The organism is Collinsella sp. AF38-3AC (genome assembly GCF_003474365.1).
Lineage (GTDB): Bacteria > Actinomycetota > Coriobacteriia > Coriobacteriales > Coriobacteriaceae > Collinsella.
In genome coordinates this window covers 1-56,207 of record NZ_QROM01000010.1, presented here as the reverse complement: position 1 = coordinate 56,207, position 56,207 = coordinate 1, and the positions used below count along the sequence as shown (strand labels likewise).

Here is a 56,207-nt window from a genome sequence, read left to right as displayed (position 1 = left end):
GAACAAAAATCCTGAGAAAAGGGGTCTGCGGCGCCGAACGCGAACAATGTGTGTACGCTGTCGAGAAATGAGGCGCGCGCCGAGAAACCGGGGGTCCATACTCCACGCCGCACCCTGGCGCAACGGTGCAGATGGGCCGCCTGCAGGGTTGCGCCATGCTGGAAACGGGTCATCATCCCGATTGGGACCGAAACGAGAGAAGGAGAGCGAAATGAACGACATCCACGGCGAGATCGGCATAGACGTGGAGCGACTGCGCGCCGCCGACCCGGACGGGCTCTATCTCTTCATGCTGGAGGACTACCCGTACATGATGACCTCCGCCCAGGTCGCGGAGTTCACCTGCGCCACCAGCCAGGAGGTGCGCCGCCTCCTCGCCCGCGGTGAGCTCAAGGGCTGCCGCGTCGGCAAGAAGTGGCTCGTGCCGAAGCTCGCCCTGCTGAACTACCTGTATAAGGACGAGGGCCGCGAGGGCCTGCAGTCCGCTTGACGAACGACAACCCATGCAGCTGCTTCACTGCGACAAACCATACAACCTCGACGAGGCGGCCGCGAGGCGCGGCACGCCGCGGCGAAAGCGCAAGGATTCGCGCACCACCGCCTACGAGCTCACCATCCGCATCCCCGAGGAGCACCGTCGTCATTTCGGCGGGAAGAAGAAACTCACCCGCGTGGTGTTCGCCCTCAACAAGAAGGTCGACCTCAAAGGGTAGGTCCGCGCGTTCGAGGAGGAGAAGAACGCGGTCCTCGACCTCGCGCTCGAGGCACGGGGCGGGGGCTCGCTCGACGCCGCCGCCTGGGCAGCGATGCCCTTCGGGGAGTACGCGGAGCGGTACGTCGAGCGCTAACACGTAGCAGTCCTGGCTCGGGGGGCGGTAGCCCTGGAGCTCGCAGTACTTGAGCAAGGGCTCGACTGTGTCGCGGCCGCCGTTCCAGTGGAGGTAGAGCGCCAGGTTCTTGTCCGGCGTGGTGATGACTGCTCGATTTCCCATTTTGAAGACCTCCTTGTCTTTCGGCGGTCGCCCTGTGCCACCGCCTCGTGATCCGGGGTCGTGCGCGGGTTCCGCCTGCGCTGCAAGGAGGAAAGCGGGTTTCTTCGCAAAGGACGCACGTCCGCAACCTGCACATGCGATGAGTCAAAGGTGCGGGATGCGCATGTGCGGGTTTTGCGCAGGAAGGGCGCGCCTTCCGGCGCACATGGCGGGTTCCGTGCGAGCGTGCCTGGATAAGAGGCGGGGCAGGGCGCACGTCCTTGACCTCATCGATCGGATAGGTCGTGCCGTCGTACCACTGAATGGAAAGAGGCCGTACGCGACCGTCCTCGTCCATGCGCGCCGTGACGCTGACGTACCGCTTGACCCTTCCCGAGATGCCTTCGACCATGATGCCCGCCTACCTGAGGAACCCTACGGGGTGGACGGTATTGTCACGCTTGATGTCGAGGCCGGACATGACCTCGTCGGTAAGTTCGGCCGCCCGCTTCACGCAGGTGTTGCCGAAACGCTCCCCCAGCGCGTCGATGGCGAGGTCCAGCCTCTCAAGGCGCTCCGTCTCCTCGGCGTCCCCGAAGAGCTCGCACTGCACGGACACGTCCATGGGAACGAGATTGGTCACGCGCACGTGCACCGCCGATCAGGGGTTTCTGCACCTGGAGTTCGGCGGCGAGGCGGGATTGGCGGGCGGCGTCATACAGCGCATCCCGCTCGTGGGCGCCGAGGGCCCTGTTCGGCATGACTGCTACGCATTCTATCCCGCGCAGAATGCGAATCCCCTCGCCGGCGAGTTCGCGGACATCCTCGCCGACCTATTTGCCGGCTGATCCCCGGCTTTTCGCTCGCCGATTGCCGAGGGGAGCGGTTGCCGCGCAGGAACTGTTCGAGCATGCCTGAGTGCTTCCATGTTGATCATGTCGAAGGGAATCCGCTTGAAGAGCGCATCTCCCCGCATGATTTGGAGCCGTTTGGTTTCCGCTAGATTGAAGCATCTCGGCGGACGTTGACATGCCCCTTATCCGTGGCTAACATGCAGTTGTATCTACCTCCAAGAGAAATAGGAGTTGTCCCCCATGGCAATCTACAAGGAGGGGCATGGCAGTTACGGGCATTGCTGGATTGAGGGCAATGGAGTCATGTTCTGGGTCTATGTAATGGACGGCAAATCCAAGTATGGCCCCTTTTCCTCGCTGAGCGACGCAATGAACGAGTTCAGCCGATGGTGCCTTGCGTAGGAAACAGACACGCGATCGAAACGAGGTAACAGCATGGGATTGTTCGGATTCCTCAAGAAGAAGCCGCCCGCATATACCTACAAGATGCTTTTCTCTAGTCCGTTCAACTACGAAAGAGACCATCAAATCAAAGCTTTGGCGCTGAAGCGCCTTGCCGATGCGGGTGTTCATGTTAGCAAGACGAACACAAAAGTCACGGGCCCTGGTGCCATATCGGAGTTCACGGGGGAGCCGGGGGAATCGATCGTCATCACGAACGACGCGCTCGACGGCAGGACTTCGTTCATGACGATCGAGGTAAAGAGCAACGAAGCTTCGGCCGAGGCAATCAATGCCGCCTTCGCAGATATCAAGAGTGCGCTGTTCGACGCGGACATTTTCTTCCGGGAATTCTAGCTGCCGTGTGAGCCACTGGGTAATGCGAGTCTGCCGTTGCAACTTGTGACGTTCTAAAGAGCCTACCTCCAATGAAAGGAGGCGGGCTCTTTTTGCGGCGAGCGCTCTTGGTCGACTTCGGAAGGTGCATTCTCAAGTCTCGAATACCATGGGTACTTGGGAGCCCCTTCAGAGGGAGGATTTTTCCCGTGTTGCGCCGGATTGCTTGACGAATCAGGCGAAAGGGATGGCATCCCGGCGTGGAAGTCCCCGGGGTTCAGTGGCAAGAACTTCCGCAAAAGCTTCTCACCTGGGATTTCTCTATTGTCGATTTTCTTGCGCAGAAGAGATTGCTCGTCGTCCTCGCTCCAGGCGGTTCAACACGGTAATTATCCTCCATTTCGGGGCACCCGAAAGTTCCGCCCGGCCAGTTTCGGCATGACGCTCACCGAGGCCATCAATATCTTTCTGCACAAGTCGATTATGAAGGGCGGCCTTCCGTTCGCTGTGAGGCAGCCGCGCTATGCCGCCAGGTACAGGCTTCGCTTTTTTAACCCTTCATATTATTGTCTGTCAGGAATGGGCTTGCCTAATTTCATGGCATGCTTTGTTCCGAAAGTACGACGGATAACCGTTTCGACATACTTTTTGATGAGCAGGTCGTTATCAACCGATGTGAAGAATCTCAAAGCCTCTGTTTGATTGATCCCGACAATCTTCATCGGCGCTTGCAGTGTTTTGCTTATTCCTGCAATGGACAGGCCGCCTACAGCCGGTTGTTGTCGCCCCACTCGCACATGCCATCGAGGATGGGGATGAGCGAGCGGCCGCGCTCGGTCAGGCTGTACTCAACCTTGGGTGGGATCTGCGGGTACTCCTCGCGGTGGACCAGCTGGTCGGCCTCGAGCTTCTTCAAGGTGGCCGAGAGCGTCTTGTACGAGATACCGCCGATGTACCGCTTCATCTCGTTGAAGCGCACCACGCCGAACTCCATCAGCGTGTAAAGGACGGTCATCTTGTGCTTGCCGTTGATGAGCGAGAACGTGTAGCTGAAGCCCGTCTCGCCCAGGCATTCGTTCGAGATGCAGCGGTTTCCCATAGCACTTCCCTCCAGGTAAGTACTGCACTTCGATGTGCGTACTTGTTTCGGTTACGGTATGCCAATTACCGTAAGGGACAACATGGGATCGGTCAACACGGAAGGAGCAGCACCATGGGAAAGAAGATCGTCGTACTGAACGGCAGCCCCCGCCGCAAGGGCAACACGTCCGAGCTGGTGCGCGCGTTCACAGAAGGCGCAGAGGCCTCGGGCAACACGGTGACCGAGTTCTTCCTGGACGCCATGGGCATCCACGGCTGCAAGGGCTGCTTCGGCGGGCACAGCGCCCAAGAGCACCCCTGCGTGCAGCGCGACGGCATGGACGAGATATACCCCGCGGTGCGCGAGTGCGACGTGGTGGTGCTGGCGTCGCCGCTGTACTACTGGAACATGAGCGGCCAGATCCGCACGGCGGTAGACCGCCTGTTCGCGCTGGAGGAGGGCGACGGCAACCTGCTGCGCGGGCACGGGCGCTCCTGCGCGCTGCTCATGGCGGCCGAGGGCCACGGGTTCGAGGACGTGGTGACCTACTTCGACAACCTGATGGGCCACCTGCGCTGGGAGAACCTGGGCCACGTGCTGGCAGGCGGCAACGGCGACGTGGGCGACATCGCCGGAAAGCCCGAGCTGGAGCAAGCGCGCAAACTGGGCGAGTCGATCCGTTAGCGGCATCAGGATGGCGGGAAAGCTCGCCGTTGCGGTGGTCTCGTGCCGTTACGGTGGTCTCGTGCCGTTGGGGCGGGGCAAGTGCCGCTTCGCCCCGCCTCCGCGGTTCGTCAGCCATCGACTTGATTTCGTGCCTCGTATACGTAGATGGCCTCTCTTCCGAGAGGCCATCTACTCGCGTTGTGCCAGTCTGGTTCGATTCAGGATTTGCGTTCCTGAATTTCACTCCCACTCAATAGTTAAAAACTCTCTCCAGTTTGCTCCAGTTTGTCTCAGTTTGTTCCAGTCAACCCTATTTACATCCAGTCTCAAAAATTGACGTTTGGGCATGCGGTCAAATTTGGGTCACGGTTTTTCGGACCAACTGAGTCATTCTCTGGGGTCACGTTGGATCACGGCCTAACCGGAGATCCAATCGGAAAGAAGCGCTGCGGTTTCGTTGTTGGCGGAGTAGTGCATCCAGCGGCCATCCTTTCGACAGCTGACCAGCCCGGCGGCGCAGAGTTGCTTCACATGGTGGGAAAGGGTGGGCTGGGTGATGTCCATCTGCTCAAGGATGTTGCACCCGCAGATATCGTCCTTGTCCTTGATGGCCTGGTAGATGCGCAGGCGCGTGGGGTCGCCCAGCGCCTTGAACGCCGCCGCGAGGCTCTCGTTGTCCATGGTTTCCTCCTGTCTGTCTGGCAGCTTCAGTATATCAGGCAAATTTATATATTGACATGCGTCTATGTGTCTCCTATATTGCCCTCATACATAGATATATATTGATACGTCAATATGGAAGGAGCGCCAATGGAATCCATCGGAATGTTCATCTTGGACCAGGTGCTGAAGATGCAGTGGCTGAGCGAACTGATCGCCGCCTTGTTGGGCGCGCTCGGCATTGACACAGCGGGCCAGTGGGGCGGCACGCTCCACTTCTTCATCTATGACACGGTGAAGATCGTCATCCTGCTGTGCGTGCTCATCTTCGCCATCAGCTACATCCAGAGCCACTTCCCGCCGGAGCGCAGCCGCAAGATAATGGGCCGTTTCAAGGGTGTCTGGGGCAACGTGGTGGGAGCGCTGTTGGGAACGGTGACGCCGTTTTGCAGCTGCAGCTCCATCCCGCTGTTCATCGGGTTCACCCGCGCGGGCCTGCCGCTGGGCGTCACGTTCAGCTTCCTCATCAGCTCGCCCATGGTGGACCTGGGCAGCCTGGTGCTGATCATGAGCATCTTCGGTCCGGGCGTAGCCGTGGCCTACACGGTGGTGGGCCTGCTCATCGCCATCGCCGGCGGCGCCATCATCCAGAAAATGGGCATGGAGGGACACCTGACCGACTTCGTGCGCGGCGACGCGCCGGCGGACGCCGAGCTTTTGTCCATGACCGTGGCCAAGCGCCTGGCCTACGCCCGCAAGGAGACCTGGGGCACGTTCAAGAAGGTGTTCCCGTACATCCTGCTGGGCGTGGGAATCGGCGCCTTCATCCACAACTGGATCCCCGCCGAGTGGATCGAGCTGGTCCTGGGCGACGGCAACCCCTTCGCCGTGGTGCTGGCCACCCTCGTCGGCGCGCCCATCTACGCCGACACCTTCGGCGCCATCCCCATCGCCGAGGCCCTGTACTATAAGGGCACGGGCCTGGGCACGGTGCTGGCCTTCATGATGAGCGTCACCACGCTGTCCATCCCCAGCCTGACCATGCTCTCCCGCGTCATCAAGCCCAGGCTGATGGTGACGTTCGTGGGGCTGTGCATCGTCGGCATGTGCATAAGCGGCTACGTGTTCAACTTCCTGCAGCCGCTGTTCTAACCAGTTAGGAGCCCGCACGGTGCGGGCGCGTCGAAAGGAGAAATTGTCATGGGATTGTTCGGGTTCGGAAAGAAGAAGGAAGAGAAGGCGGCCGCCCCCTGCGCATGCGGCGAGGACGCCCCTCAGATGAAGGCGGAGCCCTGCGGCTGCGGAGGCGCCCGCCAGGTGAAGGTGCTGGGAGCCGGCTGCAAGAAGTGCCACGAGCTCAACGAGAACGCCCAAGCGGCCATCGCCGAGCTGGGGCTCGAGGCGGAGCTTGAGTACATCACCGACATGGACCGCGTCATGGGCTACGGCGCCATGAGCCTGCCAGCGCTGGTCGTCGACGGCAAGGTCGTGTCCGCTGGCATGGTGCTCACGCCGGCGGAAGTCGCAGCGTACTTGAGGTAGGAGGAATCATGGAGATCAGATCGACCCGAAGCAACGCATCCTGTTCTGGAAGGTCGCAGACGGCGATACCGTGGAGGCCGGCAAGTAGTTGCTTCCCTCGAGCAGGGCAAGGGCACGATGGAGGTCGTGGCACCGTGCGCTGGAAAGATCGAAATTGCCTGCAAGGGCGGCATGGTGTCTGAGGGCCAGCTCCTGGCGACGGTGGACTGATGCTGAACGTCGTGAAGAGCCCCTACCGCACCGCTTACGAGAACCTCGCCTTCGAGCAGGAGCTTCTTCGCACGGGCACGCCCTTCCTTTTCACCCACCGGGACGCCCCCTGCGTCTCGGTGGGCTTCAACCAAGACATTGAAGCGGAAGTCGACGCCGCACTTGCTAAGGAGCTGGGCGTCGACATCGTCCGGAGGCAAAGCGGCGGCGGGGCGGTCTACCGCGACGAGGGGTGCGTGGCATTCTCGATGGCGGTGCCGCGTGATTTACTTCCGCGCGCCATGGAGGTTCCCGAGCGGGCCCTGATGGCCCTGGGCGCGCCGGCCGTCCGAAACGACCGCAACGACGTCTACGTCGCCGGTCGCAAGGTATGCGGATGCGCATGGCAAGACGCTGGCGACCTGGTCGTGTTCCACGGCAGCGTGTTGTTCGATGTGGACCTGGACGCGATGGATCGCCTGCTTGCCCCCGGCAAGAGGAAGTACTGCGGCACCGCCATGAGGTCTGTTTTCGCCCGCGTGAGGAACATCAAGGATTTGGTTCCGCAGATGACTGCTGACGAGTTCCAGGGAGCACTCGAGAGAGCGCTCCTCGCCTCCGTTTCCTTGGGTGCGATGTGATTTCCGCCGGTCTCTTTCACGTGTGCCTCCGTCAGCTCCCTGACCGTGAGAAGCCTAGGGATGCGATCGCAATAAGAAAACCCCAGTTAAACTGGGGTTTTCTTATTGCGCAAAGCCTATACGGGCAACTTTCACTCTATAGTTAAAAAACTTTCTCCAGTTTGTTCCAGTTTGTCCCAGTTTGTTCAGTCAACCCTATTTACATCCAGTCTCAAAAACTGTCGAGAATTCATGGGGTCAGATCTGGGTCACGGTTTTTCGGACCAACTGGGCCATTCTCTGGGGTCACGCTAGGTCACAAAGCGCATACGCTTCGACTAAAGCATTTCCTTCTTCTGGATATGCTTCAGGTGGTTCTTCCTGAATGCGGGGTAGTTGGTGCCGAACACCTTCGCGTCCGTCTCCGTCAGCTCGCTTCTCTGGAACTTGATGTCGGTGAGCTTCAGGGTGCAGATGCAGTCCGCAACCCGGGAAAGCCTGTACTCCCTGGCGCTCGCCATCCTGTACAGGACCGCGTCCTTGGAGAGAATGAAGTCCAGCGCGCTGTGGAGGGCGGCGGTCACCATCCGCTGTCCGTTGTCGTAGTAGATCTTCACACGGTCGAAGTTCTGGAAGTACTCGAGGTTGTCGGTGAGGAAGACGACGAGGTCGCGCTTGAACCTTGCGGTGAAAAGCTCCGGCTCCTCGACCTCGCTCCTCTTGTAGGCAAACGACTTGCAGCGGAACGGCGCACGGCGGCAGAACGACTCGAAGCTGGCAAGCATCTTCTTCCGAGTTTCCATCTCAAGGTCCCTGTAAGGCTCCTTGCCGTATATCAGGGGAGATGCATGGAACGGGAGATTCGGCAGACCCTTCCTCGCGAGGTCTTCCTCCATGGCCAAGATGTAGCCGTCGAGCACCTCGTCCTGCTAATGGAACTCCAGGGACACGATGCAGTAGGCCGAATGGCCGTTTTGGCTGCCCGACTCGTCGACGAATATGCTCAGCTCCCTGGCTATGAGAAAGCTCCTAAAACGAAAAGTGCCGGGGGACACCCCGGCCACTTGGTAGAAGCAAATGCCTCCGATGAATTTATACCACGAACAAGGAGGCGCTTCAAGAAAGGAGGTTTCATGGGTGCATACAAGGACGAGAAGAGGGGCACGCGGTACGTGAGCCTCAGGTACAGAGACTGGCGGGGCGAAAGCAGGAAGAAGATGAAGAGGGGCTTCGCTACAAAGCGCGAGGCGCTGGCGTGGGAGAAGTCGTTCAACCACCGCATGGTCGGCGTGGCGTCGATGCCGTTCGAGGACGCCTGCGAGCTCTACCTTGAAGAGATTGTGCCCAGGCTCAGGCCAGGAACGGTGCAGGGGAAGCGCTGCATGTTCGAGCAGCGAATCGTCCCGTTCTTCAAAGGGGTCTCCGTTGGCGACGTCAACGCGCTGGCGGTGATGGAATGGGGAACATGGCTCATGTCCTTGCGGACAAAGGACGGAAAGCCCTATTCGACGGCGTACCTGAACACGCTGACCTCACAGCTTTCCGCCATGTTCAACCACATGATCAGGTGCCACGCCCTTGCAACGGGAAACCCAGTGCTTGTCGCAGGTGCGCCGGAGGGACGCGAGACCGAGCCCAGGTCGGTTTGGACCGCTGACGAGTACCTCAGGTTCTCGAACATGGTGGCAGACCGCCCGCACCTTCATCTGGCATTCGAGTTGCTGTTCTGGTGCGGCTTGAGGAGGGGTGAGATGTTGGCGCTCACCTACGAGGACTTCGACCTGGACAAGGGCACCGTTAGGGTTACCAAGAGCCTGTCTAGAATCGGCGGAAGGGATGTGGTCGGCCCGCCGAAGACAAGGCAGTCGTACCGCGTCGTCACCATGCCCGGCTTCCTTACGGATGAAGTCGGGGACTACTTCTCGTGGAACGAGGGGTCGAATCCTACGGACAGGGTGCTGCCGAAAGTCACCGCAAGCACATTGGGTAAGGCCTTGGCGCGCGGTGCGAGGGGTGCGGGCTTGCGACGAATCCGCGTCCACGACCTGAGGCACAGCCATGCCTCAATGCTCATCGAGAAGGGCTTCAGCGTCCCAGCGATCGCGGCCAGGCTCGGACACTCGGGTCAGGAGATAACTCATAGGTACGTGCACCCTTACTCCGATTCAGACTCCAAGATCGCCTTGGCCTTGGACGGGAAGCTGTAGGTGTAGGCGATGACGTTCAAGGGAAGAAGGAGTATGAGGACCGTGGCGTTCAGAGTCGACGAGGTGACCTTTGCCAAGATCGACGTGCTCAGCAGGCTCTCCGGACTGAGCAAGCAGGACTACATGGAGGCGCGGGTGCTCGACGAGAGCGTCGTCGTGGTTCCGAGCTCAAGAGTGGCGAAGATGCTGTTGGAATATGCCCAGGAGGTCTATAGGGAGCTGCTCCGTGCAAGGCGCGAGGGCATGGCGCTTGACGAGGATTTCGCATGGTCGCTGCTCACCTTGTCGGAATTCCTATCGGGTTTCGGAGATGGCTCAATGCGCGATATCGACGTCGAAATAGCCTCATGGGAGCGAGCAATGTGACTTCATGGCGACTTCACGGGCAGACCTGCGATTATCGTAAAAACCAGCGCGTATTGACGGCACTTCCAGCCTTCTTGGCAACTATTCGTGGTGAGTAGTTGCGGGTGGCTTGCACCTTAGTTGAGTAAACGCAAAACCGCAGGTCAAAGCAGATTTTTGAAACTCCGTGAAGTCATGAAAAAGGCCCGTGATGCCGATTTGAAGCTTGTAAAATGTTCAAATCTTTGTCACGGGCCGATTGTTCAACCAGCTAGAAATAAGTAAAACCGCAGGTCAGAGGCTGTTTTTCATAACCTGTAAACCACTATGGCCTTACTCCCACTCGATGGTCGCGGGCGGCTTGGACGTGATGTCGTAGCACACGCGGTTGGCGCCGGGAACCTCGGCCACGATGCGGCCGGAGATGCGGGCCAGGACGTCGTAGGGCAGCTTGGCCCAGTCGGCGGTCATGGCGTCGCTAGACTCGACGGCGCGCAGGATAATCGGGCGCTGATAGGTGCGCTCGTCGCCCATAACGCCGACGGACTTAATGTCGGGCAGGACCGCGAAATACTGCCAGCAGCTGTGCTCGGAGTTGCGCTCGCCGGTCTGCTCAAACAGACGCTGGCTGTAAGCATCGAGCTCCTCGCGCACGATGGCGTCGGCATTCTTGAGAATCTCGAGCTTCTCCTTGTCGACCGCACCGATGATGCGGATGGCCAGACCCGGGCCCGGGAAAGGCTGGCGGAACACGATATGACCCGGCAGGCCCAGCGCCAGACCAAGTGCGCGGACCTCGTCCTTAAAGAAGTGGTCGAGCGGCTCGATAAGGTCGAAGTGCACGCCCTCGGGGAACGGGATCAGGTTGTGATGGCTCTTGATGGTGGCCGTCTTGCCGCCCGTCTTACGAGCGCCGGACTCGATGATGTCGGGGTAGATGGTGCCCTGAGCCAGGTACTTGACCGGCTTGCCATCGCACTCGAGCTGCTGGGCCACAGCGAAGAACTCTTTCCAGAACTGCGTGCCGATGATACGGCGCTTCTCCTCGGGCTCGGTCACACCGGCCAGAAGTTCGGCATAGCGGTCCTCGGCGTGGACGTGAATAAAGTCGACGTCGAACTGCTTGGTGAAGACCTCCTCCACCTGCTCGGGCTCGCCCTTGCGCAGCAGGCCGTGGTTGATGAACACGCAGGTCATCTGCTTGCCCACGGCGCGGGCGCCCAGCGCAGCCACGACGGAGGAGTCGACGCCACCGGACAGGGCCAGAATCACGCGGTCGTCGCCGACCTTCTCGCGGAACTCGGCCGTCATGGTCTCGACCAGGTTGTCCATGCTCCAGTTGGGCTCCAGGCCGCAGATCTCAAACAGGAAGTTGCTCAGCAGCTGCTGACCGTACTCGGAATGCTTGACCTCGGGGTGGAACTGCGTAGTGAAGATCTTGCGCTCAACGCACTCCATGGCGGCAACCGGGCACACGTCGGTGCTGGCGGTGACGGTAAAGCCTTCGGGCACCTCGGAAACGGCGTCGCGGTGGCTCATCCACACGGTCTGCTCCATGGGCGTGGAGTTAAAGAGCTTGGCGCCAGCCGTGCGCGTAATGGTAGCGCGGCCGTACTCGCCCACCTCGGAGTGACCGACCTTGCCGCCGAGCGTCACGGCCGTGATCTGATGGCCGTAGCAAAAGCCCAGGACGGGAAGGCCCAGGTCAAAGATGGCAGGATCGATGGACGGAGCGTCCTCGGCATACACAGAAGCCGGGCCGCCGGAAAGGATGAGCGCAGAGGCGTTCATCTCGCGGATCTCGTCGGCCGAGATGTCGCAGGGGACAATCTCGGAATACACGTTGAGGTCGCGGACGCGACGGGCAATGAGCTGACCGTACTGCGCACCAAAGTCGAGTACGAGGACCTTTGCGGAAGCTTTTTGATCCATGGTTTCCCCCTCTTGTTGGCGGGGAGCCGATGCCCGCCCGCGCGAATAAACGAAATAACTTTCATAGTGTACACGTTATATGGGGTTTCTCGTCCCTCGCAGCCATCAGCGCACGGCAAACGCACGACCTGGGCCCCTATTTGACGGCAATTGAAGTGTTGCCAAACGTTACAGATGATGTAATACGTTTGAACATTGGACGCCCTGTGCCACAATACTGCCGAACGACTCCGCCTCTGCGGCGGCAAATACGATAGGAATACCAGCATGAAGCGCATCCTTCTCATCGCCACGGGCGGCACCATCGCATCGACCGAGGACGGCAACGGCCTCTCCCCCGCCCTGACCGGTGAGGAGCTCGCTCAGAGCGTTCCCGAGATCTCGGGTCTTTGCGAGCTCGATGTCGTGCAGCCCATGAACATCGACAGCACCAACATGCGCCCCAGCGACTGGATGCGCATCCGCGACGTCATCGTCGAGGGTTATGCCGACCACGACGGTTTCGTGATTCTGCACGGCACCGACACTATGAGCTACACGGCCGCGGCGCTCTCCTACTTGATCCAGGACAGCCCTAAGCCCATCGTGCTCACCGGCTCGCAAAAGCCCATGGGCAATCCCTTTACCGATGCCAAGCTGAATCTGTACCAGAGCCTGCTCTATGCGCTCGACGAGCATTCGCATGACGTCTCGATCGTGTTTGGCGGCGTCGCCATTGCCGGCACACGCGCCCGTAAGCAGCGCACCATGAGCTTTAACGCGTTCATTAGCGTCAACTATCCGCCCATCGCCTATATCCGCAACGACCGTATCGTGCGCAACGGGCTTCACGGCACGCATCAAGGCGAAAACCCGGTGCGCTTCTACGACCACATCGACCCACGCGTATTTGTGCTCAAGCTCACGCCCGGCGTGAACCCTGGCGTTCTGGACGCTCTGGCCGATAGCTACGACGCCGTGATTCTGGAGACCTTTGGCATTGGCGGCATCCCCGAGTTCGGCGAGTCCGGCGAGTCGTTCCAAGAGGCAATTTTCCGCTGGGTCGATTCGGGCCGCACCGTCGTTATGACCACGCAAGTCCCCGAAGAGGGCCTTGACCTGGGTGTTTACGAGGTCGGCCGTGCTTACGCCGACCATCCGGGCATTCTGCGCGGCGATGACATGACCACAGAGACGCTCGTGGCCAAGACTATGTGGGCACTCGGCCAGTCACGCGATGCCGCCGAGATTCAGCGCCTGTTCTACAGCCAAGTCAACCACGACCGCGTCCCGATGGCGTAATTCAGTTGTCGACGGGTATCCCCTATTCGATACCCTCGAGAAGCTCTGACACCGTCATGCCGAGTGCGGGCGCGATCTTAAATAGAACCTTGAGCGTGAAATTTGCCGTTCCATCTTCGATTCTGTCGAGATAGGGGCGGCTGATTCCTGCTGCCACACAAAAATCGACCTTGGAGATACCAAGGTCCCTGCGCGTCTCTTCGACCCGCCTGCCAAGAATCTGTTTAGCACGTTCGTCCATGCAGACGAGTTTGAAATGGAGCCGAACATAAACGTAAACTATAGTTTACGTTTTGCCGAATACACAGGAGTTTTCTATGTCGGGTTCTTCGATTTACGTACAGCGTGCAGATTGCCGTCGGCACGATACACCGATTGCTCTTGTCGTTATCGAAGCCGACCAGCTTACGCCCGACGAGCGCACGGCACTTGCGCTGCTAACGAGCCGTGTCCCCACGGCACCGCTTTCCAGTCCAAAGCAAGGCGACCTCGCACGTCTATGCCAAGAGCACGGCTGCGCGCTCGACCGGACCGCCGTTATCGCCACCACCCCGCAAGGACTCCCCCTGCTCCTAGAAGCCTCCGTCTCCCTAACCTTGCGCGGCGCCGGATACGAAAACGAGGCCGCCGCCGATATGGTCTTCAAACCACGATCGAGCGGCGGCCTCGCAGCAGCCATTGAATATGCGTGCAGGCTCGTTGCCTAAAAGGACAAGCTAGAAACCAAAGCCAAAGCCTGTTCCGGTAATCGCCGAGTACATAAAGTAAACGTTGATCACGTTGAGGAACACACCCGTGATGCAACCGTTTCGCAGGTAGCGCTCGCACACGATGCGCGCCATGGCGGCGGAGTCATCGTTGTTTTTAGCCTGGCGTCCTGCCGTAAAGTACGTCGCCACGCTCAGCAGTAGGTTGAGCACCGGCAGTGCCAGCAACTCGTAGCTCTTGCCCCAGCGCGTCACCTCGCCGGCTGCGTTAAACTTCGTTGCCACCTCGGGACCAATGTTGGGGATAACACACGCTGCGACCACCAGCGGAATCACCGCAAGTACGAGCAGAGCAATACCCATGTAGCCAGCTTTTTTGCCATACTTAAACATATGCGTCGTCCTTACACGTTAAAGCGGAAGTGCACGACGTCGCCATCGGCCATGACATAGTCCTTGCCCTCAATACGCAGCTTGCCGGCAGCCTTGGCGCCCTGCTCGCCGCCAAGCTCGATGTAGTCGTCATAGCCAATGACCTCGGCCTTAATAAAGCCGCGCTCAAAGTCGGTATGGATGACACCGGCAGCCTGCGGAGCGGTCGCGCCCTGACGCACCGTCCAAGCCTTGACCTCCATCTCGCCAGCCGTAAAGAACGACTGCAGGCCAAGCAGCTTGTAGGCGGCCTGCGCGAGCACGTCCAGACCGGGCTGCTCCAGGCCCAAGCTCTCCAGGTAGTCGGCAGCATCCTCGGGATCGAGCTCGGAAAGCTCAGCCTCGATCTTGGCGCAGATGGGCAGTGGCTTGACACCATCGATGGGCGCCAGGTCGTCGTTGAGCATATCCTCGTCCACGTTGGCCACATACAGGATGGGCTTCATGGTGAGCAGGAACAGGCCCTTGGCAGCGGCGCGCTCCTCGTCGGTCATCTCCATGGATGCGGCGCGCTTGCCCTCGTTGAGCCAGGCGAGCAGGCGCTTGGCGACCTCAAACTTGGGCATGAGCTCCTTGTCGCGCTTGGCCTCCTTCTCGAGCTTGGGCAACTGCTTCTCGAGCGTGCCCATGTCGGCCAGGATGAGCTCGGTCATGATGGTGTCGGCATCGCCGGCGGGATCGACGAACTCGCCGGTGCGGCCCACCTCACGCATGACGTTGGGGTCCTTAAAGTAGCGCACGACCTCGCAGATGGCGTCGGTCTCGCGGATGTTTGCCAAGAACTGGTTGCCCAGACCCTCGCCCTCGTTAGCGCCCTTCACCAGACCTGCGATGTCGACGAACTCGACCGTAGCCGGCACAATGCGACCCGGGTTGACAATGTCGGCGAGCTTTTGCAGGCGGCTATCGGGCACATCGACGATACCCACGTTGGGGTCGATCGTGGCAAACGGGTAGTTGGCGGCAAGTCCGGTCTTTTTGGTAAGCGCGGTGAACAGCGTCGACTTGCCCACGTTGGGCAGGCCCACGATACCGATGGAAAGGGACACGACAGCTCCTTTTGATACAGGTACTTCAAACTGCATAAGTATAGCGCCGCCGCAGCATCCAGGCGAACCCGGACGCCACGGCGGCGCAAATGAAGCAGAGATAGGGGTCGCTGACTAGTCTGCGAGCTTTTCCACCTGATCGAGCATCTTATCGAGCTTGGCCTTTGCCTCGGCCTTGACCTTCTCGGCCTCCTCGTGGGCCTTGGCCTTCTGAGCGGCCTTTTCCTCGGCTTCAGGGTCGACGACAACCAAGTTGGACGCATCGTGCTCGACCAGCTTGAGCGCATGTTCGGGACAAACCTTGACACAGGCGCCGCAGCCCAAACAATACGTGGACTCCAGTGCAAAGCGACCGCTTCCTACCAGGTCACAGGCAAACGTAGGGCACACGTTGACGCACTCGCTGCACGACGTGCACTTGTCAAAATCGCATTCAGGCGTGCTCACCTGCATGTTCTGGGCAAGCTCAGGGTGGTTTTGCAACGTCGAGAGCACCAGTTGGCGCCCATGCGTGAGCGAACGGCGACGCTTGGTCGTCGTGGTACCGCACATAGTGTTGAGCGTGCGCTCCAGCTGGGTGATCTGATGGCGATGGGCTTTGAGCTTCTGCGTCACCGAAGCCAGTGCCGCCGTCGCCGGATTGAGTTTGGTCACGGTCAGGCCCGTGGTACGGGCGATCTTTTCCATGTATTCCCTGCGCTCGTACTCGCGGCGCTTATGGCATTTGAGGCTCTTGGGGTCGACCTCCAGGCCCATACCCGTACCAGCCCATTCCTCGGCCTTCGCAATCGCCTCGCCCAGCATGTCCTCGCCACCGGTGTTGCGGCATTTATCGCACACGCCCAGCGGCAGATACACACTCACGTTGGGATAGTCGGCCAGTACCGAGAACCAGGTCTCGGCCGTAATATCGCCCACGCAGGCTACGACGACCTCGTTCTCGCGCGGCATGCGCTTAAGGGCACGCGTGCAGGTAACGTAGGCGGTCTCGTGGCTCGTGGCCGCCGAGACAATGTCGTCATACAGGTTTTTGGGCGCCAGGCGCGGCGAGATAATCGCCTCGGTCGGGCAGGCGGCGGCGCACAGGCCGCACTTGCGGCAGGAGTCGAGAATCTCGATGGCGTCTTCCTCGACCTCGATGGCGTCCACCGGGCACACATCCATGCACGCGGTGCAGCCGCTCTTTTCGTTTTTGCAGGTCAAGCACGGAATGGTGTTGCCGCGCGGACGTTCCTTGTAGTCGGCAGGATTCCACTGCGGCGCCGACGGATCGAGTGCATCGGTCACACCGCCAAGCGGGTTTTTAAGAAAGTCGAAACCCTTGCTGATCTCGATAATGTCATCAAACAGATCGTGTTCCTGCGCCATGCGCGGCCCCTCCCTGAGCAGTGCAAACAAGCAAGAGATAATAATACGCTATCGGTCCACGCCTCGGGCAAATTTCACGCGGCGCATCTTTGCGGCAAATAGCCCATAGCCTATCGCCGCCTCGATTGCACAAGGTCAATCAAGCGCCAAACTATGCCTCGCGCATGAGCTGCACGAGCTTTTGTTTGGTCACCTTGGCCTGCTCGTTGGCCATGTTGCGCTCGTTTCTAAAGACCGCATTTGCAACACTTTGCAGATCGGCATCGGAAATCTCGCCAAGACCCAGCTCCTCGAGCGTCGTCGGCAGACCGACGCGCTGGCAAAACTCGAGCACCTGATCAAGCTCGGGCGCACGCTCCAGGCGCAGCTGCACCACCAGGCCAAATGCCACGGCTTCGCCATGCATGGCCTTGCACTCGGGCAGGATCGTCAGACCGTTGGAGATGGCATGCGCCAACGCCAAGCCACCGCTCTCAAAACCGACGCCCGAGAGCAGAATATTGCACTCGATCAGACGCTCAACCGCCGGCGATGTACGGCCCTTTTTGAGATCGCGCTTGGCAGCGACACCGCACTCCATGAGCGTGTCGTAGCAGGTACGTGCCGCGACCAGGGCCAAGTGCCCCGGCGCGCCACCGTGCTCGTTGGCGCCGTGCGCCGCGGCGCACGAACGCGCTTCGAAGTACGTTGCCAGCGCATCGCCCATACCAGCAACCGTCATGCGCAGTGGGGCCGCTGCGACCACGTTGGTATCGACCACGACCAGGTCTGGATTCTTCTCGAGCATCAGGTAACGGTCGAACGACCCATCCTCGTGATACAGCACCGAAATCGCGCTGCACGGACCATCCATCGAGGCCGCCGTGGGGCATACGCACAACGGCAGCTCGGCATAAAACGCTACTGCCTTGGCGATATCGAGCATCTTGCCGCCGCCAATACCCACCACCATGTCGCAATACTCAGCCTGGGCTTCCTTAGCCATTTTTACAACGGCCTCTTCCGTACACGGACCGTCATAAATCTTAAAGAACGGCTCACTCAGATCGTCGTCCAGAAATCCATCGACAATCTGCCTGCACAGCCGATCCTCGGTGCCCTGGTCAAACAAGACATAGGCAGCACAACCCAACCATGACAAATACCTGCCCTGACGCGAAAGTTCGCCCGGCCCTTGAACATACCGGCCGGGACCGCCATAAACCATGGGAAGCGCCATACGAGAATCCGCCCTTCATCAAACAACGATTGGTGCAAAGTAACCTGCCCCCTTTGCACCATAGCAAAAAGGGGCAAAGCCATCTGCTGGCTTTGCCCCTTCCTTAGCTTGATTTACTCATCCATAAGGTAGTAGTGGCCCAGCGCGTCGGCACCCAGGATGGCGTTTGCGACCATCTCGGGCGTCACCTCAAACGGCATGTTGCACATGGTGTCATCGGGCGCGCAGGCGGCCTCGGCAACAATCATGGCCTGCTCGCGCGTAAGCTCGGCAACGCCAAGTTCCTTCATCGTGACCGGCAGGCCCAGCTCAATGCAGAAGCCCAAGACTTCCTCGAGCTTCTCGGTCGGGGCATCCTCGAGTACCAGCTGAACGATGGTGCCGAAGGCGACCTTCTCGCCGTGATACATGCCGTGGCACTCGGGCAGCATCGTCAGACCATTGTGGATGGCATGGGCAGCAGCAAGGCCCGAGCTCTCAAAGCCAATGCCCGAAAGCAGCGTGTTTGCCTCGATGATGTGCTCGACGGCAGGCGTGAGCGCACCCTTCTCCAGCGCAACCTTGGCCTTGACGCCATCGGCCATAAGCGTCTCGTAGCAGAGCTTGGCGAGCGCCAGGCCGGCCATTCCGCCCTTGCCGCCGGCGCAGGTGCCGCCGTCGGCATCGTGCGTTGCCTGGGCCTCGAAATAGGTTGCGAGCGCATCGCCCATACCGGAAACCGTCAGGCGCACCGGGCTCGCCGCGATAACCGTCGTATCCATAAGGACAATGTTGGGGTTTGCCTTAAGGAAGAGATATTTATCGAACTGGCCGTCGTCGGTGTAGAGCACCGAAAGTGCCGAGCACGGTGCATCGGTCGAGGCGATGGTGGGGCAAATGATAACCGGGGACTCCAGGTAATAGGCGACGGCCTTCGCGGTGTCGAGGATCTTGCCGCCACCGACGCCGACGATGATGTCACAACCGTTGTCGCGAGCGAGCGCAACCAGGCGATCGACCTCGCCCTTGGAGCACTCGCCGTTAAAGTCCTCAAACAGCAGCTCGGCCTTAGCCTCGGCAAAACCGCCCTCAATCTTGGCGCCGACACGTTTCTTGCCCGAAGGCGTCACGATGACGAGGGCCTTGCCGCCGAGCGGCTCAACGTAGGAGCCGAGCTTTGCAAGCTCATCGGGACCCTGGATATACTTGCTGGGGCTATTGAAAATTGCAGCCATGTTAATCCCAATCTCTAAAGAAAAAGGGCTCCGCACAGCTGTGTGCGGAGCCCCTCATCAGAACAAGGCGAACTGATTAGAACGTAACCGGGGTGTCGGTGTAGACGCACTCGAGCAGCTGCTCCATCTCCTCCTGGGACGGCTGGCGCGGGTTGGAGCCCGTGCAGGCGTCGAGGATGGCGTTAGCGGCAACGTCGTGCTTCTTGGCCTCGAACTCATCGTAATCGATGATGGACTCGTCGGCCTTCACGCCCTTGGCACCGTAGTTCTTGATGCCCTGCGGGATATCGAGCTTGTCGTTGAGGTCGCGGATCTCCTGAACCAGAGCCTCGACCAGCTCGTCCTCGGTCTCGCCGGCGAGATGCAGGATCTCCTTGGCGATGAAAGCGTAGCGGCTCTTGGCGCGAGCATCCTTGGCGTTGAACTGGATAACCTTGCCCAGGTACATGGCGTTGGCGCAACCGTGGATGATATGATCGCCGGAGAAGGCGGCACCGGTCTTGTGAGCCATGGAGTGGACGATGCCCAGCAGACCCGAGGAGAAGGCGATGCCGGCGATGCACTGAGCGTCATGCATGTGCTGACGAGCCTCATGATCGCCAGCATAGGACTTGGGCAGCCACTCGACGATTTCGCGGATGGCGTGCAGGGCGTTGGCGTCGGTGTACATGGAGCCGGCAGTGGAGACATAGGCCTCGATGGCATGGGTCAAAGCGTCCATACCGGTGTGAGCGCACAGCTTGGCAGGCATGGTGTAGGTGAGCTCGGGGTCGACGATGGCGACATCAGGGGTGATGTTGAAGTCGGCCAGCGGGTACTTGATGCCCTTGGCGTAGTCAGTGATGACGGAGAACGCGGTGACCTCGGTAGCGGTACCGGAGGTAGAGGAGATGGCGCAGAAGTGAGCCTTCTGACGGAGCTCGGGGAAGGAGAACGGGACGACGGCCTCCTCGAAGGTCTCCTCGGGATACTCGTAGAACAGCCACATAGCCTTAGCGGCATCGATGGGCGAGCCGCCGCCAATGGCGACAATCCAGTCGGGCTCGAACTCGCGCATGGCCTCGGCGCCCTTCATGACCGTCTCGACGGACGGGTCGGACTCGACGCCCTCGAACAGCTTGACCTCGAAACCGGCCTCCTTAAGGTCGGCCTCGACGTCCTGCAGAAAACCGCCGCGACGCATGGAGCCGCCGCCGCTCACGATGATGGCCTTGCTGCCCTTGAGGTTCTTGACCTCGTGACGAGCGCCCTCACCAAAGTACAGATCGCGAGGATTGGTAAAACGTCCCATACTGTGCCTCCTAAACAAGCCCCTCTTAGACTTGCGTATATAACGGAGCACCCGATTGGCTCCGTTAGGACCATTTTGCGCGTTGCCGGCGATGACAATGCGCAATGTCTAAACGTCTCAACGCTCAGACAAACACTATTTTACCGTTCTGGTTGGTCAGTTATTCACCTAAAGCCGCCAATGATGAGACGTTTTTTCTATCCCTGAAGACCCTTGTGCGGCATCCATACTCCCAAGCTGGGCAAACGTTTTATCAAGGTTGACTACATATCCCGGGCAGGACTGTGCCCCTCCAAAATATGCACCGTTCGCCGCCAAAAATCGACCGTTTGCGGCACCGTGATACCACTCGGTCGTCCAAGGTGCCGACATTTGTGTGACATCCGTCTTCGTGGTGCAAAGGTGCAAGCCCAAGTGCGGCACCCCCGGTGTGCCACATGCGGGTAAACTAGAACCTTATATAGAGATATTTGAACCCTAACCGCAGCAAAGGAGGCCCCATGGCATTCGATCCCATTCAAGAGGATTGCCATCGCCTCGTTCTTGAGGCCTTGCGCCGCGACAATATCCCGCTCACCGACGGCCCCGCCGTCGAGCGTCTGATGGAGCAATTCACCCGCAACCCCGCGCCGCTCATCGTGCACGACCGCGACCGCGCCGGGCATCTGATTGCCAAGGTGGTCGAGGCCGTCGACTACCGCATTCCCTTTATCCCTGACGATGCCCAGGCAGAGCAGGAAGAGGCAGCTGCCGAGAACATGCTTCGCGAGGCGGCCGCACTCGATCCGGCCAACTGGGATGCCCAGCGCATGCTGACGGCACTCACCGCCGACTCCAACGAGGACTACGTGCAGTATCTGGTGTCCAAGTGCGACGAGGTGGAGCACGATCTGGCACTCAAGATCGCCTCGGCGCAAGACCCCTACGAGCGTGAGGCTGCAGGCGACCTGACCCGCCGTCCCTACCTGCGCTGGCTTGCCGCCTTAGCATCGCGCGCGCTCATTAGCGGCCGTTACCGCATGTCACTGGAGGCAGCGAATCGCAGCTTGGACTTTGCGCCCAACGACCCCGCAGGTGTCCGCCACACCGCGATGCTCGCCATGGCAAAGCTCGAATACCCCGTCGAGGAGCTCAAGCGCTTTCGCTCCGCCCACTCCGTCCCCTATCTCGCCAACACGCCGCTGCGCCGTCGTCCCAAGGACGCGGAGCGCGACTTAGACCCGTGGACGCTCATCGCGCTGATGAGCGCGGCCTGGCGCGAGCTGGACTACGAGGGTGCCGAGCACTACCTGCGCATTCTTGCACGCTCGTGCCCCCACGCCGCCGAGGCGCTCTACTTCCAAACCGAGTTTCCCGATGGCGTCTATGCCCGCGTCAACGTGGGCGTGGGCTCCACCGATGAGCTCGTCCTTGCACTGTCCGAGGCGACGCCGGTGCTGCAGGAGGGCCTGGGCGCTCCCGACAACGCCAGCTTTGCCGCCTGGGTCGCCACCAGCGACATCGTGCGTTCCCAGATCGACGAGCGCATCCTGCGCGCAGCCGAGCAGGGGCTTCCATTTAAGGGAGGGGACCTCTAATGGATCCAAGCGTCTACATCCCCGCCTACTTGGAGCGCACCTATCTGGCGTCGCACCCCGAGCTCACCGATGCAGCACGCGAGCTTGTCCATAACGACATTAGCGCGAATCCCCAAAAGTATGCGCAGTCCGAGCATGCCCAGGCACTGCTGTCCTATGCCGGTGTTCACTGCCACCTGCTCGACGAGCTCCATCGCATCGAGGACATGGGCAGCGACGAGGAGTTTGAGCAGACGCGCAACCGCCTGTTCGACGATATGCGCGATGAGCTGCTCAAGATCGTCCGTATCGATGCGTATGTCTTCGATGCCCAGCTGCTCGCCATCATTTTGGCGGACACGCCCGTCGACGCCTGTCTGGGCGACCTGCTGAAGCTCGAAGCGACCACGGCCGATTACTTGCAGCAAAGCGTGCCCGGGTTCGACATGGAGGCCCCGCACTACTGGGCCAACAAAGTTTTGACGGACGGTGTGACGGCGACAGAGCTCACCGTGAGCGAGCCGGCGCTTATCGGGTGGCTCCACACGCTCGAGGCCATCTCGCAGCTGTGCATGGCGAGCGCTCGCTACCGTGCTGCCGCCAACTACGCCCGCCGCGTCCTTAAGGCAGAAGGCTATCCCACCCGAGCTGCCGGCACCGTGTTGCTCGCCCTCGCTCGCCTGGAAGACCAGGACGGCTTTTTTGCCCTGGCTCACCAGCTCGAGGAACAGGTGGGGGCCGATGCACTCGAGAACTCCCCCTGGTACCTGCTCGCCCGCACGATCCTCTTGTTCAAAACGAACAAGATGCGTCCGGCGGCGCGTGCGCTGCGTGAGTTCGCTAACCGCTGCGAGGGCGGCGCGTTCTTCTTGCTGAATCCCATGTACCAGACACCGTACCTTCCCTGCCGACCCGAGCCACGCGATCCCTGGGATCTTTCGCACCAGGCCGTTTGGGAAGCGGACGGCATTATCTCGGACACCCCCGACTTTGCCCCCTGGGCCAATGCCTGCGAAGACGTGTCGCAGCTTGCCCAGGAATTTGCGCGCCGCTACGGATTTTAGTGACGCACTCGACCCGACCATGTCGTTTACGTTAGGAACGGTTTCATGAACCTCCGCTCATCTCTTGCCTGCACCTCGAGCGATATCGCTCGCTGGGGACTGCGCTCCGTCCTTAAGCGCCAGGGCGGCGTACTCCCCGGCCGCATCGCCATGAAGATCGACCCCGAGTTGCTGAGCGACCTCGCGGGCCTTGTCGACCGCAGCGTAGTGATCACCGGCACCAACGGCAAGACCACCACCTCCAACCTCATCGCCGACGTCGTTGCTGCCAGCGGTGCTACCGTGGTATGCAACCGCGCCGGCAACAACATGGAGCCGGGCGTGGTGGGCGCGCTGCTCGAGGCCCGCGGCGACCTTAAGCACACTGCCAGCGGCAAGCGCGTGGGCGTTTTTGAGTGCGATGAGCTTTACACCGTACGCGTTCTGCCCAAGCTCAAGCCGACGTACTTTGTGCTGCTCAACCTGTTCCGCGACCAGCTAGACCGCTACGGCGAGATCGACCATACCCAAGACGTCATCGCCCATGCGTTGGAGCTCTCTCCGGCAACAACGCTCATCTACAACGCCGACGACCCGCTGTGTGCCGCGATTGCCGCGCGCGTTCCCAATGCAAGCATCGCCTTTGGCATCGACGGCGCCACCAACACCGAGTCCGACCGCATTAGCGACTCACGTTTTTGCTCACAGTGCAACGCACCGTTGGAGTACGACTATGTGCAGTACGGGCAACTTGGCGCCTATCATTGCCCCTCGTGCGGCTGGGCCCGCCCTGGGCTTGTCCGTCGCGTGACGGGCGTGGAGCTCGGCTGCGACGGCTACGGCTTTGACCTGGTCTTTGGATCTGCGCCCGACGCTGCTGCCGTACACATCGCCACGCGCTACAACGGCCTGTACATGGTCTATAACGTTGCCGCCGCCTTCTTTACCGCGCACGAATTGGGCGTGGACGCGGCGCTTCTGCAGCCTACGCTCGATGCCTATGTGCCCGCCGGTGGTCGTATGGGGCGCTGGGATATCGCCGGCCGCACCGTCGAGGCCAACCTGGCTAAGAATCCCGTAGGCTTCGATCGCCAGATCCAGTCCATCAAGACGGCCGGCGGCAGACTCTGCGCTTTCTTCCTCAACGACAACGATGCCGACGGCCACGATGTATCGTGGATCTACGACGTCGACTTTGAGCGCATCGCCGACACAACGGGGCTTGTCGCCTTTGCCGGAGGCACACGCGCGCACGACATGCAGGTGCGCCTCAAGTACGCCGGCATCGATGCCGCGATTATCTCGGACGTCGCGCAGGCAATTGGCGCCGTGGCAGACGAGGCCGCCGATGACACCTTCTACGCCGTCGCCAACTACACGGCCTTTCCACCGCTGGTCAAGGAGCTCGACGGACTTAAAGACACCGATGCGGCTACGGTTGCCGCCCACGCTGCAAAGTGCACCAATGGCAGTGCCGTCCCCGTTGGCGTCGCGCCAGTCGAGCTCTCGCGCCCGCTGCGCATCGTCTACCTGTATCCCGATGCCCTCAACCTCTATGGCGACGGCGGCAACGTCATCGCCCTCGAGCGCCGCTGCGCCTGGCGCGGCATCCCCGTCCGCGTGGATGAGGTCCGCATGGGCGAGGTGCTCGATCTGCATCATGCCGATATCGTCATGATGGGCGGCGGATCCGATCGCGACCAGCTAGCCGTGGCACACGAGCTGCTCGCCCAAAAAGACAAGGTCGCAGCCTATGTTGAGGACGGCGGTTCGCTGCTCGCCATCTGCGGCAGCTATCAGCTGCTCGGCCGTTCGTACTATATGGGCGAAAATCGCATCGAGGGCCTGGGCGTCATTGCCGCCGAGACTGTGCGTGGCTCCGACCGCCTGATCGGCAACGTCGCCGTCAAGACCGACCTGGCGCCCGAGCCCTTTGTTGGCTTCGAGAACCACGGCGGCCGCACGCTTTTGGACGCCGATGCCACGCCGCTTGGAACGTCCGTCGTCACGGGCACCGGCAACAACGGCGACGATGGCTTTGAGGGTCTCATCTACAAGGGTGTCATCGGCACGTACCTACACGGACCGGCACTGCCCAAGAACCCCGAGCTCGCCGACTGGCTCATCGCCCACGCCCTCGAGCGCCGTGGCGACGCACAGGCCGCCGCCCTGCTGCCGCTCAAACCCCTCGACGACACCTACGAGCACGCCGCCCACGACGCCGCGATGAAGCTCCTCCCCTAGCACCCCACCACCACAAAGGGGACAGGCACCTTTGTGGTGGTTTTGACCCGTCCCAGCGGTTTGTCTCAATCTGTAACATCTAGACCGTTAAAAGTCGTCTTACTGTTACAGAATGAGATGTTCGTCCCGACGCCTGCCTTTTGTCTCGATCTGTAACACATAGAGCCGATTTATCAGCCCAGATGTTACAGATTGAGATGTTTGAAAATCGGGATAGAGAGCCAGCTCCTATGTGGTGGTTTTCCAGTTTGCCAACGATATACGCGCCGGCAAAAAAGTCTGCTATACTCTTTCCCGCTGTCCCCATCGTCTAGCGGCCAAGGACGCCACCCTTTCAAGGTGGATATCGCGGGTTCGAATCCCGCTGGGGGCACCATTTGCATTTTGTTCGAACCCGCGCGATGTTAAGTCGTGCGGGTTCGTTTTTCATCTTGGCCTGTTTTCGTTTCGGCACATGTGCGCCAAATGTGCGCCAAAACAGGTTACATCTTTTGAGATGCCTCACACGAAACGCTTGCCCGGCAGCACGTCCATAATAGATCTGAGCAGCAAAAAAGGGGCCTCGCACAGGCGAGACCCCCTTCGCGCGCAAAATCAAACGTGTCTGTTACACGTAGAACAGAATGTCATCGTAGGTCGGAACCGGCCAGTAGTCGGCAGCCACGATCTCTTCCATGGCGTCCACGGCGGCACGCAGCGTATCCATAGCGGGAACAACCTCGTGAGCGTACACGTTGGCCTGCTCCTGGCCATCGAGGGCCTCGGCCTTCTGATGCACGGCGTCGAGCGCCTTGATGGAGTCGTTGATGGTAGTGATGCCGTTGCAGAGCTTGTTGAGCGTGTTCTGCTCACACTGCATGGCGGCCTCGGCGCCGGCGGCACGGATAGCCTCAAGGCCCTTAGCGACCTTGGTGGCATAGGCGGTAATGACCGGGCGATAGGTACGGCGTGCCTCGCGAACCATCGTGGTGGCCTCGATGTTCATGAGCTTGTTGTACTTCTCGAGCTTGCAGTCGTAGCGGCACTGAGCCTCGGCCTTGGTCAGGACACCCGTCTCCTCAAAGAGCGCAATGGCCTTATCGGAAACAAAGGCGGGCAGGGCATCGGCCGTGGTCTTGTTGTTGGCAAGGCCGCGCTTCTCGGCCTCAACGGGCCACTCATCGGAGTAGCCGTCGCCAGAGAACAGGATGCGCTGGTGATCGGTCAGGACCTTCTTGCAGTACTCGAGCGCGGCGTCCTGGAACTTATCCTCGGGCGTGCCCTCAAGCGCGTCGGCGAAGGACTTGAGCGACTTGGCCACGGCGGCATCGAGCACCAGGTTGGAGTCGGAGACGTTCTGCTCGGAGCCGCAGGCACGGAACTCGAACTTGTTGCCGGTGAAGGCAAACGGGGAGGTGCGGTTGCGATCGGTGTTGTCCTGCATCAGCTTGGGCAGGGTATCGGCGCCCAGGTCGAGCACGCCGCGCGTGGCATGGACGGAAGCCTTGCCATCGATGATCTTCTCGACAACCTCGGTAAGCTGGTCACCCAGGAAGATGGACATAATCGCCGGAGGAGCCTCGTTGGCGCCCAGACGATGGTCATTGCCGGCCGAGGCAACAGAGGCACGCAGGAGCTCCTGATAGTTATCGACGGCCTCGATCACCGCGGTGAGGAAGACGATGAACTGCAGGTTGTCGAGCGGGGTGTCACCCGGATCGAGCAGATTCTCGGACTCGGTGCCGAGCGACCAGTTGTTGTGCTTGCCCGAACCGTTGATGCCCTCGAACGGCTTCTCGTGCAGCAGGCAGACCAGGTCGTGGCGGGAGGCGATGAGCTTCATCTTCTCCATCATGACCAAGTTCTGGTCGATGGCCTCGTTGACCTCACCGTAGACGGGGGCGAGCTCATGCTGGCAGGGAGCGACCTCGTTGTGCTTGGTCTTGGCGGGAATGCCGAGCGCCCACAGCTCGTCGTCCAGATCCTTCATATAGGCCGAGACGGTGGGGCGGATAGCGCCAAAATAGTGCTCCTCGAGTTCCTGGCCCTTGCAGGGGGCAGCACCAAAGAGGGTGCGGCCGGTGATGACCAGGTCCTTGCGCTTGCGGTAGGCGTCCTTCTTGATCAGGAAGTACTCTTGCTCGTCACCCACGGAAGGAACGACTTTCTTTGGCGTCTTGCCGAACAGCGCCAAAACGCGCTTGGACTCACGCGAGAGCGCGGTCATGGAGCGCAGCAGCGGGGTCTTCTTGTCCAGGGCCTCGCCCGTGTAGGAGCAGAAAGCCGTGGGGATGCACAGGACATCGTCCTTGATAAAGGCGGGGCTGGTGGGATCCCAAGCGGTGTAGCCACGGGCCTCGAAGGTGGCGCGCAGGCCGCCGTTGGGGAAGCTGGAGGCATCGGGCTCGCCCTGGATGAGGTTCTTGCCCGTAAACTTGGTAATGGCGGTGCCGTCGTGGTTAGGCTCGAGGAAGCTGTCGTGCTTCTCGGAAGTGATGCCCGAAAGCGGCTGGAACCAGTGCGCGTAGTGCGTAGCACCCTTGGAGATGGCCCAGACCTTCATGGCATGGGCAACGGCGTTGGCCACATCCAGGTCGAGCGGCTCACCGCCCTCGAGGGTTGCAGCAAGGCGCTTCCAAATGTCCTTGGGGAGGCAGTCCTTCATGACTTCCTCAGAGAACACCATGGTCCCGAAGCGGTCAGTAAGTTCGGCCATACGGAACTCCCTTCGTATCGGCACCGCGTGAGAAGCGGTGTTGATTACTAACGAACGAGCCTTAGCTTAGACTCGCCGTGTTTCCGCGACATTACCGTTATGTTGCTGTCACGAAACCAATCAATGAGGTTACAGCAACACAGGATTATTACCACCCTCAACAGCCAACGAACTGCATAAATTGCAGACCTCCCCGCATGGTTTAAGGGTAGTCTTTTTGGGACGGGGCTTTTTTAGCTACCCATCCGGTATCTTCGAAGCTCAAGGCAATATTTGACATAGGGTAGCTAAAAATGCCCCGTCCCAAAAAGACTACCCTGGGCAGCTGGTTGATGGGCATAGAGGCACGTCCCAAATGAGCTACGTTGTTATAGGGAATGACGATAGCGAAGCATCTTCGATTGGTATTCCCAAATGGCAAGTAAAACTCCAGCGTGGCGCAGCGGTGCTGTAGAATCCTTACAACACATCGCACTAAAGTATCTAAAGGAGCACGATATGCGCGTCGACGAGGTTTTTAAGCAGGCGGCATCCCTGGGCACCGTGCCCGTTTCGTTTGAGATGTTCCCGCCCAAGGGCGAGCTCACCCTCGATACGGCTCGCAAGGTGGCAGGCAGTCTGTGCAAGCTTTCGCCGAGCTTTGTCTCGGTCACCTGCTCTGCCGGCGGCTCGGGCAACGGCGCCACCACCGCCCCCATCGCGCATATGATTACGAGCGAATTCGATACGCCCTCGGTGGCACACCTCACCTGCATCGGCCGCACGCATGCCGATATCGCCGCCAAGATCGATGAGTACCGCACCGCCGGCGTGAATAACATCCTGGCACTGCGTGGCGATCTCCCTGCCGGCGCGACCGAGGACGACAAGCCCGCCTCCGAATACGCCTACGCCCGCGACCTCATCCCCGAGCTCGTCGACGCCGGCTTTTGCGTGGGCGCCGCGGCCTACCCCGAGGGCCACATTGCCTGCGAGGACCTCAGCCTCTCGGTCGAATACCTCAAGCAAAAGCAGGACTCCGGCGCAAGCTTCTTTGTGACGCAACTTTTCTTTGATAATGAGTGCTTCTACCGCTTCCGCGAGCTTGCCGATAAAGCGGGCATCACGGTGCCCATCACCGCGGGCATCATGCCGTTTATGAGCAAGTCCCAGATCAGCCGCATGGTCTTTATGTGCGGAGCGTCGCTGCCCTCCCCCGTCATCAAGATTCTCGCCAAGTACGAGAACGACCCCGAGAGCCTGCGGGCAGCCGGTGTAGAGTATGCCACCCGCCAGCTTTGCGACCTCAAAGAGCACGGTGCCGACGGTCTGCACCTGTACACTATGAATCGTCCTGCGATCGCCGCGACCATTATGGAGCGCCTAGGGTAATGGAAAAACCGCACATCGATACAACCACTGTCGAAGTGCCGGCTGACCTTGCGTCGCCGGCGCTTTACCGTATCGACACTGCCCATCATCCCCGAGTCGACCGTGCCGAGATGCTGCGCTATCTGGGCTACGGCGGTCAGCAGATTGAGCCTGAACTGTCACGACGAATTGAGCTTGTGGTCGAGCGCCTAGAACTGGACATTGAGCCCCGTGGCGTGCGATGCGTGTTTGCCGTCGATGCCACGGGCGTCGACGAGCAGGGTGAGCCCTGCATCCGCTTGGTTGGCACGAACGTTGAGCTGCGGGGTCGCGATATCTATCGACATCTCAAAGACGCCCGCTTTGCCGCGCTCATGGCATGCACCCTCGGCATGGACGCCGAGCGTCGTCTGCGCACCACGGGAGCCCAGCAACCCCTGGAGGGGGCAGTGCTCGACGCCGCGTGCTCTGCCTATGTGGAAGCCGCCGTCGAGCAGATGGACCAGCAAGTCAAGACCGCGGCGGCCGCACACGGACTCGCCGGTAACTGGCGCTTCAGTCCCGGCTACGGCGACTGCCCGCTTACGGCACAGCGCTCGATCGTAAATGTGCTCAACGCCACACGGCTCATCGGGCTTACCGTCACACCTACCAGCCTGCTCATGCCCACCAAGAGCGTGACCGCGGTGATCGGTCTGTTTGACGGCGAGGTCCACGACGCCCAGAGCCGCCCCACCTGCACTATCTGCCGCATGCGTGAGCACTGCCGCTTCCGCGCCGCCCACACCACCTGCTATTCCAGCCATTAGGAGCCATCGATGTTTACTCCGCTTATCACTCATGATTCTGACGGTACTGCGCTGGCGGCACCTGTCAATACTGCGCGCTGTAACGGCGCCGCGTACAAGACGCGCACGATCGACGACCTGCACATTAAGGATGAACGCCTGCGTGCGGCCATCGAGGGCACGGGGCACCTGCTGTTTGACGGCGGCATGGGCACCATGTTGCAGGCCGCCGGCATGAAGGCGGGCGCTCTGCCCGAGCTGCTCAACTTTGAGGAGCCCCAGGTTATCACCGATATCCAACGTCAATATGTCGAGGCTGGCTGTGACGTAATCACCGCCAACACCTTTGGCGCCAACGCCCACAAGCTCGACGGTGCTGCCACCGTGGCAGACGTCTTTGCCGCGGCCGTCACCTGCGCCCGCGAGGCCGGCGCCCGCTACGTCGCCGGCGACATCGGCCCCATCGGCGCCCTGCTGCGCCCCCTGGGCACCCTCAGCTTTGACGAGGCCTACGACCTCTTTGCCGAGGAAGTGCACGCCGGCGTCGCTGCGGGCGTCGACCTCTTTATTATCGAGACTATGACCGACCTGGCCGAGATCAAGGCGGCAGTCCTCGCCTGCCGCGAGAACTCCGACCTGCCCGTCTTTGCCACCATGACCTTTGAGGAAGACGGACGCACCTTCCTGGGCACGAGCCCCGAGGTGGCCGCCATCACGCTCGACGCCATCGGCGCCGACGTTTTGGGCATCAACTGCAGTCAGGGACCGGCCGAGCTCCGCGGGCTCGCCGAACGCATGCTCACCGTTACCGACAAGCCCGTTATGGTGCAGGCCAATGCGGGACTCCCCCGCGTGGACGACAACGGCAACACCGTCTTTGATGTCCAGGCCCCCGAGTACGCCGAGGCCGTCGCCGGCATGATCGAGGACGGCGTGAGCGTCGTGGGCGGTTGCTGCGGTACCACGCCCACGCACATGGCGGCACTTCGCACCCTCATCGACAACCACACGCCCAGCTCGCGTCACCGCAAGCCCAGCATGTCGGTCACGAGCGCCCAGACCGTGGTGGACCTTCCCTGTGACGGCCACAAGATCGCCGTCATCGGCGAGCGCATCAATCCCACCGGCAAAAAGCGCCTACAGCAAGCGCTGCGCGACGGCGACCTGGACTACGTCGTGAGCCAGGGCATCAGCCAGCAGGAGCAGGGCGCCGACATCCTGGACGTCAACGTGGGCCTGCCCGAGATCGACGAGGTCAAGATTATCCAACAGGCCACCGAGCAGCTCCAAGGCTCCACGCTGCTGCCGCTGCAGATCGACTCCACCGATCCCGCCGCCGTCGAGGCCGCCGTACGCCGCTATGCCGGCAAGCCCATCATCAACTCCGTCAACGGCAAGCAGCAGATCATGAATGAGATCTTTCCGCTGGTCGCCCACTACGGCACCAATGTCGTCGGCCTCACGCTCGACGAAGGCGGCATCCCCGATACCGCCGAGGCTCGCTTCGCCATCGCCGAGCGCATCGTGGCCGAGGCCGCCCGCTACGGCATCGGACCGGACCGCATCCTCATCGACTGCCTGGTCATGACCGCCTCAACCAACCAGCGCCAGGCCGAGCAGATCCTGCGCGCCATGTCCCTGTGCAAGGAGCGCCTGGGCGTCAAATGCGCGCTCGGCGTGTCGAACATCAGCTTTGGCCTGCCCGCGCGGCCGCTCCTGGGTTCGGTCTTTTTGGCTGCCGCCTTTGGCGCTGGCCTGGACGCCCCCATCATGAACCCGGGTTCCAAGCGCTTTATGGATACCGTCTACAGCTATCGCGTCTTGAGCGTTGAGGACGAGGGCTCGACCGGATACATCGAGCGCTACGCCGGCTGGACCGATCCGTACAAGATCGCCGCGAACCCGGCGGCGGCCCAGGCGGTATCGACCGACGCTGCGCCCGCTGTTGGCACCGCCGGCACCGACGGCAACGACGACCCGATTCGTCGCATGGTCGTCTCGGGCCGCAAAGGCGAGATCGCCGCCGAGACCGAGCGTCTGCTGGCAGACCACGACGCCATGGACCTCATCAACAATCACTTTATCCCCGCCCTCGACGAGGTTGGCGTCCTCTTTGACCAGGGCAAGTTCTTCTTGCCGCAGCTTATGGCCTCGGCCGAGGCCGCACGCGTGGGCTTCGACACCATCAAGCGCCTGATGCCCGCCGGCGAGATTGCCGACAAGGGCAAGATCTGCGTGGCCACCGTCAAGGGCGACATCCACGATATTGGCAAAAACATCGTTAAGATGCTGCTCGACAACTACGGATACACCGTCTTTGACCTGGGCCGCGACGTCGATCCGCAGGAGGTACTCAAGACCGTCAAGAAGCGCGATATCAAACTCGTCGGCCTCTCGGCGCTTATGACCACCACCGTCGTGGCCATGGAAGAGACCATCAAGCTGCTTCATGCCGAGGTGCCGGACGTCAAGATCATCGTAGGCGGCGCCGTACTCACCCCCGAATACGCCAAGCAGATCGGCGCGGACTACTACGCCAAGGACGCCGCCGAAAGCGCCCGTATCGCCGAAAAGGTCTTTGGGCGGTAACACAACGGAAACAACCCCGCACCAAAACGTGCCGCACGCGCCACTTGGCACGTGCGGCACGTTAGAATAGAAAAGACTATGCTCGTTTTGGCAGATAGGAGCGCAAGGATGGCGATCACGCCCGCAGAAATCGCGGAAACCCGCGGCATGGTTGAGGAGCAGAACCTCGACATCAGGACCATCACCATGGGTGTTTCGCTCATGGGTTGCGGTGACGAGAACCTCGACCGCATGTGCACGAAGATCTACGACCACGTGACGCACACGGCTGAACATCTGGTCGAGACCGCCGAGAACCTCGAGCGCGAGTACGGTATCCCCATCGTCAACAAGCGCGTTTCCGTCACCCCGGTGGCGCAGATCGCCGCGTGCTGCAAGGATGAGGACCTCACCCCCATCGCGCATGCCCTCGACCGCGCGGCAGAGACGCTCGGCATCGATTACCTGGGCGGCTTCTCCGCACTCGTCCAGAAGGGCATCGGCGACGCCGACCGCCGCGTCATCCAGTCAATCCCCCAGGCGCTCGCTACCACCAGCCGCGTCTGCTCCAGCGTCAACGTCGCTAGCCTGCGCGCCGGTATCAACATGGATGCCGTGCTCATGGCCGGCCAGACCATCATCGACGCCGCCAAGCTCACGGCCGACCAGGATTCCGTTGGCGCCTCCAAGTTTGTCTGCTTTGCCAACATGGTCGAGGACTCCCCGTTTATGGCGGGCGCCGTCCACGGCGGTGGCGAGGCCGACGCCGTCATCAACGTAGGCGTCTCGGGCCCCGGCGTTATGGCCGCAGCCCTGGAGACGCTGCCCGATTCCGCATCGATGATGGAGGTCGCCGAGAAGATTAAGCAGACCGCCTTTAAGATCACCCGCGCCGGCGAGCTCATGAGCCGCGAGGCCGCCCATCGTCTGGGTGTCGAGAAAGGCATTGTCGACCTGTCGCTGGCTCCCACGCCTGCCATCGGCGACTCCGTCGCGCGCATCCTCGAGATCATCGGCGTGGGCACCTGCGGTGGCCCGGGCACGACCTGCGCGCTCGCCATGCTCAATGATGCCGTCAAGAAGGGCGGCGTCATGGCCAGCTCCAGCGTGGGTGGTCTCTCCGGCGCTTTCATCCCCGTGTCCGAGGATGCCGGCATGATCGCCGCCGTCGAGGCCGGTGCGCTTTCGCTCGAGAAGCTCGAGGCCATGACCTGCGTGTGCTCCGTCGGCCTGGACATGATCGCTATCCCCGGCGACACCCCGGTCGAGACCATCGCCGGCATCATCGCCGACGAGATGGCCATCGGCGTCATCAACAACAAGACCACGGCCGTCCGCGTGATTCCCGCCATTGGCAAGGGCGTGGGCGACTGCGTCGAGTACGGCGGCCTGTTCGGCCGTGCACCCATCATGCCGGTGAACCCCAACGCCGGCACCGTGCTTGCCCATCGCGGTGGACGCTTCCCGGCACCGCTGAACTCGCTGAAGAACTAGCTGAGGGGTTCGGGCGAGGAGCCCCGGGGAGGGCAAATATATAAGGTCGCCTGCTCGAACAGTCCTGACTCGCACGGAGAGCACATTAAGTGCTCTCCGGCTCGTGCGGAACTCGCGATCGACCTTATATATTTGCCCTCCCCGGGGCTCCCGCACAACGGGACCTCAGTTGGGTTCTATCCCGGTTGCAGTTGCTTCGCTCCTGCACCACTAGGCTGGTACGGCGGCTTGGCAGTGGAACGGTTCTTTTTCTGATATATGCTGGTTGCGGCTCTTCTTTTGGGAGGAGTCGCTTTTTTGTTGCTAGGAGGTTGGCCCGTGGTTGATGGGGAGAATCGTTCTGAGCTGCTTTCTGCGGATTGGAATGGCGAATGGATGCGCCTGCAAGTTGATCGGCGGCGGGCTGATGATTCTTTTGAGTGGGATAAGCGGGCTCGGCATTTTCGTCCGCTGGAGACTGCCCCGTATGCTCGGAATTTTATAAAGCTATTGGCGCTTGAGCCCCGCGAGTCGGTGCTGGATATGGGATGTGGGGCTGGGTCGATTGCTATTCCGCTTGCTCAGGCTGGGCATCCTGTGATTGCGGCTGATTTCTCCCCTGCTATGTTGGGCACGCTTGATGCTGGCATTGAGTACTATGGGCTCGAGAATCGCATTACGCCGCTTGAGCTTGCTTGGGATGATGATTGGGATTTGGTTGGACCGGTCGCAAAGGCGGTGGATGCTGCCTTTGCCAGTCGGTCGGTTACGACGACTAATCTAAAAGGTGCGCTTGCCAAGCTTGATCGTACGGCTCGTCGGCGTTGTGCCGTCACGATGGTCGCCAACTCCAGCCCGCGCTATGATCTGCACCTGATGAACGCCATCGGCGCCTCGGTTACCTGCAGCAATGGCTTTGTGTATGCCTTTAATATCCTTATTCAGATGGGTGCGCTGCCGCAGGTCACGTACTTTGAATCGCATCGTCGCGATACCTTCGACAGCCTTGAAGCAGGTGTGGCGGATTTTTCCCGTATGCTCGAGCATGGCAACGAGGATAAGATCGACCGCCTGCGCGACTACATCGCTCAACACATGATTGAGAACCCCCATGCCGGTGAGCCGGGCTCCAAGGGCGTGCCGCTGGGGCGCTATATGCTCGATCATGTCCGCAAGGTTCGTTGGGCGTTTATTGCATGGGAACCGGTCTCTGCGCCCAGCTCATAGCCTGTTCGCAGCCCGCACCGCCCACTCACTCGGCATCCGCATTCTTTGCGAACTGGGCAAACGCACTCCACACCGCGCCGTTCCTGCGCTATCGTGGGACAGCTCACGTAGATTTAGGCCCCGTCGCGGGGCGCCCCATACATAGAAAGCGAGAACCCATGGCACTGACAGGAGCCCAGGTCAAGCAGCTTCGCAGCATGGCCCATCACCTTAACCCCGCCATCATCATCGGCAAGTCCGATGTCAACGAGGGCACCGTCGAGCAGACGGTCGCCTACTTGGAGAAGCACGAGCTCGTTAAGTGCTCCGTGCTGGACGGCTCCAGTCTTTCCGCCCGCGAGGCCGCCGAAGAGCTTGCTGAGCGCTGCCACGCCGAGGTCGTCCAGGTCATCGGCCGCAAGTTCTCGCTGTATCGCGAGTCCTCGCGCAAGGATATCGAGAAGATCAAGCTCGTCTAAGAGCCAATGATCCGGCGAGCCAACACATAGCAAGCTTACGGGCGCCCAAGTACTTCGGGCGCCCGTTTTTTTATCGCTCGACCAGCACGCGGTTGAGCCGACCCTCCACCAAGCGCTCATATAGACGCCGCGTCTCGGGCTCGGGTACGCCATCGACCTGCTCCCTCAGATGGTGCATATGCCCGCTGTACAGCTCGACGATATCGCGCCTCCGCCCCGCCGCGCTGTAGACACGCATGGCACAGCGCACCATATCCTCACGCGCCGTTTCCTGCCGAAGCCCCGACTCCGCCAGCCAAATCGCCGACTGCAGATCGTTTTCTTCTAGAGCGGCATTTGCTCCCTTAATCATGCAATCGATGTACTTTGACTGCATAATGCGTCGCATACGCAAAAAGTAGGTGGGATTACAGCCATTGGGAACATACAGCGGTCCGGCATAAAGCTGCTCAATCTTAAGGCACAGCTCAACTAAATGGGGCCCGCGCGCACCCGTACGATTTCCCAAAACCTCACGGCTTATCTGGTCAAACAGCCGCACATCGGTCTTGACGTAGTCGCCGTTGAGTCCGATGCATTCATTTTGGATGAGTACACACGACTTGCCATCCGGCGTCGGTCCCAAAGCCGACCGCAAGCGCGATATCGTCGAGTACAGGTTGTTACGGGCGCTATTAAACTCGGCATGGGGCCACAGCTCCATTGCCAGCGTCTCGCGGTCGACGAGCGCATCCATGCCCAGTGCAAGCCGCTCGGCAAGCGTCGCCGCCTTCTTGCGGCGCCACATTTTGTCCGTGATGGGAAACCCGTCGCGCTCGGCGCGAAACGCACCAAACATGCGAATCTCGATATGGTCGATGGTATCAACGGCTTCAACCTCGCTGGCCTGGAACAGGCGCTCGCCCTCCCCTTCCAAATCGTCGCGCAGCGAGTACCGCGACAGCTCTCGCACGGGAAGCTTCTTGCGTATCCTGGCCGCCGGCTCGCCCAGACAATGCATGGCAAGGCGCGCAAAGAGCCGATACGATGGCTCTAGAATCCCCGCACGATTCATGGACATCCAGGCCGCAAGGTCGCTGTCTCGGCCCGCACAGGCCAAATGCAGCGCCACCATCCAGGCCTCCGCTCCACCAACCTGTGTCTGGCTTATATCGAGTAACTCCGCTTCCTCGCGCACCGAAACCATCGAGGTGTTACGCAGATACGCCGCGCGCTCCAGCAGCAATGCGTTATCGCGCATGTACGCAATCGACTCCTCGGCAAGTTTGAGCACTTGGACCGCACGGAACTTTGCATTAACCGGCCGTCCCTCTGCCAGCGACTGCCAGCCTTCTAGCAACAGGCCAAACAGCTGAATCTGGTTGTCGCGCATGCGCACGGCAAAACGATCGAGCTCGTTGAACGCCGCGTCGTCGGTTACCGGCAAGCCGGAAAGGAGCCGCCGTGCCGCCAACACCATACGCACCCAGATAGCCATCGCCTTAAGCCCACGTACGTCGAGCGCCTCCCGCACCACCGTCATCTCGTCGTCGCGCTCGTCGGTTCCCGCGAACGACCCATCAAAGAGCTCCACCAGCATGCTATCGGCCCGTGTAACAATCCCTGCAATGTCGAGCTCGCAGTCGTAGGCCTTGCTCGTTTTGAGCCGCTGTAGAACGCCGCCGTCATCTCCCCGCTCGGTCAGACAGCGCTTGACCTCGATATGCGCGGACAACATATCGAGTGCAGTATGGGATGTCTCGATTTCTGGCACGGCCAGGTTCGCAGGAAGCCCAAGCCCGTTGTCCCCATAGCAAACAGCCGTCAGTGTCTGGGCCACCCTCCACGAAACAGGATCTATTTCGCAGGCCGCCCGTTCGCCCCCGCGCTCGATAACCGATGCCATATAGCGAGCGAGCTTTGTATTGGACACGCTGACCGCTGCCAGATATACGCCAAGCGCCTCGGCAGGCGTTGGCTCTGGAGCCGGATCGTCGACATCGATCGTGCCCAGCGCCGCTCGGCAGATATCGGCCCCGTGCCCCGTCAGAGCAAGATCGACCCCATACTGACCAGCAAGTTCAAGGACCGCATCACGGTCCAAAAAGGCGTCCGCCAGGCCCATCGCCGCATCGCATCGGCCCGCCTTAAGCAAAATCCGGGCCGCCCTCGGAACAAGTTCGGGGCGAACCTCGGCCACCAACTTACGCAAACGCAAGCGTCCGTTATCCTCCGTACCCAGACACGTAAAACTCCGCTCGGCGGGGTCCAAGCCAAAGATCGGGTAGTCGCGTACAAAGTAGGACTGGTCGACCATCGACAGCCTCACCCCACAAGCCTCGAGTTCTGCGATATTGCCCTCGCCCATCAAAATCATGAGACATGCCACGCAAAACAGCGCATTATTGTCGAGCGAAGCCAGATCGGCAAGTGCCGCGCCATATACGTTGACAATCTCGTTTTCGAGCAGACCGGCTACGTCGCCTTGGCCATAAAGACCCGTCTGCAATGCCGAAACGAGCTCGGGCACGCCCTGCGTGAGCTGATAAAAGTCGAGCGACGTGCTGATCGAAAACGCCGATGCCCACGCCGAATACTCATAGGCATGCACCTTGAGCATCTGCGCATTGATCTTAACCGAATCGCCCAGCCCGTGAATCAGCTGACGATTTGAAGGACGGCAGGAGATAAAGACCCCTACCCCCATAGCGCGCAGGCCGCGAATCCTGTCGATGAGGTCTTCGGTATCGTGCTGATCGAGGTTTGGCACATTATCAATCGCGATAAGGGAGTGCGGTTTGTCTTTGAGTTCTTCGGTAACCACCTCGAGCTGCATAAACACCTCGCGCCCAATGGCGCGATCGGCCTCGATAATCCGCACGGGGCCTCGCGTCGGGTCGCATTTAACCTCATGGGTGTACTGCAGCAGCACCGAGGTCTTTCCAAACCCGTCGGGCGCATAAAGAACCACGATGCCGGCCTTTCGGCCCTTGGCTATAAGCTCATTCATCAAGCGCTCGCGTCGCACCATATAGCCTCCGCCCAGCGGCATCAGCTCGAGGTCGTCTATACTGCTCAAATCGTTTACCATGCCCGCTCCTCAACTCGACCGTATGGACACTGTAACCGCAAGACCATACAGGCCGCGCTATAAATAGAGCGACCTTGTGCTTTAGGTTGTCTTTTGGTACGCAAGCGGCAAGTTTTTGTACAGCAAGGGCAGATTGTTATTAATCCCCCGATTAATCGGTCTTTAAGCAGGTAAATGAGCTTGTCAGCTTGTCCCATCTAAGCGGCAGTGTAACGTAAATGAACAAGGTTCAGCCATGTCATTCAACTCGCCTAGCACCCGCTACCGTCTACGACCTTTTAGTGGCATTTTTGCATAGAATATGGTATGGGATGAATCAAGCTGTTGGGCATCCAGCATTCGTCAAGCTTGCGGCAAGATCTTGGTCAAGTGGGCGGAAAGGGATAGCAAAAAGGCCCCCGCAATGCGGAGGCCTTAGGCAAGGCTATGTCGAGGTGCAGGATTCGCGCTACTCGCAGAGCGAAAGGGCGGCCTCGTCGGCAACGACAACGCAGTTGGTGTGCAGCTGTAGGATCGAAGCCGGGCACTCGGGCGTAACCGGGCCATAGCACATGTCATGCACGGCCTGAGCCTTGGCCTCGCCGTTGGCGACGACCAGGATCATGCGGGCATACATGATGGTCTGGGTACCCATGGTGTAGGCCTGACGAGGGACATCGTCGATGCTGTCGAACAGACGGCTGTTGGCCTGAATGGTGCTCTCGGTGAGATCGACGCAGTGCGTGCCCTTGGAGAAGTGGTCATCGGGCTCGTTGAAGCCGATATGACCGTTGTTACCAATGCCGAGCAGCTGCAGATCGGGATAACCGGCGGCAGCGACGACCTTGTCGTACTCAGAGCAGGCAGCGGCGGCATCGGGGTTGGAACCATCGGGCACATGCGTGTTGTTCAGGTCGATGTTGATGTGATCGAAGAAGTTCTTACGCATAAAGTAGTGATAGCTCTGGGGATCGTCGTGCGAAAGGCCGCGATACTCGTCCAGGTTGTAGGTGCTGACCTCGGCAAAGTCGACGTCGCCCTTCTTGTACCAAGCAGCGAGCTGCTTGTAGGCACCGATCGGGGTAGAGCCGGTGGCAAGGCCCAGCACACAGTCGGGCTTGAGGATAACCTGCGCCGAGATAATATTGGCGGCCTTGCGGCTCATATCCTCGTAGTCTTTAGCTTTAATGATCTTCATTACGCATCCTTTCTCGTACAAGAGAGGCAAGGCTCCCCTTACAAGCACTTGCCCGCGGCCCGCGTCGGCCGCAACCAACGTGTGCGGCCACCAGGGCGAGGTCGCGTAATGTATGTGTCTCGTGTCTAGCCGCGTCGAGGCCCCTGCCCGTCCACGGTGACCCGAAGCCTTTTAGCTTCGGACAAATCCCATCTTGCCACGGAGGGCGCCCTCTTTCAAGGGCGCCCTCCGTAAACGTGTTTGAATTGTAGGCTAATGGCCACGTGCACTTGCTAGCGCTCGCGAGCAACGATGAGCTGGTCCATCTCTTCGACATGCACGCCAACGGAGCCCTTGATGCTCGAGAACTCAACGGAGTTGCACACCAAGATGGGAACCGTCACATCGTAGCCCTCGGCAGCAATTGCCTCGCGATCAAACTCAATGAGCACATCGCCCTTATGGACGATGTCACCCACTTGCGCATGTACGGTAAAGTGCTTGCCCTCGAGCTGAACAGTGTCCAAACCAACGTGGATGAGCACGTCCAGGCCATCGACCGTGTTAAGCGCAACGGCGTGCCCCGTGGGAAAAATGGCCTCGACCTTGGCATCAGCCGGTGCAATCACACGCGTTCCGGTGGGCTGAATCGCCACGCCCTGGCCCAAAAGACCGGTGGCAAACGTCTGGTCGTTTACCTCGGAGAGCGGAATGACGTCGCCCGAGATGGGAGCATCCAGCGTAAGGACTCGACCACGCATACCAAAAGACCTTAGGACTTTAGTGAACATGCTCCCCCTCGGACATACCAATCAATCAAATAACCTTAACAGTTTACCACTTGGCACCCATTTTTGACCATTAGGGAAGTTCGCGCTTGACAACCTCGACGATGTCGTCGACAACGCGCTGGGTCAGCTCGTGCGTCTCGGCCTCGGCCATCACGCGGACCAGTGGCTCGGTACCGCTCGGACGCACCAGAATGCGGCCGCGGCCGTCAAGCTCCTTCTCGGCAGCAGCGACGGCATCCCAGATGGGCTGGCAATCGTCCAGACCAGCCTTGTTGTCGGAATGCACGTTAACGAGTACCTGCGGGTACTTCTTCATGATGCCGGCAAGATCGGTGAGGGTACGACCGGTGCGCTTGAGCACGGCCAGCAGCTGCAGAGCCGTCACCAGGCCGTCACCGGTGGTGTTGTGCTCCAGGAAGATGATGTGGCCGGACTGTTCGCCGCCGATGACGGCGCCGTCCGCGAGCATGCGCTCCAGAACGTAGCGGTCGCCCACGGCAGTCTGAACCATCTCGAAGCCTTGCTCCTTCATAGCGATGGAGAAGCCAAGGTTGCACATGACGGTCGAGACGATCTCGGAGTTGGCGAGCTTGCCGCGAGCGGCGAGGTCAGAACCGCAGATAGCCAGGATGTAGTCACCGTCGATCTCATTGCCCTCGCTGTCCACGAACAGTACGCGGTCGGCGTCGCCGTCGTGGGCCAGACCGATGTCAGCATGGGTGCGCAGTACGAGCTCGCGCAGGGGCTCGAGGTGAGTGGAGCCGCACTCAACGTTAATGTCAGTGCCGCAGTAATCGGTGTTGATGGCATGGACCGTGGCACCCAAGCGCTGCAGAGCGACGGGCGTAGTCTGGCAGGAAGCACCGTGACCGCAGTCGACGGCAACGACCAGGCCGTCGAGCCTCAGGCCATCAAGCGTATCGATGGCGTGGTCGACGTATGCCTTGCGGGCATCCTTCATCTTAATGATGTGGCCCACGCCGGCACCGGTCGGCAGCGTGTCGGCAGCCATGGCTTCTTCGGACATGACCCAGGCGCTGATCTCTTCCTCGACAGCATCGGGAAGCTTCATGCCCTTGCGGCTAAAAAACTTGATGCCGTTGAACTCCGGCGGATTATGCGAAGCAGAGATGACGATGCCGCCGTCGAGCTCGTTCTGAACGGTGAGCAGGGCCACGGCCGGCGTGGGGATGACGCCGCAGCAGTGCGGACGGCCGCCCTCGGCCATGATGCCGGCGGTCAGAGCGCTCTCGAGCATAGTGCCCGAAAGACGCGTGTCGCGGCCGACACAGATATCCGGACCAAGGAACTTGGTCGCCGCGCGGCCCAGGCGAAACGCGAGGTCGCACGAGAGGCCGGCATTGGCGACGCCACGGACGCCGTCGGTACCGAAGATGTTCTGGGGCATAGGATCGCTCCTTCCCTAGCAGGCGATATGCAACCGCCCACCCTAGTCGAAAAAGAAAAGCGGGACCCGCCGAGGAATCGGCAGGCCCCGCTTGTACATTGTATCTCGAAAGGAGATAAAACCTTAGCGCTTGGAGAACTGGGGAGCGCGGCGGGCCTTCTTGAGGCCGTACTTCTTGCGCTCGACCACGCGAGCATCGCGCGTAAGGAAACCGGCCTTCTTGAGATCAGCACGGTAGTCGCCAGCGTTCAGAAGAGCGCGAGCAATGCCCAGGCGCAGAGCGCCAGACTGACCGGAGATGCCGCCGCCATCGCACAGAGCGATAACGTCGAACTGACCGGCAGTGTCGGTCACCTTGAAGGGAGCAAGAGCGTTCTCAACGAGCTGATGACGGCCGAAATACTGCTCGGCGTCACGCTTGTTGATGGTCACCTTGCCGGTGCCGGGGACGAGACGGACGCGGGCGACGGCGTTCTTACGACGGCCGGTACCCTGGTAGACAACGGTGTTCTCAGCCATCTTTAAGCCTCCAGCTCAATCTTCGTGGGGTTCTGGGCAGCGTGCGGATGCTCGGCACCAGCGTAGACCTTAAGCTTGGTCATCTGGGCACGGCCGAGGGTGGTCTTGGGCAGCATGCCGCGAACAGCGCGCTCGATGACCTTCTCCGGGTGCTTCTCCATAGCCTGGCGGAAGCTCTCAGCCTTAAGGCCGCCGTTGTAGCCGCTGTGGCGATAATAGGTCTTCGTGTCGGCCTTGTTACCGGTAAGCTGGACCTTATCGGCGTTGATGACGACAACGAAGTCGCCGCAGTCGCTGTTGGGCGTGAACTGAGGCTTGTTCTTACCGCGCAGGATCATTGCGATCTGGGTGGCAAGACGGCCCAGGACAGCACCATCGGCGTCGACGAGAACCCAGTTGCGCTGGACCTCGCCCTGCTTGGCGTAGTGAGTCGATTTCGAAATCACTTAGACTCCTCCATGTACAGTACGTGTTGTTACAGAGATTCACGGGGCTCTGCAAGTAACCCGTCCATATTACCCCGCTCGCCGTACGAGTCAACAGGTATTTTGACTCCGACCAGAGTTTCTGCACATGTCGTCCATGGGTCATGACGTCGCGACACTAGCGCTCGACAAACGCCTCGATATCTCCCAGCAGGCGCTTTGCCTCCTGGCGGCCCTGAATATACAGGTCGAGGAGCTTTGCCGGATCGTGCTCAACATGGCCGACCTCGACCGGCTTTTGCGGAGCAACGACCAGCGCACGGCCCTCACGCTCATACTTCCACAGATGCATGCGCTGGATGTTATAGCGGTCGTGGCGCGTCTCGATAGCCTCAAGCAGATAGGGGTAGTCGGCATAGCGGGCTCGTGCGGCGGGCATAAACTCGTAGGGCTTTTTCTCGTACGAGCGATCCTGCGTGACAATGACGACCGCGCGATCGAAGCCTGCCTCCTCCAGCACGTGCTCGATGGGGACCGAATCGGCTACGCCACCGTCGACGTATTTGTGCCCGTCAATCTCGACCGGCGGCGTCACCAGCGGCAGCGACGTCGATGCGCGCACGGCGTCGAGGTCGAGCACGGCACTTTTGACCGACAGGTACGCGGCGGTTCCAAAGAGCATGTCCGTCGCGACGGCGTACATCTCGATGGGGCTCGCGTCGAACGTCTCGCTGTCAAAGGGATCCAGGCGGTCCTGGACATCGTTGAAGATAAAGTCGTAGCCGACGATGGAGCCCGTGGACGCAAACGATGCGGCGCCCATGAAGCGGTTGTCGTTGCAGAAAGCCAGGTTGATGCGGTTAGCACGGCCGATCTGGTGCGACTTGTAGTTCACACCGTTGAGGGCGCCGGCCGATACGCCATATACCGCCGGAATCTCGACGCCGGCCTCCATGAAAACGTCAAGCACGCCCGCGGTAAACTGCCCGCGAAAACTACCGCCCTCCAGGACGAGCGCGACCCTGCCGGCGTTCTTTGCTTTATCTTCTGCAGTCATGTTGACCTCCTGCTGTTTCGTTTTGGCCTTCTTCTACCCAGTTTTGGGATGGAGGGCGTGTAGGTTTTGGAGTTGAGGAGGGCGGGGCGGCTGGCGGAAAGCACGTCCCGTTCTGAGGGGCGATTCCGGGACGCGCTTTCCGCCTGGGCTTCCATTGGGAAAGCGCGTCTCACTCTGCGTTGCTGCGGGGCACGGCAGGCTGCAGCGCGATCGGCATCGCGTCTATATCTAGTCGAGGCATTGCGCGGAGAATCCGCGTATTTGCTTCGCAAATCCGCACCGGCTTCGGCCGCCTGCCGGCGTCCTCGCCCGCGGGCTAAAAACGCTCACGCGTTTTCTTTACGCCCGCGCCCTGCATAGAGTTCGATTCTCCGCGGTTTGGGGGGATCCGTTGATGCTGGGCGAGGCCAGCTGAGATTCGATTAACATCGCACCCATTTTGAGTCGGAAGTTTGCGCGGAGAATCCGCGTATTTGCTTCGCAAATCCGCACCGGCTTCGGCCGCCTGCCGGCGTCCTCGCCCGCGGGCTAAAAACGCTCACGCGTTTTCTTTACGCCCGCGCCCTGCATAGAGTTCGATTCTCCGCGGTATCTATAATTAATAAAAAAGCAGGTAGAGACACTTCTCTACCTGCCTGTAACTATTGGTGGAGGCGCGGAGAATCGAACTCCGGTCCACGAAAGCCCCCTGATTGGCATCTCCAAGCTCAGTCGCTGGTTTAGTCTCGGACGGCTTGCGCGCAGCGACACGCTCGCGGCGTCCTAACCGGTTCGGTCTTAGCCTGCACCATACCGATTACGTGCGCAGGCGCATTCCCCTAAAATGACGTCGCGCCGGTGTCGGGGAAATCACCGGGTTGACGCGCCGCTATAAACTAAGCAGCGAGAGCCATAGGCTCAAAAGAAGAGTTGTTGTCAATTCAATTTGACGGTACCCCTGTTTAACGAGGCAAGGAGACCTCGGCTTGCTTCCTCTCTCAGAGCTATCGTGTCGAAACCAGTCGCCCCCGAATGTCGGGAAAGTCTGGATGGCATTGGGCACGAGTACCCAACAGCCGTCGACTTTTCAAGGAACATACGGGGCGAGCCCCGCTTGTGAAGTGCTATGTTACCACGTTCTCAAGGAAGACAGCTGTTCTATCCACGAGCTGTGAAGACCCCAATGTGCGCTGTACTTCGCACTTTTGCTACCGATCGCGTCACGTATATTTTCGCCAAGCACAATTGACCCGTCGAAAGGACCGTTATGGATACCAAGCAGCAACTCGTCAATGCCCTCGCAGGCCTGGGCTCAACCATTACCGAAGCTATGGATGTCATCGAGGGCTTTGTCCCCTGCGGACATCCCGCCCTCACGGTATCGAACGCACTCGTCGCGCTGGACGCTGACGATGATGCAGCTCTCGCCCAGCAGCTTGAAACCGTCGAGGACTTTATCGACCACGTGAGTGAGAACCGCGGCGTGGCCGCCTACCACGGCATCGAGGTCGAGCTCGCGGGTCCCAAAGCCGATCTGCTCGCAGCAATCCGCGAGGTAGGAGCCCTTATGCAGACCGCAGGCGTCAAGAACACCCAGGTCAACGAGTGGATCTACCGCAGTCTGGCAGCACTCGACAGCTCCGACGAAAAGGCAGCCGAGCAGCTCGCAGAAAGTCCCGCCATTAAGGCCGAGCTTTTGTAAATAGCAGACGCGGGCCCCTTGGCTCATCGTCGTCCAAGAGGCCCGCAAGCAGTTCGCGTCAACCGATAGCCGCGCTGCCGCGTTCGGCCAAAGCAAGAATCGGCATCATTTGACGAGGTGTCTTTGCTGCAAGATCGGCATGTTCGAGCAGTTTGCGATCGTTAGTTACCAAGTAATCAACCTGCGCGCGCTTGCATGCGGCGAGCACCAAGTTGTCCTCGTAATCGCGATGGAGCGTCAGATATTTGTCGGCCAGCCAAAGATCCGACGCATCTGCACCCACGGCCGTGGCGTTTTCGGTCATATTTCGAACAAACGCCAGCGCCGCATCGCCAATCGCGCGGGCAGAAGCCTCGTCGAGCGCTCCCCCGCTGGCAAGAACGCTACGCTTCAGCTCGTGTTGGACAACGTACAGCACGTCCTTAGCGATATGCACCGGAAAGAACAGCAACGCCCCCGTCTCCGTCGCCCGCCCAATAAACGCACGCGCGGCAAGCGACTCGGCATGGTCGACGCAAAACGAATCAACCCATACGTTGGCATCCACCATTATTTTGAGGAAAGCCCCGCTCACAGGATCATCCCCTTTTGGCGATAGCGCTCGTCCATGGCTTCCGAATAGATTGTGTCCCAATCGCGATCGTCGGATACGTGCGACGTAGCGATGCCCAGGTCCGCGTAAAGCTGATCCGCCGCCGCCCATGATGCGGCGAACGGAGTATCGGGCGCGACGGTCTGCCGCCGGTCGTCGACGGCCGCAAGCACTTCCTCGCACTGCCCGCCACCCTGCGCGACCTTGGCCACCACCTTTTTGATGAGCTCAGGCAGTGACCTGCCCGAAAGCTGCAGCGCTTCCTCGGCGCGCTCTTTAACCGAGCGATCTATGCGAACATTCACCTGCGCCATGCTGCCAACGGTAGCCATCTCAACCTCACCTTCAGCATTTACTAGCAGTGCTAGCACGATCATATATCTGAGCTAACATCTCGTCAAACAAAAGAAGGCCTGCACCCTGGCGGCTGCGATGCCGCCAGGGTGCAGGCCATATACTCAATCGAAAACGCTAACGCAGGTACGCCTTTGCGTTGCCCAGGCTGTAGGCGATCGTTGAGCCGTTGTGCAGCAGTGACGACGTCTGCGGAGTGATCCTGCCGATAATACCCAATGCCAACAGCGCCGAGTTGGTGGGCATCACCTTAGAATAGGAACCCGTCAGACGATCAATGAGGCCCTGGCTCATGCGGCGCAGGCGCACGAGTGCGGCGAGATCCGTGTCGGCCAGGATGATGTCGGCGACCTCCTTGGCAATGTCGCTTCCACCGCCCATGGCCAGACCCACATCGGCCAGGCCCAGCGCCGGTGAGTCGTTGACGCCGTCGCCCACCATGGCAACGTGGCGCCCCTCGCGCTTAATCCGCTCCACATAGGCGTACTTGTCCTCGGGCAGCAGCTCGGCCTTAAACTCGTCGACACCCGCCTCGCGCGCAATGCGCTCGGCCGTGCGCTCGGAGTCGCCCGTAAGCATAACGACATGTTTGACGCCCAGCGCATGCAGGTCGGCGATGGCCTCACGGACCCCGGGCTTGAGCGGATCCTCGATGCCGAGCACGCCGACAACCTTGCCGTCGACCGCCAGATACAGCGGCGACAGGCCCTGCATCTGGGACTCGATTTGCTCCTTAATGTCGGAATCGAGCTGCGCACTCTCGTCCTCAAACACAAAGTGCGCGGAACCGATGATGGCGCGACGCCATTCGATGGACGAAGCGATGCCGTGCGCCACGATGTACTCGACGGCGGCATGGCGCTCGCGCTGTTCGAGCCCACGCTCGCGAGCAGCGTTGATGACTGCGCGCGCCACCGGATGCGGGAAATGCTCCTCCAGGCAGGCAGAAAGGCGCAGGACCTCATCCTCGCTCCAGCCGTCGGTCGTCAGCACGCAAGCCAGGCGCGGCTGCGCGAGCTCACGGAGGGCGGCGCGCAAAAAGGTCATGTAACCGGCCACGACAAACACCGCACGCAGAGGCGTCGGCAAGAACCAGCGGCGCGCGTAGTGGGCGCCGAAAAGTGTGGCAAAATCCATGACGAGCTTGTGCTTGCGTGGCTCAAGCTGCATCACGTAACCCGTCTTTGCGTCGGCAATGGCCTGGGCATCGAGCGCACCGACGGCGGCCAGCACGGCATCGCGGTGCGGCTCATCGTATTCGAGTGCCATCTGGCCGATGCGGCCATAAACGCGCACCTTGTGCACGCCGTCGATATCGCCGCTAAGCTTAAGAAGTGCATCGAGATCACTCTCTGGCACAGGACCCGCCAATTGAAGACGGGTCCTGCCGGGGATCTCGCTCATAATCGAGAATCTCATAGTTTGTGCCTGGGAGCGTTACTCGGCTGCCTCGTCAGCAGCGGCCTCGCTCTGGGTGATTTAGGCCGCCTCGGCAACCATGTCGTCGACATTAGCCTTGGCCTGCTCGACCATGTCCTGGTAGGCGTTCTTGATGCGCATGCCGCACGCGATACCCTGCACGCAGGCGTTCTTGACCGGGGCGCTGGTGAGCAGCTTGATGCCGTCCGTGCCGAGCAGAAAACCGCCACCGACAAGCAGGGTATTGAACGTCGACTTCTTCATGTTGCTTCTCCCTTTTGCCGCATTGGACGCGGCACGGTGCCTCAGCACCCGAGTAAACAAGTTTGCTTGAGAACACTTTTAGAAAATAGTTTAGTTCATCTAACTATTAAGGTCAACAAAGGTTAACTTTTTGGAAATCTTGGAGTCCAAATTCCATTCAGCCCACCCGACCCGAACGGCAGAGTCGTCACGGAACCCGGGAGCCCCGGCAGGGCGGGTGCTTCCTCAAAATGAGTTTCCTTCTAAAACAATGGGCGTGCCGACGGCACGCCCATTCACTCGATTTCATTCAGCCCACCTGACCCGAACGGCCGAGTCGTCACGGAACCGAGGGGCCGGGCGCAGGGCCTTGCCTCTCAATGAGTTCCGCACGAACAGGAGGCGCCAGTGGCGCCCCCGTCGTGAGTCAGGACTGTCCGAAATTGAGAGGCAAGGCCCTGCGCCCGGCCCCTCGGTTCCCGCTTACGAGAGCGACGTTCTCAGCAACTCGTTGAAGAGCTTCGGGTTGCCCTTGCCGCGGCTCGCTTTCATGCACTGGCCCACCAAAAAGCCGATGACCTTCTGGTTGCCGTCGCGGTACTGCTGCGCCTGCTCGGCACAGTTTGCCAACACCTCGTCCACGATCGGCTGCAGCGCGCCGGCATCGCTCACCTGACGCATGCCGCGCTCGTCGACGATCTTGTTGGGATCGTCGCCGGTCTGGGCCATGGCCTCAAAGACCTCGTGCGCCTGGTTGGAGCTGATGGCATCGGTCGCCAGCAGCTTGGCAAGAGCCGCCACCTGAGCCGGCGCGATGCCGGACTCAGCCAGCGAGGTACCCGCGTCCTTAAGGTAGGCGATCATCTCGTTGACCAGCAGGTTCGCGACCGTCTGGGCCTCCTTGCCAGCCATGCCGGCAGCAGCGGCCTCAAAGAACTCGGCAAACTCCGGGTCGCCGGCGATCTGCTCGGCGTCGGCGGCCTTAATGCCAAAATCGGCCTCAAAGCGGGCGCGCTTGGCATCGGGCAGCTCGGGAATCTCGCCGCGGCAGCGGTCGATGAACTCGTCATCCAGATCGAACGGCGCCAAGTCGGGGTCGGGGAACAGACGATAGTCGTCGGCCGTCTCCTTGACGCGCATGACCACGGTGCGCTTGCGGCTGGGCTCCCAGTGGCGGGTCTCCTGGTAGATGATGCCGCCCTCCTCGAGCACCTCGGCCTGACGGCAGATCTCGTAGGCAAGGCCGTCGTGCAGGCTCTTAAACGAGTTGAGGTTCTTGAGCTCGGTCTTGGTGCCCAGCTTGGTCTCGCCGCGGCGACGCAGGCTCACGTTGCCGTCGCAGCGCATGGAGCCCTTCTCCATGGAGCAGTCGGAAATACCCAGCGTCACAAAGATGCGACGGAGCTTTTCCATAAACAGACGCGCCTCCTCGGGCGTGCGCAGATCGGGCTCGGTCACGAGCTCAATCAAAGGCGTGCCGCAGCGGTTGTAGTCGACGAGCGACTCGGCCGCGGCGGTAATGCGGCCCTCGGCACCGCCCACGTGCACCATCTTGGCGGCGTCCTCCTCCATGTGGATGCGCAGGATGCGGATGGGCACGGTGTAAGAACCGTCCTCGCGACGCTCGGGCATCTGCATGTTGGAGGCATCGTAGCTGGCTAGGTGGCCGGCGCGCTGATTGCCCTCGCGCATCGTGGAGGACATGGACGTGGACAGGCCCTCGGCATTGGCCGAAGCGCTCGCCAGGCTCTGGGCCTCGGCCTCGCCAAACGCGCAGTCGGGGCGCTCGGCGGCACCGCGACCGGTCACGTCCAGATCCAGATGACCGTACATGGCAAAGGCGACCGGACCCTGCGTGGTCTGGAAGTTCTTGGCCATATCGGGATAGAAATAGTGCTTGCGGTAGAACATCGAGTGGCGCTGGATCTCGCAGTTGGTCGCGAGACCGGCCTTGACGATGCTCTCGATGGCGCGCTTGTTGGGCACCGGCAGGGCGCCGGGCAGGCCCAGGCACACCGGGCACACGTTGGCGTTGGGCTCGTCATCGTGGCTGAGCTTGCAGTTGCAGAACATCTTGGTATCGAGTGCGGTGAGCTCGGTATGGATCTCCAGGCCAATCACGGCCTCCCAATCCTGCAGGACCTCGGAAAGCTCCTTCATTACAGCTCGCCCCCCTTCCCGGCAAAATCGGGCGCGACGGAAAGCACGGGCGCGCCCGTGGCGGTATCGGCAAAGCCGCGCTCCAGGGCGCGGGCAAACGTGAGCAGCTGACGGTCCTTAAAGGCAGGGCCCACCAGCTGGGCAGAAACGGGCAGGCGGCTGTCCTCGCCCAGGCCCAGCGGCACCGAGATACCACCGTTGCCGCAAATGTTGAGCGAAATGGTGTACAGGTCGGAGAGATACATCTGCGTGGGGTCGCTGATCTCGCCGAACTTAAAGGCCGTACGCGGCGAAGCGGGCATAAGAATGGTGTCCACCTTGGCATACGCGGCGTCGTAGTCCTGCGTGATAAGCGTGCGGGCCTTTTGCGCGGCATAGTAGTACTTGTCGTACACGCCCGAGGAGAGCAGGTAGGCACCGAGCATCTGGCGGCGCTTGGCCTCGGCACCAAAGCCGTGGGCGCGGCTGAGCGAGCTCTGGTCGGACAGGTTGGCGCAGCCTTCCTCCTGGTAGCCATAGCGAATGCCGTCAAAACGAGCCAGGTTTGAGAACGCCTCGGCCGGGCCGATGACGTAGTAGGCGGCGATGGCAGCGTCCAGGTGCGGCAGGTCGACCTCCACGAGATCGGCGCCCTGGTTCTGCAGCTCCTGGGCGGCACGCTCAACAGCGGCCTTGACCTCGGGCGTCAGGCCCTCGGCCTCCATAAACGCGGGGATGATACCCACGCGCTTGCCCTCGATGCTGTCGTTGAGATGCTCGGTAAAGTCGACGGCACAATCCTGGCTGGTGCAGTCGTACGGATCGTGACCCGCACCGGTAAGCGCATTCATGGCCAGCGCGACATCCTCGACCGTGCGGCCAAAGGGTCCCACCTGGTCGAGCGACGAGCCAAAGGCAACCACGCCGTATCGGCTCACGGCGCCATACGTGGGCTTAAAGCCCACCACGCCGCACAGGCTCGCCGGCTGGCGAATCGAGCCGCCAGTGTCCGAGCCCAGCGAGAGCGCAACCTCGCCGGCAGCAACGGCGGCAGCGGAGCCGCCCGAGGAGCCGCCGGGCACGCGCTCGGTATCCCAGGGGTTGTTGGTGCGGTGGAACGCCGAGCTCTCGGTAGAGCTGCCAAAAGCAAACTCGTCCATGTTGACCTTGCCCATGGGCAGGCAGCCGGCGTCGAGCATGCGCTGAACGCAGGTGGCGGTGTAGACGCTCTGGTAGTCCTCGAGCATACGGGAAGCGCAGGTGGTGCGCGTACCCACGAGATTCATGTTGTCCTTGATGGCCAGCGGCACGCCCGCAAGCGGGGGCAGAGCCTCACCGGCGGCGCGGCGGGCGTCAATTTTGGCGGCAGCCTCGAGCGCGAGCTCGGGCGCCACCTGCAGAAATGCCTGGACCCCACCCTCGCGCGCCTCGATGGCCTCGAGCGAGGCCTGCGCGATCTCGGTGGCAGAGAAATCGCCGGCGGCAACGTGCTCGGCTAGCTGCGCGGCCGTGAATCGATCGAGATTGAGCTTCATTACTCGCTCTCCCCCTCTCCCAAAATGGACGGCACGCGGAAGTAGCGGTCGCGCACGCTGCCGGCGTTTTCGAGCGCGACATCGAGCGGCAGGTCGCGCTCGGGCTCGCGCAGGTCGTCGCCCATCACGTTGGACAGGTTTCCGATGGGATGGAACGTGGGCTCCACGTCGGGCAAGTCATATTGCAAGACGGGCTCGAGCATCTGGACGGCATCGTTCAGGTAGGACGTCATCTGGGTGAGCTCGTCATCGGCCAGTGCGATCTTTGCGTACTCGGCAATGCCGCGCACGTCTTTCTCGCTGAGTGCCATAGGCGCTCCCTTCCGCATAACAGTTAAACCGCTCTAGTATACAGGGCAACGCCGACTTGGAGCAGGCGCTTTACCCAAATGCAGCGAAAACGTAACGAGGTCGGCGGTTGGCAGGCGGCGGGCTGGCGGTTCCGCAACGAAACCGCACCGTCCACAACGAAAACCGTCGCGTCCATGGCGAAGACCGTCTCGACCACAACGAAAACCATCACAACATTCGACGCTTTTCGTCAAAATCGCGATTTTCATCGAATATTGTGATGGTTTGGAAGCCCCGACCACCACAAAGGTGCCTGTCCCCATTGAGGTGGTTCTGGAGAATGTCCTATGCCGAGACCTTGGCCTTGCGGCGCTTGCGGACCGCGTGAATAACGATGTCCAACAGCAACAGCACAATGGCTGCGACCACGATGAGCACGGCAAACTCGCGCTTGCCCCAGTGGCGGCCGGCCAGCGACTTTTGCTTGTCGACGTCCTTCTTGTTGTACTTGGTGCGCACGCAATGCACCAGCAGGCGATGGTCGTTCACGCCGTAGGGCGTGCAGGTAACGAGCGTCACCTTGTCGGCGCCGGGTTCGATGGTCAGCGACTCCATCTCCTCGGGCAGCACCACCTCGGAGTCCACCATCTTGTAGGCGAGCGTCTTGTTCATGGTGTGCAGCAGCACCAAGTCGCCGGGCTCCAGCGAATGGATGTCGTCGAACATACTCAGGTTGCGCATGCCCGAGTGCGCGGTGAGCACGCAATGCGTCGAGGTGCCGCCCACCGGCAGGCTCGTGCCCTCCAGGTGGCCGACGCCCGCCATAAGGACTTCCTCGCTTGTGCCGTGGTAAATGGGCATGCTCACGTCGATGGAGGGGATCTCGACCCAGCTCATCATGGGATCGCGGTCAAAAATGAGCTGCTGGGCGTAGGGCTCGATCTGGTCGGCGGGGAGCTCGGTGGCCTCGCCCGCCAGCTGCTCGTTAAAGGAGCGCGCCTGGAGCAGGATGCGCTCGCGCTCCTCGGCAGACAGCGCGTCCACGGTGCTGGACACCGTGCTAATCTGGTTGAACACGCCCGAGGCCTCGAGCCGGTCCAAGATCCACGGCCAGGTCATAAGGCCCACGCCAATAAGGATGATGACGATGGTGATGAGCCGGTCGGCCCAGCGCGGCAGTCGCTTGCGACGCCGTTTGGGCTTTGGTTGAGGTTTGGGCTGAGGGCTTGAGCCGCCGTTGTCCGCGGCGTTATTGCTCTTCATATGTTTGGCGCCCTGCACCATCGCCGGTCACTCCTCTACAGCTCAAGTTGTCTAAACAAATAATAGCCGATTAGCGAGCTTCCACGCCGGACAACGCAGCTAGACTGCACCGTCCGGGCCACGCACCCACTCAACCAATCAAGCCATATGTTGCTTTCATCGTCTCGAGCAGCTGCACCATCGTTGCGCCCGCAACCCCGATCTGTTTCAGATTGACGTCGCCCACCTCACAATCTTTAACAAACGCAAGCATATCGTCCTTCAATTCTCCGCGCAGGTCGACACCTTCCGACTCGCCAAGCAGCTGAGCAAGCCTCAGCGCATCGCGTTTATGCTTTTTTACCTTCCTCGAATCAACATTCTCCCCCGCTTCCCTTCTAGCTTTTAGGTCGAGATACGCCTTCGCTTTGAACGGGACAATGTATTCCGTACCCAGGACCGAAACGCCGCCTACGGTCCGAATTCCCTGAAGGAACAAGCTGTAGTAAGCATCGTCCAACAAAATTGCCGAAAGACTGCTTATGTTTTCATCAACGTGAATTGGCGCCACATCAATCCCCTCACGACCCTTTAGAAAGTCGGGGCACTTCCCGAAGAGTTCGATCATATGAGGGTAACCCGGCCTCTTAGGCTCTGTAAACCGATAAAAACATGAGTCTTTGCCTTCGCCCCAGCCGCAGCGATAACCGCCATCACGCACCAAAGTCCATATAGCTTCTGCCGTCTGAGGCAACCGGTCATCGGCGACAATTACCACATCAAAATCGTGAGTCGCCCTAAACGGAAGTCCCGCCTCCGCGAGCAAAATGTCGCATGCCGTGCCGCCGATAAGAGCATACGATCCTGCAGCTTCTTGCATATGCTGCTGAAATTTTTGGAGACCTTCTACAGCGCTTCTTGCCATGGATATTCCTTTCCAAACATGCGATCGACTTCGAGCTGAATTCGCTCATCGTCGATTGCCGCCAAAGATAGCGCAAGCGAAATGTCGTCGACACGGGAGGAACCGGCAAACACGGGCGCATAGCGCCACACTTGGATCATCGCCGTTTCGTTATCCGGCAACTCCCCGTCTGCGACTTCGAGGTTGCTCAGTTGACGCCATGCACTTCTTAAGACGGCCTTTTGTTCCATACCCGGCGTAGCGAGCATGGAACGCGCAGCGAGCGCCGTCTCCCCGGCGTCAGCAAGATAGTCGATCCGCGGCGTCTTCCTTGCAAAACAGACCTTCGAGACTGGCGAGGAGAGCTCTGCCATGTGCTCGCTGAGCAGAAGATCAACGGCAACAGGGAACACAACGACACGTCGCTCGCGACGCTCGCGCTTCGCGAGCCCCCTGTCAACAAGCTCGGTTATGGCCTCACTCGCGCGGCTTGCCGAAATCCCAAGCGCACGACAAAGGTCATAGGGACGATATGGCTCCTGGGCTGCTCCCCAGATTGCGGCAGCTTGCGCGTTGGGTGACATCTTGGTCGCGCGATTATAAAACCGGGCACCGCCCCTCTCCGTGCAAGCTGTGCCCATAAATGGAAGAAAAGCCTGTCTACCTGGGCAGACAAAGGGAATCCCTTGTGCGACCAATGCTTTGCGCTGACGTGCATCGGCATCAGGAAACGAAACGACAACAGGAGTCTCCGCGCGCAAGGCTAGCTGACTATAGACTCTCTTAGCCTCGGGAAGCCCGACGCCAGTAGGCAAACTTGCAAGCAAAAACGAAAAACCGTTTGCGTCAACAGCGCGGACCTCAATCGCCCGCAGATGCAACGGCAAGTGCGCGGATCCAGGCCAATTTTTGGTCTTGGCGGAGAGGCCTAGTGCTTCTTGTAAGTAGATTAGCGCTTCGTTCATTTCCATCGTTTTCGTTTGATTCCAGTTTATATTGGAATTATACATAATTTTCGGAATTAACGAGCTTCCTCTTATGCATAGGCCCGCATTTGCGTTTTCAAAATGTCCCGAATCGGCGGGGCGATTCGGGATACAATGTCAATAGAAAACGACGCACCCCGCGTAAATGTTTGGGAGCGCGGGCGGCCTAGTTTTCAGCTTTTGTTAAATGCCCGGGCTCCGAACCCCGGGCATTCTTATTTGCGCTTGTTACGGCGCAAATGCCTTCTACCGTCCGCACCGCGCGTGCGCCTACGGACCTTAAACCGAACCTCATACGAGTCAAGAAACGCGATGACGAACGAGCCCACCGCCGCGAGGGCGGCGAGCGCGTTAAGGAATTTCAGCATTTGGGGACCTCCGATCGAGTCGTCGGCCGCCCGCGCACGGGATGCGTCGCAAGGGTATTTTACTGCGAGCACTCGCACTTACAGCTGGTAAACGCAATATTTGCAAACATCTGTTCGATATTCATACGCTTGATACATCGGGCAATGGAGCCTGGCTGCGTTATCCCAATCAAAACCACCCCTAAAAGGGGTGGTTTGCTCTTAGGGTATAACCCTTGGA

At 60.4% G+C, this 56,207-nt stretch carries 53 protein-coding genes, 1 tRNA gene and 1 other RNA gene; 24 read left to right on the top strand and 31 right to left on the bottom strand.

What is annotated here, in order from left to right:
* Positions 1-181 precede the first annotated feature (181 nt).
* Together DW029_RS07310 and DW029_RS11495 are read left to right on the top strand one after the other, a co-directional pair.
* Positions 182-490, top strand: coding sequence for a helix-turn-helix domain-containing protein (locus DW029_RS07310; protein ID WP_233543833.1), 309 nt, complete (start codon positions 182-184; stop codon positions 488-490).
* Positions 491-503: 13 nt separating this feature from the next.
* Positions 504-713 carry a hypothetical protein gene (locus tag DW029_RS11495; protein WP_199582593.1) on the top strand — a complete coding sequence of 70 codons (210 nt, stop codon included), beginning with the start codon at positions 504-506 and terminating at the stop codon, positions 711-713.
* Between the two features lie 679 nt (positions 714-1,392).
* Here DW029_RS11495 and DW029_RS07300 read toward each other — a convergent pair.
* Entirely contained in the window at positions 1,393-1,614 is a 222-nt protein-coding gene (locus tag DW029_RS07300) for a hypothetical protein (protein WP_147351886.1), read from the bottom strand.
* On the opposite strand from DW029_RS07300, the gene DW029_RS07295 reads away from it, so the two are divergent.
* The 3 genes from DW029_RS07295 to DW029_RS07290 all read left to right on the top strand — a co-directional run bounded on the left by DW029_RS07295 (position 1,595) and on the right by DW029_RS07290 (position 2,623).
* On the top strand, positions 1,595-1,819 hold the full coding sequence (locus DW029_RS07295; protein ID WP_147351885.1) for a hypothetical protein: 225 nt from the start codon (positions 1,595-1,597) through the stop codon (positions 1,817-1,819). The genes DW029_RS07300 and DW029_RS07295 overlap by 20 nt on opposite strands.
* A gap of 246 nt (positions 1,820-2,065) precedes the next feature.
* Positions 2,066-2,227 (top strand): hypothetical protein, encoded by a 162-nt coding sequence (locus DW029_RS11490; RefSeq protein WP_199582590.1) that lies wholly within the window; start codon positions 2,066-2,068, stop codon positions 2,225-2,227.
* A gap of 33 nt (positions 2,228-2,260) precedes the next feature.
* Positions 2,261-2,623, top strand: coding sequence for a hypothetical protein (locus DW029_RS07290; RefSeq protein WP_118345650.1), 363 nt, complete (start codon positions 2,261-2,263; stop codon positions 2,621-2,623).
* 745 nt (positions 2,624-3,368) lie between these two features.
* On the opposite strand, the gene DW029_RS07280 is transcribed toward DW029_RS07290, so the two are convergent.
* Positions 3,369-3,701, bottom strand: a complete 333-nt coding sequence (locus DW029_RS07280) for a helix-turn-helix domain-containing protein (RefSeq protein WP_118345649.1) — start codon at positions 3,699-3,701, stop codon at positions 3,369-3,371.
* A gap of 114 nt (positions 3,702-3,815) precedes the next feature.
* On the opposite strand from DW029_RS07280, the gene DW029_RS07275 reads away from it, so the two are divergent.
* On the top strand, positions 3,816-4,367 hold the full coding sequence (locus DW029_RS07275) for a flavodoxin family protein (RefSeq protein WP_118345648.1): 552 nt from the start codon (positions 3,816-3,818) through the stop codon (positions 4,365-4,367).
* Between the two features lie 399 nt (positions 4,368-4,766).
* On the opposite strand, the gene DW029_RS07270 is transcribed toward DW029_RS07275, so the two are convergent.
* On the bottom strand, positions 4,767-5,030 hold the full coding sequence (locus tag DW029_RS07270; protein WP_118345647.1) for a helix-turn-helix transcriptional regulator: 264 nt from the start codon (positions 5,028-5,030) through the stop codon (positions 4,767-4,769).
* A gap of 129 nt (positions 5,031-5,159) precedes the next feature.
* On the opposite strand from DW029_RS07270, the gene DW029_RS07265 reads away from it, so the two are divergent.
* The 3 genes from DW029_RS07265 to DW029_RS07250 all read left to right on the top strand — a co-directional run bounded on the left by DW029_RS07265 (position 5,160) and on the right by DW029_RS07250 (position 7,381).
* Entirely contained in the window at positions 5,160-6,161 is a 1,002-nt protein-coding gene (locus DW029_RS07265; RefSeq protein WP_199568407.1) for a permease, read from the top strand.
* Positions 6,162-6,209: 48 nt separating this feature from the next.
* Complete coding sequence (locus DW029_RS07260; protein WP_117763646.1) at positions 6,210-6,551, top strand: thioredoxin family protein; 342 nt, start codon at positions 6,210-6,212, stop codon at positions 6,549-6,551.
* 209 nt (positions 6,552-6,760) lie between these two features.
* Positions 6,761-7,381 (top strand): lipoate--protein ligase family protein, encoded by a 621-nt coding sequence (locus DW029_RS07250; RefSeq protein WP_117763644.1) that lies wholly within the window; start codon positions 6,761-6,763, stop codon positions 7,379-7,381.
* A gap of 317 nt (positions 7,382-7,698) precedes the next feature.
* On the opposite strand, the gene DW029_RS11290 is transcribed toward DW029_RS07250, so the two are convergent.
* Complete coding sequence (locus DW029_RS11290) at positions 7,699-8,280, bottom strand: ABC transporter (protein WP_158564808.1); 582 nt, start codon at positions 8,278-8,280, stop codon at positions 7,699-7,701.
* A gap of 213 nt (positions 8,281-8,493) precedes the next feature.
* On the opposite strand from DW029_RS11290, the gene DW029_RS11285 reads away from it, so the two are divergent.
* Positions 8,494-9,567 carry a site-specific integrase gene (locus DW029_RS11285; RefSeq protein ID WP_158564807.1) on the top strand — a complete coding sequence of 358 codons (1,074 nt, stop codon included), beginning with the start codon at positions 8,494-8,496 and terminating at the stop codon, positions 9,565-9,567.
* A gap of 9 nt (positions 9,568-9,576) precedes the next feature.
* On the top strand, positions 9,577-9,933 hold the full coding sequence (locus DW029_RS07240) for a hypothetical protein (RefSeq protein ID WP_147351884.1): 357 nt from the start codon (positions 9,577-9,579) through the stop codon (positions 9,931-9,933).
* A gap of 312 nt (positions 9,934-10,245) precedes the next feature.
* Here DW029_RS07240 and guaA read toward each other — a convergent pair whose 3' ends face one another.
* The gene (guaA, locus tag DW029_RS07235) at positions 10,246-11,844 is read right to left on the bottom strand and encodes a glutamine-hydrolyzing GMP synthase (RefSeq protein ID WP_118345645.1); all 1,599 of its coding nucleotides are present in this window, start codon (positions 11,842-11,844) and stop codon (positions 10,246-10,248) included.
* A 267-nt stretch (positions 11,845-12,111) separates the two neighbouring features.
* On the opposite strand from guaA, the gene DW029_RS07230 reads away from it, so the two are divergent.
* Positions 12,112-13,125, top strand: a complete 1,014-nt coding sequence (locus DW029_RS07230; protein ID WP_117839973.1) for an asparaginase — start codon at positions 12,112-12,114, stop codon at positions 13,123-13,125.
* A gap of 22 nt (positions 13,126-13,147) precedes the next feature.
* On the opposite strand, the gene DW029_RS07225 is transcribed toward DW029_RS07230, so the two are convergent.
* Positions 13,148-13,366, bottom strand: coding sequence for a helix-turn-helix domain-containing protein (locus DW029_RS07225; RefSeq protein WP_099432713.1), 219 nt, complete (start codon positions 13,364-13,366; stop codon positions 13,148-13,150).
* Positions 13,367-13,442: 76 nt separating this feature from the next.
* On the opposite strand from DW029_RS07225, the gene DW029_RS07220 reads away from it, so the two are divergent.
* A complete protein-coding gene (locus tag DW029_RS07220) occupies positions 13,443-13,832 on the top strand; it encodes a hypothetical protein (protein WP_117794791.1) in 390 nt (129 codons plus the stop codon).
* A gap of 9 nt (positions 13,833-13,841) precedes the next feature.
* Here DW029_RS07220 and DW029_RS07215 read toward each other — a convergent pair whose 3' ends face one another.
* From DW029_RS07215 to DW029_RS07190, 6 genes are all read right to left on the bottom strand, one after another.
* Complete coding sequence (locus DW029_RS07215; protein ID WP_089572786.1) at positions 13,842-14,225, bottom strand: DUF1648 domain-containing protein; 384 nt, start codon at positions 14,223-14,225, stop codon at positions 13,842-13,844.
* Between the two features lie 11 nt (positions 14,226-14,236).
* Positions 14,237-15,313: a redox-regulated ATPase YchF gene (gene ychF / locus DW029_RS07210; protein WP_035136922.1), complete on the bottom strand. Its 1,077-nt coding sequence runs from the start codon at positions 15,311-15,313 to the stop codon at positions 14,237-14,239.
* Positions 15,314-15,427: 114 nt separating this feature from the next.
* Positions 15,428-16,681 (bottom strand): 4Fe-4S binding protein, encoded by a 1,254-nt coding sequence (locus tag DW029_RS07205; RefSeq protein ID WP_118345644.1) that lies wholly within the window; start codon positions 16,679-16,681, stop codon positions 15,428-15,430.
* A 151-nt stretch (positions 16,682-16,832) separates the two neighbouring features.
* Positions 16,833-17,900, bottom strand: coding sequence for a glycerol dehydrogenase (locus DW029_RS07200; RefSeq protein ID WP_118345643.1), 1,068 nt, complete (start codon positions 17,898-17,900; stop codon positions 16,833-16,835).
* Between the two features lie 113 nt (positions 17,901-18,013).
* Positions 18,014-19,114: a glycerol dehydrogenase gene (locus DW029_RS07195; protein WP_117734629.1), complete on the bottom strand. Its 1,101-nt coding sequence runs from the start codon at positions 19,112-19,114 to the stop codon at positions 18,014-18,016.
* 76 nt (positions 19,115-19,190) lie between these two features.
* Positions 19,191-20,405: an iron-containing alcohol dehydrogenase gene (locus DW029_RS07190; RefSeq protein ID WP_117734630.1), complete on the bottom strand. Its 1,215-nt coding sequence runs from the start codon at positions 20,403-20,405 to the stop codon at positions 19,191-19,193.
* Between the two features lie 500 nt (positions 20,406-20,905).
* Here DW029_RS07190 and DW029_RS07185 point away from each other — a divergent pair, with 500 nt between their 5' ends.
* The 4 genes from DW029_RS07185 to DW029_RS07165 all read left to right on the top strand — a co-directional run bounded on the left by DW029_RS07185 (position 20,906) and on the right by DW029_RS07165 (position 25,624).
* Complete coding sequence (locus tag DW029_RS07185; protein ID WP_118345642.1) at positions 20,906-21,982, top strand: hypothetical protein; 1,077 nt, start codon at positions 20,906-20,908, stop codon at positions 21,980-21,982.
* Positions 21,982-23,025 carry a hypothetical protein gene (locus DW029_RS07180; protein WP_118345641.1) on the top strand — a complete coding sequence of 348 codons (1,044 nt, stop codon included), beginning with the start codon at positions 21,982-21,984 and terminating at the stop codon, positions 23,023-23,025. Before DW029_RS07185 ends, DW029_RS07180 begins: the two co-directional genes overlap by 1 nt.
* 45 nt (positions 23,026-23,070) lie before the next feature.
* Complete coding sequence (locus DW029_RS11695; RefSeq protein ID WP_233540118.1) at positions 23,071-25,248, top strand: MurT ligase domain-containing protein; 2,178 nt, start codon at positions 23,071-23,073, stop codon at positions 25,246-25,248.
* A 299-nt stretch (positions 25,249-25,547) separates the two neighbouring features.
* A tRNA-Glu gene (locus DW029_RS07165) sits at positions 25,548-25,624 on the top strand.
* A 231-nt stretch (positions 25,625-25,855) separates the two neighbouring features.
* On the opposite strand, the gene DW029_RS07160 is transcribed toward DW029_RS07165, so the two are convergent.
* A complete protein-coding gene (locus DW029_RS07160; RefSeq protein ID WP_117734633.1) occupies positions 25,856-27,943 on the bottom strand; it encodes a glutamine synthetase III in 2,088 nt (695 codons plus the stop codon).
* 498 nt (positions 27,944-28,441) lie between these two features.
* Between DW029_RS07160 and DW029_RS07155 the strand changes: the two genes are divergently transcribed.
* From DW029_RS07155 to DW029_RS07130, 6 genes are all read left to right on the top strand, one after another.
* Positions 28,442-29,314 (top strand): methylenetetrahydrofolate reductase, encoded by an 873-nt coding sequence (locus DW029_RS07155; RefSeq protein ID WP_118345640.1) that lies wholly within the window; start codon positions 28,442-28,444, stop codon positions 29,312-29,314.
* On the top strand, positions 29,314-30,102 hold the full coding sequence (locus DW029_RS07150; RefSeq protein WP_118345639.1) for a vitamin B12 dependent-methionine synthase activation domain-containing protein: 789 nt from the start codon (positions 29,314-29,316) through the stop codon (positions 30,100-30,102). Before DW029_RS07155 ends, DW029_RS07150 begins: the two co-directional genes overlap by 1 nt.
* Before the next feature lie 9 nt (positions 30,103-30,111).
* Positions 30,112-32,670, top strand: a complete 2,559-nt coding sequence (locus DW029_RS07145) for a homocysteine S-methyltransferase family protein (protein WP_199582588.1) — start codon at positions 30,112-30,114, stop codon at positions 32,668-32,670.
* A 108-nt stretch (positions 32,671-32,778) separates the two neighbouring features.
* On the top strand, positions 32,779-34,143 hold the full coding sequence (locus DW029_RS07140; RefSeq protein WP_118345638.1) for a PFL family protein: 1,365 nt from the start codon (positions 32,779-32,781) through the stop codon (positions 34,141-34,143).
* Between the two features lie 318 nt (positions 34,144-34,461).
* A complete protein-coding gene (locus tag DW029_RS07135) occupies positions 34,462-35,349 on the top strand; it encodes a methyltransferase domain-containing protein (RefSeq protein WP_233543832.1) in 888 nt (295 codons plus the stop codon).
* A 158-nt stretch (positions 35,350-35,507) separates the two neighbouring features.
* Positions 35,508-35,807 carry a YhbY family RNA-binding protein gene (locus tag DW029_RS07130; protein ID WP_006234690.1) on the top strand — a complete coding sequence of 100 codons (300 nt, stop codon included), beginning with the start codon at positions 35,508-35,510 and terminating at the stop codon, positions 35,805-35,807.
* A 70-nt stretch (positions 35,808-35,877) separates the two neighbouring features.
* On the opposite strand, the gene DW029_RS07125 is transcribed toward DW029_RS07130, so the two are convergent.
* The 8 genes from DW029_RS07125 to ssrA form a co-directional block, all read right to left on the bottom strand.
* A complete protein-coding gene (locus DW029_RS07125) occupies positions 35,878-38,877 on the bottom strand; it encodes a BTAD domain-containing putative transcriptional regulator (protein ID WP_118345637.1) in 3,000 nt (999 codons plus the stop codon).
* 448 nt (positions 38,878-39,325) lie between these two features.
* Positions 39,326-40,054, bottom strand: coding sequence for a glucosamine-6-phosphate deaminase (nagB, locus tag DW029_RS07120; RefSeq protein WP_117734640.1), 729 nt, complete (start codon positions 40,052-40,054; stop codon positions 39,326-39,328).
* 272 nt (positions 40,055-40,326) lie between these two features.
* Positions 40,327-40,824 (bottom strand): PTS glucose transporter subunit IIA, encoded by a 498-nt coding sequence (locus tag DW029_RS07115; RefSeq protein WP_022094632.1) that lies wholly within the window; start codon positions 40,822-40,824, stop codon positions 40,327-40,329.
* Between the two features lie 70 nt (positions 40,825-40,894).
* Entirely contained in the window at positions 40,895-42,232 is a 1,338-nt protein-coding gene (gene glmM / locus DW029_RS07110; RefSeq protein WP_118345636.1) for a phosphoglucosamine mutase, read from the bottom strand.
* A gap of 123 nt (positions 42,233-42,355) precedes the next feature.
* Positions 42,356-42,751, bottom strand: coding sequence for a 30S ribosomal protein S9 (gene rpsI, locus DW029_RS07105; protein ID WP_022094634.1), 396 nt, complete (start codon positions 42,749-42,751; stop codon positions 42,356-42,358).
* Positions 42,752-42,753: 2 nt separating this feature from the next.
* Positions 42,754-43,197, bottom strand: a complete 444-nt coding sequence (gene rplM / locus DW029_RS07100; protein ID WP_022094635.1) for a 50S ribosomal protein L13 — start codon at positions 43,195-43,197, stop codon at positions 42,754-42,756.
* A 157-nt stretch (positions 43,198-43,354) separates the two neighbouring features.
* Positions 43,355-44,233 (bottom strand): patatin family protein, encoded by an 879-nt coding sequence (locus tag DW029_RS07095; RefSeq protein WP_118345635.1) that lies wholly within the window; start codon positions 44,231-44,233, stop codon positions 43,355-43,357.
* Positions 44,234-44,878: 645 nt separating this feature from the next.
* Positions 44,879-45,242, bottom strand: a transfer-messenger RNA (tmRNA) gene (ssrA, locus tag DW029_RS07090).
* Positions 45,243-45,479: 237 nt separating this feature from the next.
* Here ssrA and DW029_RS07085 point away from each other — a divergent pair.
* Positions 45,480-45,914 (top strand): hypothetical protein, encoded by a 435-nt coding sequence (locus DW029_RS07085; protein ID WP_118345634.1) that lies wholly within the window; start codon positions 45,480-45,482, stop codon positions 45,912-45,914.
* A 58-nt stretch (positions 45,915-45,972) separates the two neighbouring features.
* Here DW029_RS07085 and DW029_RS07080 read toward each other — a convergent pair whose 3' ends face one another.
* The 10 genes from DW029_RS07080 to DW029_RS11170 all read right to left on the bottom strand — a co-directional run bounded on the left by DW029_RS07080 (position 45,973) and on the right by DW029_RS11170 (position 55,598).
* The gene (locus tag DW029_RS07080; RefSeq protein ID WP_158572635.1) at positions 45,973-46,488 is read right to left on the bottom strand and encodes a PIN domain-containing protein; all 516 of its coding nucleotides are present in this window, start codon (positions 46,486-46,488) and stop codon (positions 45,973-45,975) included.
* On the bottom strand, positions 46,485-46,838 hold the full coding sequence (locus DW029_RS11280; RefSeq protein ID WP_158572634.1) for a hypothetical protein: 354 nt from the start codon (positions 46,836-46,838) through the stop codon (positions 46,485-46,487). The genes DW029_RS07080 and DW029_RS11280 overlap by 4 nt, the downstream gene beginning before the upstream one ends.
* A gap of 139 nt (positions 46,839-46,977) precedes the next feature.
* Entirely contained in the window at positions 46,978-48,219 is a 1,242-nt protein-coding gene (locus DW029_RS07075; RefSeq protein ID WP_233543831.1) for an HAD-IC family P-type ATPase, read from the bottom strand.
* A gap of 120 nt (positions 48,220-48,339) precedes the next feature.
* Positions 48,340-48,543, bottom strand: coding sequence for a DUF6110 family protein (locus DW029_RS07070; protein WP_117734646.1), 204 nt, complete (start codon positions 48,541-48,543; stop codon positions 48,340-48,342).
* A gap of 462 nt (positions 48,544-49,005) precedes the next feature.
* Positions 49,006-50,682, bottom strand: coding sequence for an Asp-tRNA(Asn)/Glu-tRNA(Gln) amidotransferase subunit GatB (gatB, locus tag DW029_RS07065; RefSeq protein WP_118345631.1), 1,677 nt, complete (start codon positions 50,680-50,682; stop codon positions 49,006-49,008).
* Positions 50,682-52,196 (bottom strand): Asp-tRNA(Asn)/Glu-tRNA(Gln) amidotransferase subunit GatA, encoded by a 1,515-nt coding sequence (gene gatA / locus DW029_RS07060; protein WP_117743220.1) that lies wholly within the window; start codon positions 52,194-52,196, stop codon positions 50,682-50,684. Before gatA ends, gatB begins: the two co-directional genes overlap by 1 nt.
* The gene (gatC, locus tag DW029_RS07055) at positions 52,196-52,507 is read right to left on the bottom strand and encodes an Asp-tRNA(Asn)/Glu-tRNA(Gln) amidotransferase subunit GatC (RefSeq protein ID WP_117743219.1); all 312 of its coding nucleotides are present in this window, start codon (positions 52,505-52,507) and stop codon (positions 52,196-52,198) included. Before gatC ends, gatA begins: the two co-directional genes overlap by 1 nt.
* A gap of 325 nt (positions 52,508-52,832) precedes the next feature.
* Entirely contained in the window at positions 52,833-53,750 is a 918-nt protein-coding gene (locus DW029_RS07045; RefSeq protein WP_158572633.1) for a class C sortase, read from the bottom strand.
* Positions 53,751-53,880: 130 nt separating this feature from the next.
* The gene (locus DW029_RS07040; protein WP_118345628.1) at positions 53,881-54,654 is read right to left on the bottom strand and encodes a hypothetical protein; all 774 of its coding nucleotides are present in this window, start codon (positions 54,652-54,654) and stop codon (positions 53,881-53,883) included.
* Entirely contained in the window at positions 54,636-55,598 is a 963-nt protein-coding gene (locus DW029_RS11170) for a hypothetical protein (RefSeq protein ID WP_233543830.1), read from the bottom strand. Before DW029_RS11170 ends, DW029_RS07040 begins: the two co-directional genes overlap by 19 nt.
* Between the last annotated feature and the right edge of the window lie 609 nt (positions 55,599-56,207).

What these genes read in the sequence shown, in the direction of transcription:
- DW029_RS07220 (WP_117794791.1), top strand. Translation starts at nt 13,443, where the DNA reads ATGTCGGGTTCTTCGATTTACGTACAGCGTGCAGATTGCCGTCGGCAC.
- DW029_RS07295 (WP_147351885.1), top strand. Translation starts at nt 1,595, where the DNA reads ATGGGAACGAGATTGGTCACGCGCACGTGCACCGCCGATCAGGGGTTT.
- DW029_RS07215 (WP_089572786.1), bottom strand. Translation starts at nt 14,225, where the DNA reads ATGTTTAAGTATGGCAAAAAAGCTGGCTACATGGGTATTGCTCTGCTC.
- DW029_RS07155 (WP_118345640.1), top strand. Translation starts at nt 28,442, where the DNA reads ATGCGCGTCGACGAGGTTTTTAAGCAGGCGGCATCCCTGGGCACCGTG.
- DW029_RS07195 (WP_117734629.1), bottom strand. Translation starts at nt 19,114, where the DNA reads ATGGCTGCAATTTTCAATAGCCCCAGCAAGTATATCCAGGGTCCCGAT.
- DW029_RS07040 (WP_118345628.1), bottom strand. Translation starts at nt 54,654, where the DNA reads ATGGCAAGAAGCGCTGTAGAAGGTCTCCAAAAATTTCAGCAGCATATG.
- DW029_RS07250 (WP_117763644.1), top strand. Translation starts at nt 6,761, where the DNA reads ATGCTGAACGTCGTGAAGAGCCCCTACCGCACCGCTTACGAGAACCTC.
- guaA (WP_118345645.1), bottom strand. Translation starts at nt 11,844, where the DNA reads ATGGATCAAAAAGCTTCCGCAAAGGTCCTCGTACTCGACTTTGGTGCG.
- rpsI (WP_022094634.1), bottom strand. Translation starts at nt 42,751, where the DNA reads ATGGCTGAGAACACCGTTGTCTACCAGGGTACCGGCCGTCGTAAGAAC.
- DW029_RS07180 (WP_118345641.1), top strand. Translation starts at nt 21,982, where the DNA reads ATGGATCCAAGCGTCTACATCCCCGCCTACTTGGAGCGCACCTATCTG.
- DW029_RS11280 (WP_158572634.1), bottom strand. Translation starts at nt 46,838, where the DNA reads ATGGCTACCGTTGGCAGCATGGCGCAGGTGAATGTTCGCATAGATCGC.
- DW029_RS07265 (WP_199568407.1), top strand. Translation starts at nt 5,160, where the DNA reads ATGGAATCCATCGGAATGTTCATCTTGGACCAGGTGCTGAAGATGCAG.
- DW029_RS07150 (WP_118345639.1), top strand. Translation starts at nt 29,314, where the DNA reads ATGGAAAAACCGCACATCGATACAACCACTGTCGAAGTGCCGGCTGAC.
- DW029_RS07240 (WP_147351884.1), top strand. Translation starts at nt 9,577, where the DNA reads ATGACGTTCAAGGGAAGAAGGAGTATGAGGACCGTGGCGTTCAGAGTC.
- DW029_RS07085 (WP_118345634.1), top strand. Translation starts at nt 45,480, where the DNA reads ATGGATACCAAGCAGCAACTCGTCAATGCCCTCGCAGGCCTGGGCTCA.
- DW029_RS11490 (WP_199582590.1), top strand. Translation starts at nt 2,066, where the DNA reads ATGGCAATCTACAAGGAGGGGCATGGCAGTTACGGGCATTGCTGGATT.
- DW029_RS11170 (WP_233543830.1), bottom strand. Translation starts at nt 55,598, where the DNA reads ATGAACGAAGCGCTAATCTACTTACAAGAAGCACTAGGCCTCTCCGCC.
- DW029_RS07190 (WP_117734630.1), bottom strand. Translation starts at nt 20,405, where the DNA reads ATGGGACGTTTTACCAATCCTCGCGATCTGTACTTTGGTGAGGGCGCT.
- DW029_RS07140 (WP_118345638.1), top strand. Translation starts at nt 32,779, where the DNA reads ATGGCGATCACGCCCGCAGAAATCGCGGAAACCCGCGGCATGGTTGAG.
- gatC (WP_117743219.1), bottom strand. Translation starts at nt 52,507, where the DNA reads ATGGCACTCAGCGAGAAAGACGTGCGCGGCATTGCCGAGTACGCAAAG.
- DW029_RS07115 (WP_022094632.1), bottom strand. Translation starts at nt 40,824, where the DNA reads ATGTTCACTAAAGTCCTAAGGTCTTTTGGTATGCGTGGTCGAGTCCTT.
- DW029_RS07205 (WP_118345644.1), bottom strand. Translation starts at nt 16,681, where the DNA reads ATGGCGCAGGAACACGATCTGTTTGATGACATTATCGAGATCAGCAAG.
- DW029_RS07125 (WP_118345637.1), bottom strand. Translation starts at nt 38,877, where the DNA reads ATGGTAAACGATTTGAGCAGTATAGACGACCTCGAGCTGATGCCGCTG.
- DW029_RS07095 (WP_118345635.1), bottom strand. Translation starts at nt 44,233, where the DNA reads ATGACTGCAGAAGATAAAGCAAAGAACGCCGGCAGGGTCGCGCTCGTC.
- DW029_RS07070 (WP_117734646.1), bottom strand. Translation starts at nt 48,543, where the DNA reads ATGAAGAAGTCGACGTTCAATACCCTGCTTGTCGGTGGCGGTTTTCTG.
- DW029_RS11495 (WP_199582593.1), top strand. Translation starts at nt 504, where the DNA reads ATGCAGCTGCTTCACTGCGACAAACCATACAACCTCGACGAGGCGGCC.
- DW029_RS11285 (WP_158564807.1), top strand. Translation starts at nt 8,494, where the DNA reads ATGGGTGCATACAAGGACGAGAAGAGGGGCACGCGGTACGTGAGCCTC.
- nagB (WP_117734640.1), bottom strand. Translation starts at nt 40,054, where the DNA reads ATGAAGATCATTAAAGCTAAAGACTACGAGGATATGAGCCGCAAGGCC.
- DW029_RS07230 (WP_117839973.1), top strand. Translation starts at nt 12,112, where the DNA reads ATGAAGCGCATCCTTCTCATCGCCACGGGCGGCACCATCGCATCGACC.
- DW029_RS07275 (WP_118345648.1), top strand. Translation starts at nt 3,816, where the DNA reads ATGGGAAAGAAGATCGTCGTACTGAACGGCAGCCCCCGCCGCAAGGGC.
- DW029_RS07185 (WP_118345642.1), top strand. Translation starts at nt 20,906, where the DNA reads ATGGCATTCGATCCCATTCAAGAGGATTGCCATCGCCTCGTTCTTGAG.
- DW029_RS07225 (WP_099432713.1), bottom strand. Translation starts at nt 13,366, where the DNA reads ATGGACGAACGTGCTAAACAGATTCTTGGCAGGCGGGTCGAAGAGACG.
- gatB (WP_118345631.1), bottom strand. Translation starts at nt 50,682, where the DNA reads ATGAAGGAGCTTTCCGAGGTCCTGCAGGATTGGGAGGCCGTGATTGGC.
- DW029_RS07290 (WP_118345650.1), top strand. Translation starts at nt 2,261, where the DNA reads ATGGGATTGTTCGGATTCCTCAAGAAGAAGCCGCCCGCATATACCTAC.
- DW029_RS07200 (WP_118345643.1), bottom strand. Translation starts at nt 17,900, where the DNA reads ATGGCGCTTCCCATGGTTTATGGCGGTCCCGGCCGGTATGTTCAAGGG.
- DW029_RS07260 (WP_117763646.1), top strand. Translation starts at nt 6,210, where the DNA reads ATGGGATTGTTCGGGTTCGGAAAGAAGAAGGAAGAGAAGGCGGCCGCC.
- DW029_RS07270 (WP_118345647.1), bottom strand. Translation starts at nt 5,030, where the DNA reads ATGGACAACGAGAGCCTCGCGGCGGCGTTCAAGGCGCTGGGCGACCCC.
- DW029_RS11695 (WP_233540118.1), top strand. Translation starts at nt 23,071, where the DNA reads ATGAACCTCCGCTCATCTCTTGCCTGCACCTCGAGCGATATCGCTCGC.
- DW029_RS07130 (WP_006234690.1), top strand. Translation starts at nt 35,508, where the DNA reads ATGGCACTGACAGGAGCCCAGGTCAAGCAGCTTCGCAGCATGGCCCAT.
- DW029_RS07280 (WP_118345649.1), bottom strand. Translation starts at nt 3,701, where the DNA reads ATGGGAAACCGCTGCATCTCGAACGAATGCCTGGGCGAGACGGGCTTC.
- DW029_RS07045 (WP_158572633.1), bottom strand. Translation starts at nt 53,750, where the DNA reads ATGAAGAGCAATAACGCCGCGGACAACGGCGGCTCAAGCCCTCAGCCC.
- glmM (WP_118345636.1), bottom strand. Translation starts at nt 42,232, where the DNA reads ATGCCCCAGAACATCTTCGGTACCGACGGCGTCCGTGGCGTCGCCAAT.
- DW029_RS07145 (WP_199582588.1), top strand. Translation starts at nt 30,112, where the DNA reads ATGTTTACTCCGCTTATCACTCATGATTCTGACGGTACTGCGCTGGCG.
- gatA (WP_117743220.1), bottom strand. Translation starts at nt 52,196, where the DNA reads ATGAAGCTCAATCTCGATCGATTCACGGCCGCGCAGCTAGCCGAGCAC.
- DW029_RS07160 (WP_117734633.1), bottom strand. Translation starts at nt 27,943, where the DNA reads ATGGCCGAACTTACTGACCGCTTCGGGACCATGGTGTTCTCTGAGGAA.